Source organism: Streptococcus mitis SK1080 (assembly GCF_000220085.1).
Lineage (GTDB): Bacteria > Bacillota > Bacilli > Lactobacillales > Streptococcaceae > Streptococcus > Streptococcus mitis_K.
This window is the reverse complement of the sequence record NZ_AFQV01000017.1, coordinates 1-57,671: the sequence shown is the minus strand read 5'-3', so window position 1 is coordinate 57,671 and position 57,671 is coordinate 1. Positions and strand designations below refer to the sequence as shown.

53 protein-coding genes, 1 tRNA gene and 4 pseudogenes (1 of these 58 running past the window's edge) are annotated in these 57,671 nt (G+C 39.0%); 14 read left to right on the top strand and 44 right to left on the bottom strand.

Going from position 1 to position 57,671, the window contains the following annotated elements:
* The 12 genes from HMPREF9957_RS06585 to dprA all read right to left on the bottom strand — a co-directional run.
* On the bottom strand, positions 1-534 hold the 5' portion of the coding sequence (locus HMPREF9957_RS06585) for a GMP reductase (RefSeq protein WP_000931164.1). Its footprint begins 453 nt before the window's first position; only the first 534 of its 987 coding nucleotides appear in the window; the start codon lies at positions 532-534; its stop codon lies off the left edge, out of view.
* A 200-nt stretch (positions 535-734) separates the two neighbouring features.
* Positions 735-1,514, bottom strand: a complete 780-nt coding sequence (locus HMPREF9957_RS06580) for an L-threonylcarbamoyladenylate synthase (protein WP_000160495.1) — start codon at positions 1,512-1,514, stop codon at positions 735-737.
* Positions 1,515-1,541: 27 nt separating this feature from the next.
* Positions 1,542-2,135 carry a 3-isopropylmalate dehydratase small subunit gene (gene leuD / locus HMPREF9957_RS06575; RefSeq protein WP_000410629.1) on the bottom strand — a complete coding sequence of 198 codons (594 nt, stop codon included), beginning with the start codon at positions 2,133-2,135 and terminating at the stop codon, positions 1,542-1,544.
* 9 nt (positions 2,136-2,144) lie between these two features.
* Positions 2,145-3,527, bottom strand: a complete 1,383-nt coding sequence (gene leuC, locus HMPREF9957_RS06570; protein ID WP_000907588.1) for a 3-isopropylmalate dehydratase large subunit — start codon at positions 3,525-3,527, stop codon at positions 2,145-2,147.
* Positions 3,528-3,530: 3 nt separating this feature from the next.
* Positions 3,531-3,800: a DUF1294 domain-containing protein gene (locus tag HMPREF9957_RS06565; protein ID WP_000762441.1), complete on the bottom strand. Its 270-nt coding sequence runs from the start codon at positions 3,798-3,800 to the stop codon at positions 3,531-3,533.
* Positions 3,797-4,834, bottom strand: a complete 1,038-nt coding sequence (leuB, locus tag HMPREF9957_RS06560; RefSeq protein WP_000162519.1) for a 3-isopropylmalate dehydrogenase — start codon at positions 4,832-4,834, stop codon at positions 3,797-3,799. Before leuB ends, HMPREF9957_RS06565 begins: the two co-directional genes overlap by 4 nt.
* Before the next feature lie 11 nt (positions 4,835-4,845).
* Positions 4,846-6,408 carry a 2-isopropylmalate synthase gene (locus HMPREF9957_RS06555; protein ID WP_001261088.1) on the bottom strand — a complete coding sequence of 521 codons (1,563 nt, stop codon included), beginning with the start codon at positions 6,406-6,408 and terminating at the stop codon, positions 4,846-4,848.
* Positions 6,409-6,721: 313 nt separating this feature from the next.
* Positions 6,722-7,378, bottom strand: coding sequence for an MmcQ/YjbR family DNA-binding protein (locus tag HMPREF9957_RS06550; protein ID WP_000461595.1), 657 nt, complete (start codon positions 7,376-7,378; stop codon positions 6,722-6,724).
* A 43-nt stretch (positions 7,379-7,421) separates the two neighbouring features.
* Entirely contained in the window at positions 7,422-8,054 is a 633-nt protein-coding gene (locus HMPREF9957_RS06545) for a copper homeostasis protein CutC (RefSeq protein ID WP_000638812.1), read from the bottom strand.
* A gap of 90 nt (positions 8,055-8,144) precedes the next feature.
* On the bottom strand, positions 8,145-8,504 hold the full coding sequence (locus HMPREF9957_RS06540; protein ID WP_001237214.1) for a YbaN family protein: 360 nt from the start codon (positions 8,502-8,504) through the stop codon (positions 8,145-8,147).
* Positions 8,505-8,608: 104 nt separating this feature from the next.
* Entirely contained in the window at positions 8,609-10,696 is a 2,088-nt protein-coding gene (topA, locus tag HMPREF9957_RS06535; protein ID WP_000179663.1) for a type I DNA topoisomerase, read from the bottom strand.
* 117 nt (positions 10,697-10,813) lie between these two features.
* A complete protein-coding gene (gene dprA / locus HMPREF9957_RS06530; protein WP_000705320.1) occupies positions 10,814-11,662 on the bottom strand; it encodes a DNA-processing protein DprA in 849 nt (282 codons plus the stop codon).
* A 216-nt stretch (positions 11,663-11,878) separates the two neighbouring features.
* Here dprA and HMPREF9957_RS06525 point away from each other — a divergent pair, with 216 nt between their 5' ends.
* Positions 11,879-13,135, top strand: coding sequence for an ISL3 family transposase (locus HMPREF9957_RS06525; RefSeq protein ID WP_000436600.1), 1,257 nt, complete (start codon positions 11,879-11,881; stop codon positions 13,133-13,135).
* A gap of 36 nt (positions 13,136-13,171) precedes the next feature.
* Here HMPREF9957_RS06525 and HMPREF9957_RS06520 read toward each other — a convergent pair whose 3' ends face one another.
* The 5 genes from HMPREF9957_RS06520 to HMPREF9957_RS06500 are packed head-to-tail and all read right to left on the bottom strand — an operon-like array spanning position 13,172 to position 17,361.
* Positions 13,172-13,861 (bottom strand): sugar phosphate nucleotidyltransferase, encoded by a 690-nt coding sequence (locus HMPREF9957_RS06520; protein WP_000643977.1) that lies wholly within the window; start codon positions 13,859-13,861, stop codon positions 13,172-13,174.
* Between the two features lie 11 nt (positions 13,862-13,872).
* Complete coding sequence (locus HMPREF9957_RS06515; RefSeq protein WP_000791832.1) at positions 13,873-14,751, bottom strand: DMT family transporter; 879 nt, start codon at positions 14,749-14,751, stop codon at positions 13,873-13,875.
* Complete coding sequence (locus HMPREF9957_RS06510) at positions 14,741-15,610, bottom strand: phosphotransferase family protein (RefSeq protein ID WP_000411225.1); 870 nt, start codon at positions 15,608-15,610, stop codon at positions 14,741-14,743. The genes HMPREF9957_RS06515 and HMPREF9957_RS06510 overlap by 11 nt, the downstream gene beginning before the upstream one ends.
* A 16-nt stretch (positions 15,611-15,626) precedes the next feature.
* Entirely contained in the window at positions 15,627-16,649 is a 1,023-nt protein-coding gene (locus tag HMPREF9957_RS06505; protein WP_000609896.1) for a ribitol-5-phosphate dehydrogenase, read from the bottom strand.
* A 4-nt stretch (positions 16,650-16,653) separates the two neighbouring features.
* Positions 16,654-17,361 (bottom strand): IspD/TarI family cytidylyltransferase, encoded by a 708-nt coding sequence (locus HMPREF9957_RS06500; protein WP_000638496.1) that lies wholly within the window; start codon positions 17,359-17,361, stop codon positions 16,654-16,656.
* A 440-nt stretch (positions 17,362-17,801) separates the two neighbouring features.
* On the opposite strand from HMPREF9957_RS06500, the gene tacF reads away from it, so the two are divergent.
* From tacF to HMPREF9957_RS06485, 3 genes and pseudogenes are all read left to right on the top strand, one after another.
* Positions 17,802-19,289 (top strand): type IV teichoic acid flippase TacF, encoded by a 1,488-nt coding sequence (tacF, locus tag HMPREF9957_RS06495; protein WP_000835907.1) that lies wholly within the window; start codon positions 17,802-17,804, stop codon positions 19,287-19,289.
* A gap of 9 nt (positions 19,290-19,298) precedes the next feature.
* The gene (locus HMPREF9957_RS06490; protein ID WP_000811885.1) at positions 19,299-20,102 is read left to right on the top strand and encodes a LicD family protein; all 804 of its coding nucleotides are present in this window, start codon (positions 19,299-19,301) and stop codon (positions 20,100-20,102) included.
* Position 20,103: 1 nt separating this feature from the next.
* Positions 20,104-20,912: pseudogene (locus HMPREF9957_RS06485) on the top strand (LicD family protein).
* A gap of 69 nt (positions 20,913-20,981) precedes the next feature.
* On the opposite strand, the gene carB reads toward HMPREF9957_RS06485, so the two are convergent.
* The 6 genes from carB to HMPREF9957_RS06455 form a co-directional block, all read right to left on the bottom strand.
* Positions 20,982-24,158, bottom strand: a complete 3,177-nt coding sequence (carB, locus tag HMPREF9957_RS06480; protein WP_001126429.1) for a carbamoyl-phosphate synthase large subunit — start codon at positions 24,156-24,158, stop codon at positions 20,982-20,984.
* Positions 24,159-24,605: 447 nt separating this feature from the next.
* On the bottom strand, positions 24,606-25,685 hold the full coding sequence (locus tag HMPREF9957_RS06475) for a carbamoyl phosphate synthase small subunit (RefSeq protein ID WP_000166853.1): 1,080 nt from the start codon (positions 25,683-25,685) through the stop codon (positions 24,606-24,608).
* Between the two features lie 49 nt (positions 25,686-25,734).
* Positions 25,735-26,658: an aspartate carbamoyltransferase catalytic subunit gene (locus HMPREF9957_RS06470; protein ID WP_001293848.1), complete on the bottom strand. Its 924-nt coding sequence runs from the start codon at positions 26,656-26,658 to the stop codon at positions 25,735-25,737.
* Positions 26,659-26,676: 18 nt separating this feature from the next.
* On the bottom strand, positions 26,677-27,198 hold the full coding sequence (pyrR, locus tag HMPREF9957_RS06465) for a bifunctional pyr operon transcriptional regulator/uracil phosphoribosyltransferase PyrR (RefSeq protein WP_000644747.1): 522 nt from the start codon (positions 27,196-27,198) through the stop codon (positions 26,677-26,679).
* 210 nt (positions 27,199-27,408) lie between these two features.
* Entirely contained in the window at positions 27,409-28,038 is a 630-nt protein-coding gene (gene nth, locus HMPREF9957_RS06460) for an endonuclease III (protein ID WP_000244443.1), read from the bottom strand.
* Positions 28,038-28,580 carry a YceD family protein gene (locus tag HMPREF9957_RS06455; RefSeq protein ID WP_000773213.1) on the bottom strand — a complete coding sequence of 181 codons (543 nt, stop codon included), beginning with the start codon at positions 28,578-28,580 and terminating at the stop codon, positions 28,038-28,040. The genes nth and HMPREF9957_RS06455 overlap by 1 nt, the downstream gene beginning before the upstream one ends.
* Positions 28,581-29,060: 480 nt before the next feature.
* Here HMPREF9957_RS06455 and HMPREF9957_RS06450 point away from each other — a divergent pair, with 480 nt between their 5' ends.
* Entirely contained in the window at positions 29,061-30,587 is a 1,527-nt protein-coding gene (locus HMPREF9957_RS06450; protein ID WP_000590724.1) for an ATP-binding cassette domain-containing protein, read from the top strand.
* A gap of 150 nt (positions 30,588-30,737) precedes the next feature.
* Here the strand turns inward: HMPREF9957_RS06450 and htpX are convergent, their stop codons facing one another.
* On the bottom strand, positions 30,738-31,637 hold the full coding sequence (gene htpX / locus HMPREF9957_RS06445) for a zinc metalloprotease HtpX (protein ID WP_000895745.1): 900 nt from the start codon (positions 31,635-31,637) through the stop codon (positions 30,738-30,740).
* A gap of 1 nt (position 31,638) precedes the next feature.
* The gene (locus HMPREF9957_RS06440; RefSeq protein WP_000219828.1) at positions 31,639-32,199 is read right to left on the bottom strand and encodes a LemA family protein; all 561 of its coding nucleotides are present in this window, start codon (positions 32,197-32,199) and stop codon (positions 31,639-31,641) included.
* Between the two features lie 93 nt (positions 32,200-32,292).
* Here HMPREF9957_RS06440 and rsmG point away from each other — a divergent pair.
* Both rsmG and HMPREF9957_RS06430 read left to right on the top strand, forming a co-directional pair.
* Positions 32,293-33,005: pseudogene (gene rsmG / locus HMPREF9957_RS06435) on the top strand (16S rRNA (guanine(527)-N(7))-methyltransferase RsmG).
* A 204-nt stretch (positions 33,006-33,209) separates the two neighbouring features.
* Entirely contained in the window at positions 33,210-34,493 is a 1,284-nt protein-coding gene (locus tag HMPREF9957_RS06430; RefSeq protein ID WP_004242339.1) for a uracil-xanthine permease family protein, read from the top strand.
* Between the two features lie 247 nt (positions 34,494-34,740).
* On the opposite strand, the gene ffh is transcribed toward HMPREF9957_RS06430, so the two are convergent.
* From ffh to HMPREF9957_RS06410, 3 genes are all read right to left on the bottom strand, one after another.
* The gene (gene ffh, locus HMPREF9957_RS06420) at positions 34,741-36,312 is read right to left on the bottom strand and encodes a signal recognition particle protein (RefSeq protein WP_000863641.1); all 1,572 of its coding nucleotides are present in this window, start codon (positions 36,310-36,312) and stop codon (positions 34,741-34,743) included.
* Positions 36,313-36,323: 11 nt separating this feature from the next.
* Positions 36,324-36,656: a putative DNA-binding protein gene (locus HMPREF9957_RS06415; protein ID WP_000402065.1), complete on the bottom strand. Its 333-nt coding sequence runs from the start codon at positions 36,654-36,656 to the stop codon at positions 36,324-36,326.
* 90 nt (positions 36,657-36,746) lie between these two features.
* A complete protein-coding gene (locus tag HMPREF9957_RS06410) occupies positions 36,747-37,124 on the bottom strand; it encodes a YwiB family protein (RefSeq protein WP_004242372.1) in 378 nt (125 codons plus the stop codon).
* Between the two features lie 71 nt (positions 37,125-37,195).
* Here HMPREF9957_RS06410 and HMPREF9957_RS06405 point away from each other — a divergent pair, with 71 nt between their 5' ends.
* Both HMPREF9957_RS06405 and yidA read left to right on the top strand, forming a co-directional pair.
* Complete coding sequence (locus HMPREF9957_RS06405; RefSeq protein WP_001003491.1) at positions 37,196-38,500, top strand: HD domain-containing protein; 1,305 nt, start codon at positions 37,196-37,198, stop codon at positions 38,498-38,500.
* A gap of 12 nt (positions 38,501-38,512) precedes the next feature.
* The gene (yidA, locus tag HMPREF9957_RS06400) at positions 38,513-39,319 is read left to right on the top strand and encodes a sugar-phosphatase (RefSeq protein ID WP_000023514.1); all 807 of its coding nucleotides are present in this window, start codon (positions 38,513-38,515) and stop codon (positions 39,317-39,319) included.
* Between the two features lie 236 nt (positions 39,320-39,555).
* Here yidA and HMPREF9957_RS06395 read toward each other — a convergent pair whose 3' ends face one another.
* The 13 genes and pseudogenes from HMPREF9957_RS06395 to HMPREF9957_RS06335 form a co-directional block, all read right to left on the bottom strand.
* Positions 39,556-40,770: an MFS transporter gene (locus HMPREF9957_RS06395; RefSeq protein WP_000353936.1), complete on the bottom strand. Its 1,215-nt coding sequence runs from the start codon at positions 40,768-40,770 to the stop codon at positions 39,556-39,558.
* A 274-nt stretch (positions 40,771-41,044) separates the two neighbouring features.
* Complete coding sequence (locus HMPREF9957_RS06390) at positions 41,045-41,602, bottom strand: CYTH domain-containing protein (RefSeq protein ID WP_001003834.1); 558 nt, start codon at positions 41,600-41,602, stop codon at positions 41,045-41,047.
* Positions 41,603-41,835: 233 nt separating this feature from the next.
* Positions 41,836-42,702, bottom strand: a complete 867-nt coding sequence (locus tag HMPREF9957_RS06385) for a helix-turn-helix domain-containing protein (RefSeq protein ID WP_000537001.1) — start codon at positions 42,700-42,702, stop codon at positions 41,836-41,838.
* A gap of 540 nt (positions 42,703-43,242) precedes the next feature.
* Positions 43,243-43,698: pseudogene (locus HMPREF9957_RS06380) on the bottom strand (tyrosine-type recombinase/integrase); the annotation flags it as partial.
* Between the two features lie 21 nt (positions 43,699-43,719).
* Positions 43,720-44,094, bottom strand: coding sequence for a HepT-like ribonuclease domain-containing protein (locus HMPREF9957_RS06375; RefSeq protein WP_001257559.1), 375 nt, complete (start codon positions 44,092-44,094; stop codon positions 43,720-43,722).
* Positions 44,075-44,389, bottom strand: coding sequence for a nucleotidyltransferase family protein (locus tag HMPREF9957_RS06370; RefSeq protein WP_000263131.1), 315 nt, complete (start codon positions 44,387-44,389; stop codon positions 44,075-44,077). Before HMPREF9957_RS06370 ends, HMPREF9957_RS06375 begins: the two co-directional genes overlap by 20 nt.
* 45 nt (positions 44,390-44,434) lie before the next feature.
* On the bottom strand, positions 44,435-44,596 hold the full coding sequence (locus HMPREF9957_RS06365) for a type II toxin-antitoxin system RelB/DinJ family antitoxin (RefSeq protein ID WP_000077978.1): 162 nt from the start codon (positions 44,594-44,596) through the stop codon (positions 44,435-44,437).
* Positions 44,597-44,960: 364 nt separating this feature from the next.
* A tRNA-Arg gene (locus HMPREF9957_RS06360) sits at positions 44,961-45,032 on the bottom strand.
* Between the two features lie 42 nt (positions 45,033-45,074).
* Positions 45,075-45,422 (bottom strand): 50S ribosomal protein L19, encoded by a 348-nt coding sequence (gene rplS, locus HMPREF9957_RS06355; RefSeq protein ID WP_001068669.1) that lies wholly within the window; start codon positions 45,420-45,422, stop codon positions 45,075-45,077.
* A 118-nt stretch (positions 45,423-45,540) separates the two neighbouring features.
* The gene (gene crcB / locus HMPREF9957_RS06350) at positions 45,541-45,870 is read right to left on the bottom strand and encodes a fluoride efflux transporter CrcB (RefSeq protein WP_004242366.1); all 330 of its coding nucleotides are present in this window, start codon (positions 45,868-45,870) and stop codon (positions 45,541-45,543) included.
* On the bottom strand, positions 45,864-46,238 hold the full coding sequence (gene crcB / locus HMPREF9957_RS06345; protein ID WP_000712102.1) for a fluoride efflux transporter CrcB: 375 nt from the start codon (positions 46,236-46,238) through the stop codon (positions 45,864-45,866). Before crcB (HMPREF9957_RS06345) ends, crcB (HMPREF9957_RS06350) begins: the two co-directional genes overlap by 7 nt.
* Positions 46,235-46,501, bottom strand: coding sequence for a chorismate mutase (locus HMPREF9957_RS06340; protein ID WP_000362490.1), 267 nt, complete (start codon positions 46,499-46,501; stop codon positions 46,235-46,237). The genes crcB (HMPREF9957_RS06345) and HMPREF9957_RS06340 overlap by 4 nt, the downstream gene beginning before the upstream one ends.
* 115 nt (positions 46,502-46,616) lie before the next feature.
* Positions 46,617-47,060 carry a flavodoxin gene (locus HMPREF9957_RS06335; RefSeq protein ID WP_001162128.1) on the bottom strand — a complete coding sequence of 148 codons (444 nt, stop codon included), beginning with the start codon at positions 47,058-47,060 and terminating at the stop codon, positions 46,617-46,619.
* A gap of 103 nt (positions 47,061-47,163) precedes the next feature.
* Between HMPREF9957_RS06335 and HMPREF9957_RS06330 the strand changes: the two genes are divergently transcribed.
* The 4 genes from HMPREF9957_RS06330 (at position 47,164) to HMPREF9957_RS06315 (ending at position 49,259) form a co-directional block, all read left to right on the top strand.
* The gene (locus HMPREF9957_RS06330; RefSeq protein ID WP_000401751.1) at positions 47,164-48,099 is read left to right on the top strand and encodes a DHH family phosphoesterase; all 936 of its coding nucleotides are present in this window, start codon (positions 47,164-47,166) and stop codon (positions 48,097-48,099) included.
* Positions 48,100-48,194: 95 nt separating this feature from the next.
* Complete coding sequence (locus HMPREF9957_RS06325) at positions 48,195-48,437, top strand: type B 50S ribosomal protein L31 (protein WP_000710760.1); 243 nt, start codon at positions 48,195-48,197, stop codon at positions 48,435-48,437.
* A 188-nt stretch (positions 48,438-48,625) separates the two neighbouring features.
* Positions 48,626-48,910: a type II toxin-antitoxin system RelB/ParD family antitoxin gene (gene relB / locus HMPREF9957_RS06320; RefSeq protein ID WP_000235835.1), complete on the top strand. Its 285-nt coding sequence runs from the start codon at positions 48,626-48,628 to the stop codon at positions 48,908-48,910.
* A complete protein-coding gene (locus HMPREF9957_RS06315) occupies positions 48,900-49,259 on the top strand; it encodes a type II toxin-antitoxin system RelE/ParE family toxin (RefSeq protein ID WP_000639592.1) in 360 nt (119 codons plus the stop codon). The genes relB and HMPREF9957_RS06315 overlap by 11 nt, the downstream gene beginning before the upstream one ends.
* 221 nt (positions 49,260-49,480) lie before the next feature.
* Here HMPREF9957_RS06315 and HMPREF9957_RS06310 read toward each other — a convergent pair whose 3' ends face one another.
* Positions 49,481-50,878 (bottom strand): N-acetylmuramoyl-L-alanine amidase, encoded by a 1,398-nt coding sequence (locus tag HMPREF9957_RS06310; RefSeq protein ID WP_000844423.1) that lies wholly within the window; start codon positions 50,876-50,878, stop codon positions 49,481-49,483.
* A gap of 249 nt (positions 50,879-51,127) precedes the next feature.
* Here HMPREF9957_RS06310 and HMPREF9957_RS06305 point away from each other — a divergent pair, with 249 nt between their 5' ends.
* Complete coding sequence (locus tag HMPREF9957_RS06305; protein ID WP_001060867.1) at positions 51,128-52,279, top strand: CAP domain-containing protein; 1,152 nt, start codon at positions 51,128-51,130, stop codon at positions 52,277-52,279.
* Positions 52,280-52,361: 82 nt separating this feature from the next.
* Here HMPREF9957_RS06305 and HMPREF9957_RS13405 read toward each other — a convergent pair.
* Both HMPREF9957_RS13405 and HMPREF9957_RS06290 read right to left on the bottom strand, forming a co-directional pair.
* A pseudogene (locus HMPREF9957_RS13405) lies at positions 52,362-53,205 on the bottom strand (IS630 family transposase).
* A gap of 372 nt (positions 53,206-53,577) precedes the next feature.
* On the bottom strand, positions 53,578-57,671 hold a 4,094-nt coding region (locus tag HMPREF9957_RS06290), incomplete at its 5' end, for a DUF1542 domain-containing protein (protein WP_000596245.1).

Sequence of the window (57,671 nt, the reverse complement as noted above, 5' to 3'; positions counted from 1 at the left end):
GGTGATACAAACCTTACCAGGACCAATTCCGACCTTAGTGGCATCCGCACCAGCATTTTCCAATTCACGCACCGCTTCTGGTGTTCCCACATTTCCAGCAATGACAAAGGTATCTGGCAATTCTTTCTTGATGTGTTGAATCATAGAAATCACGCTATCCGCATGACCATGAGCAATATCAATCGTGATGTACTCAGGAGCATCAGCCTTGAGCTGGCTAACAAAATCATACTCATAATCCTTAACACCAACAGAGATAGAAGCAATAAGCCCTTGATCGTGCATACGCTTAATAAAAGGAATGCGTCCTGCCTCATCAAAACGGTGCATAATGTAGAAGTAACCACCTTTAGCCAGTTGCTCTGCTACATTTTCATCCAAAATTGTCTGCATATTAGCTGGCACAACAGGTAGTTTAAAGGTGTGATTTCCTAAAGTGACACTTGTATCCGCTTCTGCACGGCTTTTAATCACACATTTATTTGGAATCAATTGAATATCTTCGTAATCAAAAATTGGAAATTCATTTAACATATCGATGTCTCGTTTCTTTTGTAATGACCTACCTATGCTCTCGCATCACTACGCCTTTTCCGACGTTTCCTTAATTTATTATAAACCAAAGTACAGTTTTTGTCAAATAATTTTATAAATTGAAATATAATGTTCGGATTTTATTGCATAAATAACAATAAAAAGAGGAGAGATTATTTTCTCCCCACTTCTTCTACATTCTAATAATACTCTCCCTGACGGTAGTCCCATGAGTTAAAGGTATCTGATAGATGCATCATAATCTTATCAATGTCAAGTCCTTTACGGATTATAACTGGAGCTGGTGAAGTTGAACGTGCTCCTCCTTGTTCTGGGATGAGTTTGCCGTCCTTATCGACCATAGAGACCATCACACCTTGCTCATAGCGTGTTTCAATCGTTTTGTCAGGCTGGATAGATGCCACATAGTCGTCCGCCTCGATAACAAGGTCAACTGCCCCTTCGATGCGTTCTCCGATACCCTCTACCTTACCACGATTTCCTTTTCCAGATGGGTTAGCTGATGAGGCATAAACCATCTTGCCTTCTTCCCAAAGTTTGGCAGCCAATTGTTCACCAGCTTTCCCAAACTTGATAACGAAACAGCTAGTACCACGCACATCAGTCATCAGTTCTTCACGGCCATCACCGTATGCTTTGAGTTTTTCAAAGGCTTCTGGTTTCCAAGGAAGGATACAACCAAGAAGAATATCTTCATCCCAATGTTTTTGGTAGAAGGCTTCAATTTCTGGGTTGAGTTGTGCTAAAGCACGAAGCTCATCCATGCTACCGCAGAGAACAACACCTGGTTTGTTACGGTTACGCTCTTTGGCTGCGAACTTGCGTTCAAGACCAGCCTTGTCACTAGTCATGATGATATAACCAACTTTTGTTGGGCAAACGATACATCCACCCTCACCTTTTAAAATGTCATAGCCTTCTTGTGAAAGTGTTCCCTTCCATTGAATGTGTTTTGTCATAGTTCTATTTCCTTTTCTAATTTTCTTCTAATCCTGCCAGTAGGCTGGTCGTTGTTTTTCATAAGCAGCAATCAAATCTTCATACTGCAAGGTAATTCCGATATCATCCAAACCATTTAAGAGCTTGTGTTTCCACTCGCTATCGATTTCGAAAGTGAATTCTCCAACTGGTGAGATGATTTTCTGTTGTTCCAAGTCCACAGTTACCTGGTCACTTGGTTGTAGCTGAGCTAGTTTCTCTCTAACCTCTCTAGGCTGGACAATGGGCAACATGCCATTATTGAGTTCATTATTGTAATGAATATCACCGAAAGATCCTGCAATCACGACTTTAAAACCATAGTCTGCTAGAGCCCAAGCCGCGTGTTCCCTCGAAGAACCTGCCCCAAAGTTATTCCCTGAGATGAGGATACTGGCTTTCCGATATTCAGGTCGGTTAAAGACAAAGTCTGGGTCCTCAGTATACTTGTCGTCCAGATAACGCCAAGCATACATGAGGTACTTACCAAAGCCTTTCTTATCTATTAACTTGAGAAACTGCTTAGGTAGGATTTGATCGGTATCGATATTATCATTCATAAGAGGAACGGTCGTTCCCGTATAAACTGTAAATTTCTCCATATCCTCTCCTTACTGGGCTTCTGGCATTTGCCGAACATCTACGAAGCGCCCTGCGATAGCTGCTGCAGCCGCCATGGCTGGACTGCAGAGATGGGTCTTAGCCCCAAATCCCTGTCTGTCTTCAAAGTTGCGGTTGCTGGTTGAGGCACAGTGAACGCCATCTGGAACCTTGTCAGGATTCATTCCTAGGCACATAGAGCAACCTGGGTCTCTCCATTCAAAGCCAGCATCTAAGAAAACCTTGTCCAAGCCTAACTTCTCAGCAGCTCGTTTTACAGGACGAGAGCCTGGGACTACGATAGCTGTTAAGTTAGGAGCAATTTTCTTTCCTTTGACAAATCTCGCAGCCAGCTGCAAGTCACTGAGACGAGCATTAGTACATGAGCCGATAAAGATATAGCCTAGTTCAATATCCGCTGGCTTTTGACCTGGCTCTAAGTCCATGTAGTTGTAAGCTCGCTCATCATTCATATCTTTAATTTCTGGGAAGCTACTGTCAAAGTCAACCCCCATAGCGGGATTGGTTCCCCAAGTTACCATGGGAGCCAATCCTGAGACATCCATCTGGATAACCTTATCATAAACGGCATCCTCATCACTGACAAGGGTTTTCCAATCCGCCACAGCCTCTTCAAAGTCCGCTGGAACACATTCTCGTCCCTTGAGATAATCATAGGTGGTTTGGTCCGGATTCATGATTCCCATCTTAGATCCAAACTCGATGGACATATTGCAGATGGTCATTCGCTCTTCCATGCTCAGTGCATCAATCGCTTGTCCACGATATTCCACCACGTAGCCAACGCCGCAAGCAACGCCGTACTTGGCAATCAAGGCTAAAATGTAATCCTTGGAATAAACTCCCTTTTGAGGAACACCTGTAAATTCCACCAGCATTTTCTTGGGTTTGACCTGCCAGAGTGTCTGTGTCGCAAAGACATGTTCGACCTCACTGGTCCCAATTCCAAAGGCGATTGCTCCGAAAGCTCCATGGGTTGCTGTGTGGCTATCTCCACAGACGATGAATTTTCCTGGTTGGGTTCGTCCTGTTTCTGGACCAACCATGTGAACGATTCCTTGCTTTTCAGAACCATGGGCTGCATGTTCAATCCCAAACTCCTCAACATTTTCAGCTAGCTTATCAATTTGCGCCTTGGAAATGACATCTCGAATATCGTAGATATTGACCGTCGGGACATTGTGGTCAAAGGTTCCAAATGTCAAGTCTGGACGTCTCAATCTGCGTCCTGCGTCTCGTAATCCTTGAAAAGCCTGAGGACTGGTCACCTCGTGAATATAGTGCTGGTCCACATACATGAGTTGGGGCTGCCCCTCTTCTCCTGTGATGACATGACGGTTCCATAATTTATCAAAAATCGATTTTCCTGCCATCCATTACCTCCAAATAACATATAAGGCTACTAGTGTAGTCACCATCCCAAGAAACCAAACTGTTTTAAAGTACCATTTTCGAGTCTTGTGGTGAAAAGTGATTCCTGCTAGCCAGGCACCAAAACCACCACCAGTAAAGGCTAAAATGAGTAAGATTTTCTCAGGGATGCGCCAAGCTCTTCTCCTTGCCTTGAATTTGTCAATACCATAAATCAAGAAAACCATGACATTCCAAATCAAAAGTACTAGAGTAATTTTTTCGTCTAACTTCATAACCTTGCAATAATAGCTTCCATCATTTCCTTGGTCGAAGCCTGTCCTCCTAAATCTCTCGTTAAAACGCCAGCCGCTAAACTTGCCTCAACAGCATGCTCGATACGCTCCGCATCCTTATAACGTCCAAAACTATCTCTCAACATCATGGCCACTGATAAAATCATGGAGATAGGATTTGCAATTCCTTGACCAGCAATATCAGGTGCTGAACCGTGAATAGGTTCATAGAGACTTGGTCCATTTTCAGAATGACTGACTGATGGCATAACCCCAAGTGTGCCAGATAGAACGCTTGATTCATCAGATAAGATATCTCCGAAAAGATTCTCTGTCACGATAACATCAAACTTAGCAGGATTGGTAATCATAAGCATAGCAGCTGAGTCAACCAGCTGATGTTCCAAGGTTACATCTGGGAAATCCTGCGCAACTTCCTCAGCTACTTTCCGCCAGAGTTTTGAGGTCGCTAGAACATTTTGCTTATCGATACTAGTAACGATTTTTCTGCTATTTCTTGCAATTTCAAAGGCTTTGCGAATAATTCGCTCCACTTCCTCATAGCTATAGTCATTGATATCACGCGCTTTTCTCTCTTCAAGAATATGATCCCCAAAATAAATCCCACCTGTCAACTCCCGCACCACAACAAAGTCTACACCAGCAATTCGTTCTGGTTTAAGAGGTGACAAATGCTTAAGACTGTCAAAGATTTTTACAGGGCGAATATTAGCATAGAGACTGAGTTCCTTACGGAGAGCCAGCAAGCCTTGTTCAGGCCGAACCACTGCCCCATCATACTGAGGACTACCGATAGCAGCTAGGAGAATGGCATCTGCTTCTCTACATGCTTTGAGGGTTTCATCAGGTAAGGGATGCCCTGCAGCATCGATACCTGCACCTCCAAAAGGTCGTCTATCAATCTCATAGTCAAAACCTGTTTTTTCAGCTAGAGCTTCCAGGACTTCTAAACCAGCCTCCATGATTTCTGGGCCAATTCCATCTCCTGCTAGAGCTACTATTTTCTTTGTCATAGCCTTCTCCTTTACACACTAGGCATGTCACGATAGGAAACACTGCGTCCCATCTCACCAGCATTTTCTTTTTGAACAAAGGTATTAGCGTTTATATAGGCAATAGCCGAAGCCTTCAACACATCGAAATCAAGCCCTGCTGCATTAAAGATGGTTTCTGTATCTCTATTTTCAACAGTGACCAAGACCCGAGCTTGGGCATCGATTCCATCCGTCACCGCATCAATAGTGTAAGACACCAAGCGAACGGATTGATTGAAGAATTTGTCAATAGCGTTGAAGATAGCCTCAACAGAACCTTGTCCTGTCGCATTAAATTCGACTTTCTCACCATCCATATTAGCCAGGCTAACAAGCGCTTCAATGTCATTATCTGCATGAGTTTGCAGTTGTAAATCATCAAAATGGAAGCCTTCTGGGTTTTCAACCATGGTTCCAGCGACCAGCGCTCGAATATCTGCATCTGTGATTTCTTGTTTCTTATCAGCCAGAGCCTTGAACTTAGCAAAGAGTGGTTTGATGTCCTCTTCTGTAAAGTCTAGGGCTAGTTCTCTTAGTTTCTCAACAAAGGCATGGCGACCAGACAATTTTCCAAGCGGAAGACTATTACTCTTAACACCGACCAATTCAGGTGTGATAATCTCATAAGTAAGAGGATTTTTAAGGACTCCGTCTTGGTGAATACCAGATTCGTGAGAGAAGGCATTACCTCCAACCACAGCCTTGTTTTTAGGAACTGGGATACCTGAGAAGCGAGAAACCATTTCTGACGTATTGATGGTCTCATTTAGGACAATACTGGTTTCTGCTTGGTAGTAATCTTGGCGAATATTGAGCGCCACTGCTATTTCTTCCAAAGCAGCATTTCCAGCTCTCTCACCAATACCATTGATGGTTCCTTCAACACGTCCTGCCCCATTCTTGACGGCAGCAAGGCTATTAGCCACTGCCATTCCAAGATCATCATGACAGTGAGGCGAATAGATAATCTGACGGTCGGTTTTAACATTGTCAATCAGATACTTGAAGATATTCCCATATTCCTCTGGTGTGGTAAAACCAACCGTGTCAGGGATATTGATATAAGACGCCCCTGCATCAACCGCTGTTTGAACAACTTGCAAGAGAAAATCCAACTCTGTTCTAGTCGCATCCTCAGGAGAGAATTCGACTATCTCAAACTTAGAACGGGCATAAGAAACATGCTCCGTAATAGCTTCTAGAATCTCTTCCTTGCTCTTATTGAGCTTATACTTACGATGAATTGGACTGGTAGCGATAAAGACGTGAACCTGTGGATACTTGGCATCCTTGAGGGCCTCATAACATGCATCAATATCAGACTTGACAGAGCGTGCCAAACCAGTCACCGCTGTTTTCTTCAATACTTTAGCAATCTCCTGAACTGCTGTAAATGAATCAGGACTCGCCGCCGGAAAACCGGCTTCAATGGCTGAAATTCCCCATTTCTCCAGCTGCCTTGCAATGGCAATTTTTTCCTTGATTGAAAAATTAACACCAGGTGTCTGCTCTCCATCCCGAAGGCTGGTATCTAGAAATTCAACTGTTCTCATAAGATTTCCCCTTTTCCAAATGTGGTTTTAAAAAAACATCTCGCTCAGAAACCCAAGCGAGATGTTGATTTACTCCCGCTTGGTAAGCCAAACAGGACTAATGCTTTTTGCACTAGCCCGAGTACCTCAACAACAAAGCAAATTGATTAAACTTAGCTGTTTTCATGTTTGACTTTCTCCTTCGTTTGATATCTTGTTTAGTATTTTAGCATAGGCAAAAGTACTTGTCAAGAAAAAATCCAATATTTTCTGAAAATTTCTTCAGTAGAGAATATTTTGCTAATTGAAAGTTCTTGAAAAATCTTGAAATGTATCATTTTTTAGAAGTTAAATTCCAACTTTTTTCTATCAATTCCAGTACCATTTCATCTGACAACGTATCATCAAAAGCCACACTAATCCAGTAGCGTTTGTTCATATGAAAAGCTGGATAAATGCCCTTTTGTGAAAGCAGGTCCACTACTTGATCATGTTTGAGGTTGACTGCTTCGACTAGACCTTCTCTACCCTTTTCCAGCTTATCCCAAGGTATTCTCATCAAAACAGCATACCATTTTTTATTGCCTTCATGTCTTAACACTGCCGTATCAGGTGATTTTTCCCACAGATACTCCAACTGATTACCATATTTTTCCTGAATCTGAGCCATGATACGCTTAGTCTGAGGACAGACAAAATCTTGCACATCAAAACAAGCTTTCCGAATCTGGTAGAGAATCTCCAGACAAGCCTCACGGACATTTCCAACAAAACTTCCTGTCATACTTTCCATATGAACTTGAGGATAGAGGTCACCCATTTCCTGATCAAAGACCTGAAAACGCACATTATCAGCGGTGATGGACAAAACCATGACAAAGTCACCCTCCAAAATCTGGCAACTATTGGTCCAGACTTCCCCATTTTTTACAAAACCATAGGCACGAGCCTTTTCTTGATTAAACTGATAGGATTTAAAAATTTCAAACATAAGTGAAAACTGCTATCAAAAGCTAGCAGTTCCTTTCTATTTTTTAAAAGACAACCTTGGTTCCGTGCAATTGTGTCACGCCTAGCTGATCGATAAAGGTTTGACGGTTGTCAAGGTCAATCCCCCCACCTGGTAGAATTTTAATCTTACCTTTAGCATGTTCCAAAATTCTGTGATAGTGAGCAAAACGTTTTTCTAAGGAATCGCCAGACACACCAGCACGAGTTAAGATACGAGTTACTCCAGCTTGGCTGAGCCAGTCAATAGCTTCTAACTGGTCTTCTTCGCTCAATTCATCAAAGGCCATATGAAAGACAATTTCCATTCCTTTTGACGCAGCTATCAACTTCTCCAGATTAGTCTTATCCAACTTCTTATCAGCAGTTAAAGCCCCAAATACAACCCCTTGACTTCCAGCCTGAGCAGCCAACCGAATGTCTTCTAGCATGATAGCAATTTCTAGGTCATTGTAGACAAAGTCGCCACCACGTGGACGAATCATGGTCATGATGGTCGTATTGTAGTTAGCTGCCAATTCAACCGCTGCCTTGGTTACTCCATAGCTGGGTGTTGTTCCTCCCACTGCTAGATTATCACAGAGTTCGATTCGACGAGCTCCAGCCTGCATCGCTTTTTCAAGCAAGGTCACATTTTCAGCACAAAATTCGTAAATCATTTGATTCTCCTTGAAGATTACTTTAAATTTATTATATCATATTGTTGTAAATATGTTTTCAATTTTATCAAGGAAAACAGATACTATTTTTTATTCTTTGTCCGGAATGACCTTGAAGAGATAGTAGGTGATAAAGATGGTCAAGGCACCCAGACCGATTTTGACTGGTAAAAGAGGTGCAAAATAAATGGAAATTCCCATCAAGATGTAGATAGAAACGATGATTTTTTTCTTTCGTTCACGCGCAATAGACTTAGTCTCGCGAAAATCAGCAACATATGCTTGATAGAGCTTGGTATGATAAAGCCAATCTTCGAAACGCTTGGAACTTCTGGAGAAACAAGCAATAGACAACAAAAGGAAAGGCGTTGTAGGCAACAAGGGTAAAACAACCCCAACAATTGCCAAGGCCAGTGATAAAAAACCAATTATCAGATAGATAAGACGCATAACTACTCCTAATTAAAATAATCTTCTTCTAGTTTCGCATAAAATGATGAATTTTGTCAAGTTCCAACCAAAAGAGCCTGAAATTCACTTTCAGGACTCTCCTCTTATTTAATCTTTTCTTCTTCGTAATCACCATTGCTGCAAACAACCTGCTTGCCACCACCACGGACTTTTTTCTCCATGAGGAAGTTGCCACATTTTGGACAGTCACGACCAACAGGCTTGTCCCAAGAGGTAAATTCACATTCCGGATAGCGATTGCAACCATAGAAGAGGCGATTGCGTTTGGTTTTACGCTCAATGATTTGTCCCTGATGACAACTTGGACACTCAACACCAATCTCTTTCACGATTGCTTGGGTATGACGGCAATCTGGGAAATTGCTACAAGCGTAGAACTTACCAAAACGACCAAGTTTAATGACCATTGGACTGCCACACACTTCACAATCAAATCCAGCTGGTTCATCCTTGATTTGGATTTTTTCCATTTCTTCTTCAGCCTTGGCAACTTCTTTAGAGAATGGTTTGTAAAAGGCGTCTATAACACGTTGCCACTGCTCTTTTCCGACTTCGACATCATCTAGCTTGCCTTCCATTTCAGCTGTGAAGGTCACGTTTACGATATCTGGGAAATATTCAACGATGAGCTTGTTAACAATTTCTCCCAACTCTGTTGGTTCAAAGCGTTTGGCTGCAAGGCGAACATAATAACGTTTCTGAATGGTTTCAATGGTTGGAGCATATGTTGACGGACGTCCAACCCCATTTTCCTCCAAGGTCTTGATCAGTGTCGCTTCAGAATAGCGAGCAGGTGGTTGGGTGAAATGTTGCTCTGGTTTACTATTAACCTGCTTGACCACATCTCCAACAGACATATCTGGTAACATTTTATTCTTGTCAGAATCATTATAAATGGCAAGATAACCATCAAACTTAACCTGACTACCATTGGCAGCAAATTGAACCCCATTTTGAGACAATTTAACAGCTATGGTATCAAAGACAGCAGCTGTCATCTGACTAGCCACAAAACGATTCCAGATAAGGGTATAAAGCTTGAGCTGATCCTTGTCCAAATACTTAGCAATACTTTCAGGTGTATTAAAGACACTAGACGGACGAATAGCCTCGTGGGCATCCTGAGCTCCAGAAGCATTTTTGACCTTGCTACCATGCTTAGAATACTTGCTACCAAAACGGTCCGTAATGAAACTTGCTGCTTCATTTTGCGCTACTGGACTGATACGAGTCGAATCAGTACGCATATAGGTAATCAAACCTTGCACACCAGAACCGATATTGATCCCCTCATAGAGCTGCTGCGCAACCATCATGGTCTTTCGAGTACGGAAATTGATTTTATTAGCAGCATCCATCTGCATAGATGAAGTGGTATAAGGTAAAGGAGCATTACGTTTGCGCTCTTTCTTATCCACCTGATCTACTGAAAAATCTTTACTAGCCAGACGAGACAAGACTTCCTTAACCTCGTCATTGCTAGTCAGTTTTAGCTTTTTACCATCTACTCCATAGAAGGATGCCTGAAATTGCTTGGTTCCCTTTTTAAAGACAGCATCAACTGTCCAGTATTCTTCTGGCTGAAAAGCATTGATTTCATTCTCACGATCAATGATAAGTTTAAGCGCAATGGACTGTACGCGCCCTGCTGATAAGCCCTTCTTGACCTTCTTCCACAAAATAGGCGAAATCGAATAGCCTACCAAGCGGTCTAGGACACGACGAGCCTGTTGGGCATCGACCAAGTCCATATCAATCTTACGAGGTTCTTTAAAAGCATTTTTGACCGCATCCTTGGTGATTTCATTGAAGACCACACGGTTGGCATCATTTTCATCCAAGTTGAGAATATGGGCCAAATGCCAAGAAATCGCTTCTCCTTCACGGTCCGGGTCACTCGCCAGAAAGACTTTATTAGCTTTTTTGGCTTCTTTTTTCAAGTCATTGATGAGAGGACCTTTTCCTCGGATATTGATATATTGCGGTTCATAATTATTTTCAATATCGACGGACATACTGGATTTCTTCAAATCCCGAATATGGCCGACACTGGCTAAAACCTTGTAGTTTCTGCCGAGGTATTTTTCAATCGTCTTGGCCTTAGCAGGCGACTCCACGATGACTAGATTTTTTTTAACTGTTGATTTTTTCTTTTTTGTTGCCGTAGCCACAGTATCACACCTTTTCAAAGTAATAAACTTTATAAAGTGTAAACCATTTTGCCATAACTGTCAAGACTTAGCTCCTATATATAGAAGAAAAGTTGGTTTAGAAAGAGAAATTTTGTCTTAAAATTCAAATTCCGCAAGCACATCCTGCCCTCTGGTGACCAATTTTGCCCCTTCTTGAATCAAATGATGGCAACCGTCTGATAGTCCATCTAAAATGCTACCAGGAATAGCAAAAACATCTCGCCCTTCCTCCATTGCTCGCTCACAGGTAATGAGACTACCTGAGCGCATCTTAGCCTCTGCTACGATCACACCACGACAAAGTCCAGCAATGATGCGATTACGGGCAGGAAAATGAAATTTCAGAGGTTGTTCGTCTGGTCCATACTCACTGAGAACCAGATGGTCATTGCCGATGTAGTCTTGCAAGCGTTTATTGGCTTTAGGATAAAACACATCCAGTCCTGTTCCAATCACTGCAATGGTTTTTCCGCCATTCTGAAGAGCTGCCATATGAGCTGCTGTGTCAATGCCCCTGGCTAATCCACTGACGATAACCAGTTCATTTTCCAATCCCTGAATGACTTTTTCAACTGACTTAACTCCCTGTTTGCTACAAGCACGACTTCCTACGACCGCTACCTTAGGAAATTTCAAGAGGTCAAGATTTCCCTTGTAAAATAAAAGTACAGGCGCATCATATATTTCACTCAAATCCCAAGGGTAACAGTCATCTAAAATAGAGAAAGATGGAAATTTTTGAAACTCCTTCTCCAAATGCGCATCGTCTATCTGAAAATAACGTTCCATAAAAACAGCTGGATTTCTGCAACCTGATATATCTGCAATATCTCCTAACAACAGTTCTTGATCGAAATTTTCACCATATTCTAGGACCTTCAAAACCTGTTGATTGGTCAAACCTGATTTTTTCAACTTATAGATTTCATAGTTTGTGATTTTCATAAATATCTCCATTTCTTTTTCTACTCATCTATTTATTCGTAAAAAATCAAAAAAACATCCGACTATTTCAGCCAGATGTTAGAATCTTTAATTGGCTCTATAATATTTGTAGTGGGTAAATCCCCTATGGATATTATGGAGCCTATTTTGTGTAGAAAAAAAGTCCCATATGACCTATAATGAAAAGCGACCAAACAACTCATTAGAAAGATTCATATGGAACAATTACATTTTATCACAAAACTACTCGATATCAAAGACTCAAATATCCAATTTATGGATATCATCAATAGGGATACACACAAGGAAATCATCGCTAAACTGGATTATGAGGCCCCATCTTGCCCTGATTGCAGAAGTCAAATGAAGAAATATGACTTTCAAAAACCGTCGAAAATTCCTTACCTCGAAACAACTGGTATGCCTACCAGAATCCTCCTTAAAAAGCGTCGTTTCAAGTGCTATCATTGCTCTAAAATAATGGTCTCCGAGACCTCACTCGTCAAGAAGAATCATCAAATTCCTCGTATTATCAACCAAAAAATTGCGCAAAAGTTGATTGAAAAGACTTCTATGACCGATATTGCCCATCAGCTTTCCATCTCAACTTCAACTGTCATTCGAAAGCTCAATGATTTCAACTTTAAGCATGATTTTTCTCGTCTTCCTGAGATTATGTCCTGGGACGAGTATGCCTTCACTAAAGGAAAGATGAGTTTCATTGCACAAGACTTTGATAATCTCAACATTATCACCGTTCTTGAAGGTAGAACACAAGCTGTCATTCGAGATCACTTTCTTAAATATGATAGAGCCGTCCGATGTCGAGTGAAAATCATTACTATGGATATGTTTAGCCCCTACTACGATATTGCCAGAAAACTTTTTCCTAACGCTAAAATCGTTCTCGACCGCTTTCACATTGTCCAACATCTCAGCCGTGCTATGAGTCGTGTCCGTGTTCAAATCATGAATCAGTTCGATCGAAAATCTCATGAATACAAGGCCATCAAACGTTACTGGAAGCTCATTCAACAGGATAGTCGTAAACTGAGTGATAAACGATTTTATCGCCCTACTTTTCGTATGCACTTAACAAATAAAGAAATTCTAGACAAGCTTTTGAGCTATTCAGAAGACTTGAAACACCACTACAATGTCTATCAGCTCTTACTTTTTCACTTTCAGAACAAGGACCCTGAGAAATTCTTCGGACTCATTGAGGACAATCTTAAGCAGGTTCATCCTCTTTTTCAGACCGTCTTTAAAACTTTTCTCAAGGATAATGAGAAAATAGTCAACGCTCTTCAATTACCCTATTCTAACGCCAAATTGGAGGCGACTAATAATCTCATTAAACTTATCAAGCGAAATGCCTTTGGTTTTCGGAACTTTGAAAACTTCAAAAAACGGATTTTTATCGCTCTCAACATCAAAAAAGAAAGGACAAATTTCGTCCTTTCTAGATCTTAGCTTTTCATCAACCCACTACAGTTGACAAAGAGCCCTTTAATTTTCGTTTTTAAGAATTTCTTCTAATTTATGATAGTCTTGGACACTATCAATTTCATAGATGCTATTGCCTTCTAATTCTTCAACATAGACATCTAGCTCTTTGATATTATCCTTAACCATATTGTCCCAGTAGAGATCAACAAATTCACCACTTGCATAGGCCTTGTCGATAAAGCTAACAATCTTTTCTGCTGTTGGAGCATCCCAGAAGGATACACCACTAAGGATGCGACCTGCCTTGCTATCAACAGTAATATCTTGAACCTTGTAGTCATCTCCATAGACCAAGAACCATTCATTGGTACAATCTTCACGATAAACACTAAAATAAGTCGAACGAGTCAAATCATTGCGGAACATATTTTTAAAGAGATAATTGTCGGCATCAATAACATAACTGTTGGCCAACTCTTCTTTTACAAGATATAGGGAGTAAAAGTTATTGTAATCAGCGTATTTATCATTGAAAACGAGTCGAACTCCATATTTCTCTTTTAAATAATCGAATTGTTCTTTAAGATAACCAACGATGATGATGATTTCATTGATTCCTTTTTCTTTGAGAAACTCAATTTGGTATTCAATCAGGGGTTTTTGATTAACCTGAACCAAGGCCTTAGGGGTATTTTCAGTCATAGGACGCAAGCGAGTTCCCAATCCCGCTGCTAAGATGATGGCTTTCACACAAATCTCCTTTATTCTTTAATAATAATATAAACTCCAGCAATAACGACAAGTGACGTAATAATTGTCAGCATATCTAGCGGTGCACCTAAGAAAACAACTGCAAACAAGACAGTCCAAACTACATAACTCACGTTCAATCCTGTAGCTTTAGCAGGTTGCAAGCGATTGATAGCGATATAGTAAGCCAAGTAGGAAATCATATCAAAGGCTGCAAAGACAATCATAAGACCTAGCAATTGCCCATTGGCCACTTCTGCAAATGACTGATGAGAGAAGAGCACAATTACAAGATAGGACAAGAATGAAGTCACTTGACGGATTAAGAGGGCTTCGATTTCACTCAATTCACTTTCCATGGCAAAGGAGCTAAGAACACTCTCACTTCCCCATGCAATAGCACAAACCAATGCACAAAGAATCCCAATGTAGAAAGAATTAACCTGTTCAACCTTATAAGTTTGAGCAATAATCCCTCCAATAATCAAGACAATCCCAAACACAGTATTTTTTGAAATCTTGTGCTTCAAAAAGAAGAAAGCTAGTAAAACTGAAACTGCAGGGTAGATAGCAGATACCGATGAAGCTAAGGAACTTCCGATATACTTAACTGCATAAAGATTGGCCTGCATACCGATAGGACCTGCTAATAAGGCTCCGATGATCACACTAACATTGCGAATATTTAAGAAAATTGAGAGACGAACTTTTCCTTCTTTCACTAAAAGAAAAGCTAGTAAGATAAAGATACTCAAGAAATCATGAGCAGCAGCCACCACAAAGGGCGACAAATCTGTAAAAATTGAAAAGATATAAGCACTAATTGTTAGACCTAATCCCCAGAAAATACCTGAGAGTAGACCAAAAGAAACTCCATTTTTATTTTTCATCTGAACCTCCATAATATGACAAACCTTTAACAGATCTTTGGTAACGACTCACACCATAGTCACCAAAATCTGCACCTTGCTCTTCTTTGTAGACTGTCCATAGACTCCAAATAGCATCTTGTAAAATTTTATAAATGGCAATCTTTTCACGAGAGACAGGTGTTTGCTCACTCTCATAGTGAGACAAGAAGTCTTCTTCCTCTTGACGAGTGAATTCAGACTCTAAAAAGAGAGCAGCCAAATCCCACATTGGATCGTTCATTGATGAATATTCCCAGTCAATCAGATAAAGTCGTCCTTGTGGTGACTCGATAAAGTTTTCAGGCACCAAATCAATATGACAAGATTTTCTGTCAACACCTAAGTCAGCCAGTCTTTTCTCTAAGGAGAAGACTTCTTCTCGAACAGCTTCATAGTTGGTATAAGGGATTTTCTCTTCAATCAAGGATTCGTATTTTTTGATTTCTTCAAAAGGAGCAAATTCTCCTCTTAATTCCTTGCCAGAAGCATGAATAGTTTGTAATATTGGAGCAATTTTATCAAATTTGGTCTTGATTGACGTTGAATCAAGCGTAATCGCAGATTCGATATACTCATTTACTTTGATACCAGCTTCAATATCAAAAAGATAATTTTTTACATCTAAGTCTAAATCCTTTAGTAGTTCAAGATTGTACTTTTCATCTTGACGATTGATCAGCTTTTCTGTCCCTTTACCAAAGAATTTAACAATGTATTGCTTATTTGTTGTTTTGACCAAATAATTTTGATTGGTCATTCCCCCCAGTTGTTCAACACTGAGGACTTCCTCTTCTTGACTAAGTAGGGAAGAAATTTTTTCTTTAATGATTTTCTCCACAATTAACCTCCAGCACTTATACTTCCCACTTAAACACGGTTTTAAAGGCTGTGTTTAAATCGGTTGCAAAGACACGGTGAATATCTTTAATTTCTCTTACAGGTTCTTCTAGATAAAGGATATTTTTAAGACGATTTGCAAATTTCTTGACTTCCATCATTTGGATGGCATTTTCAAAATCAATGCGACCAGAACGAGATGACCCAACCAAGAGCAAACCTTTTTCTAAGGCATCGCGTGTATTGAGATTCACTTTATACTCGCTAACTCCCATCATGAGAATCGTTCCCTGAGGACGAATGTAGCGAATCAGGTCATTTATAGCTGGTCCAGTACCATCACCACCACAACACTCAAAAGCATGGTCAAAGGCCAAATCTTCAGGAATATTATCAGTAATATAGCATTCTTTGGCAAAAGAGAAGAGTTCCAACTTTTCCCAATGACGACCAATAACCACAATCTCTGCTTCTGGCAAAGTATAGTTGATAATATTGGCAACCACAAATGCTAGACTTCCATCTCCGATAACGGCGATTCGGTCCCGCTTGCTATGAGCAAGGGTCAATAAGCGATTCATGGCATGCATACCGACACTGACAAACTCTGTAATCGCTGCAACCGTGTCTTCGATAGCATCATAAGCCACCACACGGTCTTTAGGGAGAGAAACAAACTCTCTCATAAAGCCATCAAAACCACTAGACAAGAAATGGGTCCCTGTCATGTAGTTCTCATAGAATTCTTCATCGCTCTGCATAGGAGGCTGATTCGGAATCATGACAACTTTTTGACCAACTTCGTAGGTTCCTGTAGGGTCAGAAATAACGGTTCCACACGACTCGTGAATCATTGCCATTGGAAGTTTTTTATTCAAAACCTTGGGATCACGTTTCCCCTGGTAGTAACGCTGATCCGCATGACAGACCGCCATATAATTAGGGCGGATGAGGATATGATTCTCTTGGTCAATAGCCTCTTCCTGATATTTGACATTGATAAACTTAGGCTTAGTTAGTTGATAAATTTGATTAATCATTTTACTAGTCTTTCTCAATCATACTTTTTGCAATCTTCAAATCTGTTACGGTTGTAATCTTCAGATTTGAGTATTCACCCTTGGCCAAGGCTACATCTTTTCCTTTGATCACAAAGATTTTACATGCATCTGTCAAGATTTCCTTCTCTTCATCAGAAAGAGATCCATAAAGGTCCATGAAGTCCTTGCAACGGAATGTTTGAGGTGTTTGTCCTTGATAAAGGTGAGCACGATTTGGAATATCTGTAATAAATTGACCATTGGTACTTTCAACGATAGTATCAACCGCTTCTACCACTGTGTCCACTGCGTCATGATTTTGGGCAAGTTGGATATTGTCCTGAATCATGCGAAGCGTAATAAATGGACGAACAGAATCGTGGGTAACAACGATATCCTCTGGAGTAAGCGGACGATAAGCATCAATGGCTTCAATGATTTTCTCAATACTCGTATTGCGGTCAGCACCACCCTTTGTAATGATGATACGTTCCTTATGAAGAGGAAGATATTTATCTACAAGATCTTCTGCATGAGAAACCCAGTCTCCATGAACCCCAACTACAATTTTTTCAATACTTGGTTCCAAGACAAATTTTTCAATTGTATGAATCAAAATAGGTCGATCACCTAGCTCTAAAAATTGTTTTGGCAAGTTACTGATTCCCATGCGTGTGCCAGTTCCACCAGCAAGAATTCCTGCATAAATCATCTATTTTCTCCTTTGTCTTACTAAAAAAACTTATTCTCTCTATTATACCACAATCTAGTTCTATCATAAAAGAAATACTAGTCATCCCGTTCTAGAATAGGAGGATTAAGGAGTTCTATTATTCAAAGAAACTAGTCCATTTCTAGTAATGACTAGGAATTCTGTAGTCATTACCAATAAATGGCTGTGAAATTTTAGAGTTCTTCAGAATAATATACTTTCCTTAAAGAAAACTTAAAATTAAGATTTGAGACTTCAAAGTGATTACTTGACTTATACTCAATGAAAATCAAAAAGCAAACTAGGAAGCTAGCCGTAAGCTGTACTTGAGTACGGTAAGGCGACGCTGACGTGGTTTGAATTTGATTTTCGAAGAGTATTACTGCCCTTCATTTCTTATTAGCTGACTTTATGATATAATGAAAAACGAGGTAAATTGAATGAAAAGTATAAAATTAAATGCTCTATCTTACATGGGAATTCGTGTCTTAAATATTATTTTTCCCATCCTAACTGGTACCTACGTCGCGCGTGTCTTGGACCGAACTGACTATGGTTACTTCAACTCTGTCGACACAATTTTGTCATTTTTCTTACCCTTTGCAACTTATGGGGTCTATAACTACGGTTTACGGGCCATCAGTAATGTCAAGGATAACAAAAAAGATCTGAATAGAACCTTCTCCAGTCTTTTTTATTTGTGCATTGCTTGTACAATTTTGACTACCGCTGTCTATATCCTTGCCTATCCTCTCTTCTTTACAGATAATCCAATCATCAAAAAGGTCTACCTTGTTATGGGGATTCAACTCATTGCCCAGATTTTTTCAATCGAATGGGTCAATGAAGCTCTGGAAAATTATAGTTTTCTCTTTTACAAAACTGCCTTCATCCGTATCCTGATGCTGGTCTCTATTTTCTTATTTGTTAAAAATGAACACGATATTGTTGTCTATACACTTGTGATGAGTTTATCGACACTAATTAACTACCTGATTAGTTATTTTTGGATCAAAAGAGAGATCAAACTTGTTAAAATCCACATAAGTGATTTTAAACCGCTCTTTCTCCCTCTAACAGCCATGTTGGTCTTTGCTAATGCCAATATGCTCTTCACTTTTTTAGATCGCCTCTTCCTCGTTAAAACAGGGATTGATGTCAACGTTAGTTACTATACCATGGCTCAGCGAATTGTGACCGTTATAGCTGGGGTTGTAACAGGAGCTATCGGAGTGAGTGTGCCTCGTCTCAGTTACTATCTAGGAAAAGGCGATAAAGAAGCTTATGTCGCCCTTGTTAACAGAGGCAGTCGAATCTTTAACTTCTTTATCATTCCACTGAGCTTTGGACTCATGGTTTTAGGACCAAATGCCATCCTACTTTACGGTAGTGAAAAATATGTCGGAGGTGGTATCTTAACCTCTCTCTTCGCTTTTCGTACGATTATCCTGGCACTAGATACCATTCTTGGTTCCCAAATTCTCTTTACAAATGGCTATGAAAAACGTATCACAGTCTATACAGTCTTTGCAGGATTACTCAATTTAGGCTTAAACAGTCTCCTCTTTTTCAACAATATCGTGGCTCCTGAATACTATTTACTGACAACTATGCTATCAGAGGCCTCTCTACTTGTTTTCTATATCATTTTCATCCATAGAAAACAGCTCATCCACTTAGGACATATCTTTAGCTATACTATTCGATACTCTCTCTTTTCACTTTCCTTTGTAGGAATCTATTTCCTGATTAATTTCTTGTATCCTGTGGATATGGTCATTAATTTGCCATTTTTGATTAATACTGGTTTGATTGTCTTGCTATCAGCCATCTCTTATATTGGTCTACTCGTCTTCACCAAAGATAGCATTTTCTATGAATTTTTAAACCATGTCCTAGCCTTAAAAAATAAATTCAAAAAATCATAGGAGTTTAGAATGAAACAACTAACCATTGAAGATGCCAAACAAATTGAATTAGAAATTTTGGATTATATTGATACTCTCTGTAAAAAGCACAATATCAACTATATTATTAACTACGGTACTCTGATTGGGGCGGTTCGACATCAGGGCTTTATTCCTTGGGACGACGATATTGATCTGTCCATGCCTCGAGAGGACTACCAACGATTTATAAACATTTTTCAAAAGGAAAAAAGCAAATATAAGCTCCTTTCCTTAGAAACTGATAAGAACTACTTTAACAACTTTATCAAAATAACTGACAGTACGACCAAAATTATTGATACTCGGAATACAAAAACCTATGAGTCAGGTGTTTTTATCGATATTTTCCCTATGGATCGCTTTGATGATCCTAAGGTCATTGATACTTGTTATAAGCTGGAAAGCTTCAAACTTCTATCTTTCAGTAAACATAAAAATATTGTCTATAAAGATAACCTTTTAAAAGATTGGATACGAACAGCCTTTTGGTTACTCCTTCGACCTGTTTCTCCTCGTTATTTTGCACATAAAATCGAGAAAGAAATTCAAAAATATAGTCGTGAAAATGGTCAGTATATGGCCTTTATCCCTTCAAAATTTAAGGAAAAGGAAGTCTTTCCAAGTGGTACTTTCGATAAAACAATCGATTTACCCTTTGAGAATTTAAGCCTTCCCGCACCTGAAAAATATGATACTATTTTGACACAATTTTATGGAGATTATATGACCCTACCACCAGAAGAAAAACGCTTCTACAGTCATGAATTTCACGCTTACAAATTGGAGGATTAGGATGCAGTATTTAGAAAAAAAGAAATTAAAGAAATTCAACTAGCCCTGCTAGACTATATTAATGAGACTTGTAAGAAACATAATATTCCTTATTTTCTCAGTTATGGAACCATGCTTGGAGCTATCCGCCACAAAGGTATGATTCCTTGGGATGATGATATTGATATTTCCCTTTATCGTGAGGATTATGAGCGTTTACTGAAGATTATTGAAAAAGAAAATCACCCTCGCTACAAGGTTCTTTCATATGACACTTCTTCTTGGTACTTCCATAATTTCGCATCGATTTTAGACACTTCTACTGTTATCGAAGACCATGTTAAGTACAAGCGTCATGATACCAGCCTTTTCATCGATGTCTTCCCAATTGATCGCTTTACAGACTTGAGCATTGTCGACAAGAGTTATAAGTATGTGGCCCTTCGTCAACTAGCTTATATCAAAAAATCACGCGCAGTTCACGGTGATAGCAAGCTAAAAGATTTTCTAAGATTATGTAGCTGGTACGCTCTCCGAGTGGTCAATCCCCGTTACTTTTACAAGAAAATTGATCAGCTAGTCAAAAATGCTTCAACCAGCACTCCTCAATATGAGGGAGGAATTGGTATTGGTAAAGAAGGAATGAAAGAAGTCTTCCCAGTTGATACCTTTAAAGAACTCATCTTAACTGAGTTTGAAGGTCGTATGTTGCCTGTGCCAAAAAAATATGACCAATTTTTAACCCAGATGTATGGGGATTATATGACACCACCATCAAAGGAAATGCAAGAGTGGTATAGCCACAGTATTAAAGCTTATCGCAAAAGCTGATTAATCAGTAGTTTACAAGAAAAAATATAACAAAAAAGAGAAGATCGTTACACCTTCTCTTTTTTCTATTTAAATCGCTTCTGTAACAAAACTACGGCTTTCCAATACTTTAAGCATGGCGTTAGCTGTATCTAGGGCTGTGAAGAGGGGCACTCCGTGTTCAATGGCTGAACGACGGATTTGCTCACCATCTTCGTCAGCAGTTCGTTTGGTTCCTACTGTGTTAATGATAGCTTGAATTCTTCCTTTGCGAACAAAACTTGGAATATCCTTATCGTCATCACCAATCTTACCAACAGGTTGGGATTGCAATCCATGACTGGCAAAGAAGGCTGCTGTCCCTTCTGTAGCGAGGATTCCATAGCCAATATTTTGGAAACGACGAGCCAAGTCCAAGGCTTCTTCTTTGGCATCATCAGCGATGGTAAATACAACGTTACCAAAAGTTGGCAAGTGTAAGTAAGAAGCTTCAAAGGCCTTATAGAGAGCTTTTTCCAAAGTCGTATCAGAACCCATAACTTCCCCTGTTGACTTCATTTCAGGACCAAGTAAGCTGTCTACCTTAGCTAGCTTGGTAAAGGAGAAGACAGGTGCCTTGATATGAACGCGGATGCTTTCAGGGTAAAGTCCATCTTGGTAGCCGAGTTCTTCAAGTTTTTGACCAAGAATGAGCTTAGTTGCTACTTGAGCCATAGGAATATTGGTCACTTTAGAAAGAAATGGAACCGTACGGCTGGCACGTGGATTGACCTCAATAACGTAGACTTTTTCATCCTTGATGACAAACTGAATGTTCATCATACCAAGACAGTTAAGACCAATTGCTAGGCGTTTAGTATAGTCTGCGATTGTTTCTTGCACCTTTTGCGACAAGGTTTGTGGTGGGTAAACGGCCATTGAGTCACCTGAGTGGACACCAGCACGTTCGATATGCTCCATGATACCAGGGATGAGAACATTTTCCCCGTCTGAGATGGCATCGACTTCGCACTCTTGCCCAACGATATAAGAGTCGACAAGAACTGGGTGGTCTGGACTAGCCTTAACCGCTGTACGCATGTAAGAACGAAGATCTTCTTCATTTTCTACGATTTCCATGGCACGTCCACCTAAGACATAAGATGGGCGAACGAGAACTGGGAAGCCAATCTTGCGAGCTGCAAGCACTGCTTCTTCTTCATTGGTTGCCGTTTGTCCTGGTGGCTGTGGAATATCCAATTCTTTTAAGGCTTGCTCAAAGAGGTCACGGTCTTCGGCACGGTCTAGGTCAGCAACTTGTGTACCAAGGATGGTCACACCTGCTTTAGCCAATGGCTCCGCAAGGTTGATAGCTGTTTGACCACCGAACTGAACGATAACTCCTTTTGGTTGCTCCAAGTCAATGACATTCATAACATCTTCGAATGTCAATGGCTCAAAGTAAAGCTTATCTGATACCGAGAAGTCTGTAGAAACGGTCTCTGGGTTTGAGTTCATGATGATGGCTTCATAACCAGCTGCCTGGATAGCCTTAACAGAGTGAACGGTTGCGTAGTCAAACTCGACCCCTTGACCAATACGGATTGGACCCGAACCTAGGACTAGTACAGATTCCTTATCAGACTTGATAGATTCATTTTCCCATCCATAGGTTGAATAGAAGTATGGTGTTTCAGAGTCAAACTCAGCCGCACAGGTATCAACCATCTTGTAGACTGGGACAATCTTGTTTTCTAAACGAAGTTGGCGCACTTGGTCTGCAGTCGTTTCCCAAAGTTCAGCAATCTTACGGTCTGAGAATCCATTCAATTTTGCAGTTTTCAAAACTTCAAGATTTTGTGGATGAGCACCCAATTCTTGCTCAATTTCAAAGATATGTAGGAGTTTATCGAGATAGAAGATATCAATCTTAGTTAATTCAGCAATTTCTTCTGGTGTGTAACCACGACGAATGGCTTCTGATACGTAGAAGAGACGGTCATCTTGGGCCTTGACTACTTTTTCAATCAAGGCATCATCAGAAACTGCTGCAAGTTCAGGCATTTCATTGTGATGAACCCCAATTTCAAGGGAACGACAAGCCTTAAGGAGAGATTCTTCGATGTTTCGACCGATTGCCATGACTTCTCCTGTCGCCTTCATCTGTGTACCAAGACGGCGTTCACCCTTTTCAAACTTGTCAAATGGGAAACGAGGAATTTTGGCAACCACATAGTCAAGGGCAGGCTCAAACATGGCATAGGTTGAACCTGTAACTGGGTTAATAACCTCATCCAAGGTCAAACCTACTGCAATCTTGGCAGCTAATTTAGCAATCGGATATCCTGTCGCTTTAGATGCTAGGGCTGACGAACGAGATACACGAGGGTTTACTTCGATAACATAATACTTGAAGCTGTGGGGATCAAGGGCCAGCTGAACGTTACATCCACCTTCAATCTTGAGGGCACGAATGATGCTCAAGCTCGCGTCACGTAGCATTTGATTTTCATAGTCTGACATGGTTTGCGCAGGGGCGAATACAATGGAATCCCCTGTGTGAATCCCAACTGGGTCAAAGTTTTCCATGTTACAAACAACCAAAGCATTGTCAGCTGAGTCACGCATCACTTCGTATTCGATTTCCTTGAAACCTGCGATTGAACGTTCAATCAAACATTGGGTCACAGGTGACAATTTCAAACCATTTTCAGCGATTTCACGCAATTCTTCCTCGTTGGCACACATACCACCACCAGTACCACCAAGTGTAAAAGCTGGACGGACGATGACTGGGTAGCCAATTGTTGCTGCAAAGGCAACTGCTTCTTCTACTGTATTAACAATTTCAGATTCTGGAATGGGTTGGTTTAGCTCTTCCATCAATTGTTTAAAGAGGTCACGGTCCTCCGCTTGGTCAATGGCAGATAATTTAGTTCCCAGAAGCTCAACACCAAGCTCATCAAGAATACCATTTTTAGACAATTCCATGGCCATATTAAGACCAGTTTGCCCACCAAGGGTTGGTAACAAGGCATCTGGACGTTCCTTACGAAGAATACGTGTCACAAACTCAAGTGTAATTGGTTCAATATAAACCTTATCAGCAATTTCCTTGTCCGTCATGATAGTGGCAGGGTTTGAGTTAACCAAAACAACCTCATAACCTTCCTCTTTCAAAGACAAGCAAGCCTGGGTCCCAGCGTAGTCAAACTCAGCAGCCTGACCAATAATAATCGGACCAGAACCAATCACCATAATTTTTTGAATATCAGTACGTTTAGGCATAGTTTATGATACAAAGCCCGTAAAGAACACAGTGAAAATAGGAAACTCGGTGCAGACGCCTTTAGCGTCAAGACGATGTTTATCTTTTTCACACAGTTCTTAGGGCGTGTTCACTTCCGCGAACAATGTATCTTCTCCTTTCTATTCGGCAACTCTCAGGTTGCCATTAAATAAATTCTCCGACGATTTTTTAGCGAAACGATACTTTTCGGTAAAAAATCTAGTGCAGGGAGTTTTTAGTTCGCCTGATAGCGACTAAAAGAAACGACCTGCCTTTCTATTCGTCGCCTCACAGAGCGACATTAAATAAGATACAAAGGACGAATAGAAAGCGATTGAATTTTAGGAAACCAAGGAAGGATTGACAATCCAAATTGGTTTATCTAAATTCCGAGCTTTCCGTCCATGTTCAGTTACATAAATTCTCCGACGAGCTTTTACTCGTTCTTAGTTTGATTGTTTAAAAGCTTCCATCATCTCGATAAACTCGTCAAATAGGTAGCTTGCGTCGTGTGGACCTGGGGCTGCATCTGGATGATATTGAACAGAGAAAGCAGGTTGATATCTGTGGCGCACACCTTCCACTGACTTGTCATTGATTTCTTCGTGGGTGATAATCAAGTGTTCTGGCAAATCCTCACGGCTGACTGCATAACCATGGTTTTGGCTGGTAAAATCTACGCGTCCTGTTGCGATTTCACGTACTGCATGGTTAAAGCCACGGTGTCCAAATTTCATCTTATAGGTCTTAGCACCATTTGCCATAGCAAAGAGTTGATGCCCCATACAAATACCAAAGATTGGAATTTTTCCTTGCACACCACGAATCATATCAAGGGCTTGTGGAACATCTTCTGGGTTACCTGGACCGTTTGACAACATAACTCCGTCAGGATTGAGATGGAGAATTTCTTCCGCCGTTGTCGAATAAGGAACAACCGTCACGTTACAATTACGCTTAGAAAGTTCACGTAGAATTGAGTGCTTGAGACCAAAGTCCACTAGCACCACGCTCAAACCAACTCCTGGAGCTGGATAGGATGTTTTAGTAGAAACCTGTTTGATATTGTCAGTCGGCAAGACTGTTGCTTGGAGCTGATCCGTCACATGGTCCATACTGTCTCCAACATGAGTCAAGGTTGCACGCATAGTACCATGCTTACGGATAATCTTGGTAAGGGCACGCGTATCAATCCCTGAAATACCCGGAATTTTCTTGGCTTTCAAAAATTCATCTAGCGTCATTTGGTTGCGCCAGTTGCTTGCTCTACGCGCTTCTTCAAAAACAACGACTCCCTTACAAGTTGGAATAATGGATTCGTAATCATCACGGTTAATTCCATAATTTCCCACCAAAGGATAAGTAAAGGTCAAGATCTGTCCATTATAAGACTGGTCTGTAATGGATTCTTGGTAGCCAGTCATCCCTGTGTTAAAGACGATTTCGCCTGTTACATCAATATCTGCTCCAAAGGCCTTGCCTTCAAAAACTGTGCCATCTTCTAATACTAGAAGTCTTTTTGTCATATTTTCACCTCTCGTGGACGCTCACTGGCGTCTTTTAACGTCTTGTGTTTTAGTTGGCGTTTCTACTCGCCAGTACGGATTCTAAGATTGCCATTCGAACAAAGACACCATTGGTCATTTGTTGGACAATCCGTGATTTTGGTGCTTCAACCAAGTGGTCTGCGATTTCTACATCACGATTGACTGGAGCTGGGTGCATGAGGATTGCTGTTTCTTTCAAACGGTCATAACGTTCTTGAGTCAAGCCATGTTGGGCATGGTAGTCTTCTTTTGAAAAGACAGCTCCACTATCATGGCGTTCATGTTGCACACGAAGAAACATCATGACATCAACCTGATCAATGATTTCATCAATAGTTACAAACTGTCCATAGTCTGCAAACTCTTGACTTCTCCATTCCTCAGGTCCAGCGAAAAAGAGTTCAGCTCCCAAGCGTTTCAAAATCTGCATATTAGATTTAGCAACGCGTGAGTGGTCCAAGTCACCTGCAATAGCAACCTTAAGACCCTCAAAGTGACCAAATTCCTCATAAATAGTCATCAAATCAAGCAAGCTCTGGCTAGGGTGTTGGCCCGAACCATCTCCACCATTAATGATGGAAGTCGTAATCGTTGGACTTGCAATTAATTCTCTGTAGTAGTCAACCTCAGGGTGGCGAATCACACAGACGTCAACTCCTAAAGCAGACAGAGTCAAAATGGTATCATAAAGTGTCTCACCCTTATTAACCGAACTAGTCTTCACATCAAAGTCAAGTCGTTCCAATCCCAATTTAATCTCTGCCACTTCAAAGGACTTATGCGTCCGTGTAGAATCCTCAAAGAAAAGATTGGAAACAATCGGATGGTTTTCATAGGGAAGCTGAGCTCCATTTTTAAACTCAATTCCTCTCTTGATCAATTTCATGACTTGATCGACAGTGAGGTCTTCCATGGACACCACATGGTTCAATGCTTGTTGATTTTCTGACATGGCTACTCCTTTAGCTTTCTAAGCTTCTTCAGTAATCAGAACTCTGTCTTGGCCATCAAGTTCTGCCATCTCTACGATGATTTCTTCAGAACGACTAGTTGGGATATTTTTTCCAACATAATCTGGACGGATTGGCAATTCTCTATGTCCACGATCGACCAGAACAGCTAAACTCACGCGCGCAGGACGACCATGACCGACAATATTATCAATAGCAGCGCGGATGGTACGGCCTGTATAAAGTACATCGTCCACCAAAATAACTTCACGGTCTGTCACATCAACAGAAACTAAAGAAGTATCTTCTCCACTTTTAACATCATCACGGAAAGGTTTAGTATCCAATTCCACAACAGGAACTGAAAGATTTTCTAGCTGCTCCAAACGTTCTTGGATTCGGTGGGCGATAAAGACACCGCGAGTTTTAATACCAGCCAAGACGATTTTATTCAAATCTTTGTTGCGTTCGATAATCTCATATGTAATACGCGTAATCGCTCGTTTGACAGTCAATTCGTCTACAACTTCTTTTGCCTTCATGACAAACCTCCAAAAAGAAAAGTCTCCTTAAACAAGGAGACTTGAAATGTATAGCCAAGCGAGCCCTACTGCAAACAGTATAGACTTCACCCTACTACTTAATCGTTCTCCTTGCCTGCCTCACGGGACAGGTTTAAAGGAATATTTAATTATCAACTACTATAGCACAAAGCATGCTTAAAATCAAGCAAAAACTTTTGATCCCCCATCTTATAAATTGCTAAAATCATATAATTGTGGGTACTGGTCACACTCTGGATTTTTAGGATGACAAATAGCTCTTCCAAAATAAATCATGGCCTGATGAGCTGCTAACCACTGCTCAGGCGGCAAGATATCCATAACCCTCTTTTCCACCTCAAGCGGTGTCGCTGATTTTTTGACAATATCATGGTGTTTGCAAATACGCTCCACATGAGTATCTACTGCAAAGGCTGGAATTCCAAAGCCCACACTCATGACAACATTGGCTGTCTTGCGACCAACACCTGCCAAACTCTCCAATTCCTCACGTGTCTGAGGGACTTGACCATCAAAATCATCTAGTAACTGTTGGGCACATTTTTTAAGGAATTTAGCCTTATTTCGATACAGTCCCAAACGAGAAATGTGTGAGGCAATCTCACTCTCTGTTGCAACAGACATGGCTTGTGGCGTTGGAAAGGCAGCAAAGAGACCTGGTGTGGCCTTATTTACCGCTGCATCCGTCGTCTGGGCTGACAACATGACCGCAACCAAGAGTTCAAAATGATTGGTAAAATCAAGACTGGGTTTGGCATCTGGGAAGAGAGCAATGATTTCTTCTAGCACTTTTCGTGCTCGTTTTTTTGACAAGACCATTATTCGTCTCCATCAAATAGTCCTTGTAAGCCAGCAAAAGGACTGTTTTCTTCTTTCTTAACTGCTTGTTGAGCTTGGTATTCTTCCTCAGTCATGATTTGCCAGTCATTTCCTGACACAAATCCTTGACCAGCTTCTTCTTCAGCCGTCAAGACCTTGATAGGAATGTTCAGCAGGATATTGTCTGACACGCTCTCAGCAAGGTCCAGTTCCCCATTTTCGATAGGCAAGACCAAATCATCATCTAGAACTTCTTGATCTAGCTGGTTAGTTGCGCCTTCCATGAAAACTTCCGTGACTGGATAAGATTCAGCCAACTCAACTGGCTGCATACTGCGACTTGAAGCAAGGACAATGGTATAAGACAACTGATAATCTAAGAAATACATACGGTCTTCGTACTGTACTTTTCCAACTGCAAGGATATCTTTTACATCTAAAATTTCTTGATTGCGTGCACGCAGGTCTGCGGCTAGGTCTAAGGTTTGTTCAAAATGCAAGCCTTCAGACTGCTTACGAATTTCTTGAATATTTAATTTCATACTTCCTCCATAAAGATTTACTCTCTTGATTATACCATGAAAAGGCTACAAATCAGCACAGCAAACTTTATAATTAAAATTCGATTTTTTAATATATTTATCACTATATTTTTTGGTGCTGTACTATAGGCAAGAATACATCAGAGTAAGGAGGATGCTCACATGGAAGACAAAGAACTCATTACTAATGCTTATCACACGGATTTTAGAGCTTGAAATTTCCAGTTTTCTGTTGACAAAATATCCTGAAAGGTATAGTATAGAGATACTAATACTCGGAGGTAAGGGAGACATGAACAACTAAGTCTATCAAATAAAGAACCTTTATTTAGTAGATCTTGTTTTTGTCTCTTTTTGTGTGCTCTTTTATGCTCTTTTTCTGGCATTTTAATAGAGTTTTTTTGACATAGACTTTGGGCTCTACTAGGTAAAGTAGAGCTTTTTGCTATGCACTATTAACATTCTAGAAAGGGCAATCATATGATAAAAATCAATCACCTGACCATCACACAAAACAAAGATTTACGAGACCTTGTCTCAGACTTAAACATGACCATCCAATCCGGGGAAAAGGTAGCTATTATCGGCGAAGAAGGAAATGGCAAATCAACCTTACTTAAAACTTTAATGGGAGAAACTTTACCTGATTTCACTATCAGGGGAGACATCCAGTCTGACTATCAGTCACTGACCTATATTCCTCAAAAACTTCCCGAAAAGCTGAAAAATAGGACTCTACACGACTACTTCTTTTTAGATTCTATTGATTTAGACTACAGTATCCTCTATCGTTTGGCTGAGGAATTGCATTTTGATAGCAATCGTTTTGCTAGTAACCAAGAGATTGGGAGCCTCTCGGGGGGCGAAGCTTTGAAAATTCAGCTCATCCATGAGTTAGCCAAACCCTTTGAGATTCTATTTTTAGATGAACCTTCAAACGACTTAGACCTTGAGACGGTTGATTGGCTAAAAGGTCAGATTCAAAAGACCAGGCAAACTGTTATTTTCATTTCCCATGATGAAGACTTTCTTTCTGAAACGGCTGATACTATTGTCCACTTGCGACTGGTTAAGCACCGTAAAGAAGCGGAAACACTAGTAGAGCATTTAGACTATGATAGCTATAGCGACCAGAGAAAGGCTAATTTTGCCAAACAAAGCAAGCAAGCTGCTAACGACCAAAGAGCCTACGATAAAACCATGGAAAAACATCGGCGAGTCAAGCAAAATGTAGAAACTGCGCTTCGAGCTACTAAAGACAGTACTGCCGGTCGCCTATTGGCTAAAAAGATGAAAAATGTTCTCTCTCAAGAAAAACGCTTTGAAAAGATAGCTCAGTCCATAACCCAAAAACCACTTGAAGAGGAAGAAATCAGACTTTTCTTCTCAGATATACAGCCATTAGCGACTTCTAAAGTCTTAATCCAACTGGAAAAAGAAAATTTGTCCATTGGCGAGCGAATTTTGGTGCAAGAACTACAATTAACTGTCCGTGGGCAAGAAAAAATCGGTATCATCGGCCCAAATGGTATTGGGAAATCAACTCTGTTAGCCAAGTTACAGCAACTTCTTAATGATAAAAGAGAGATTTCACTTGGTTATATGCCACAAGATTACCACAAAAAACTGAAATTGGATTTATCACCAATAGCCTATCTAAGTCAAACTGGGGAAAAAGAGGAACTACAGAAAATCCAATCTCACCTAGCCAGTCTCAATTTCAGTTATCCAGAAATGCAACATCAAATTCGCTCCTTATCTGGCGGACAACAGGGAAAACTCCTGCTTTTGGATTTAGTCTTGTGCAAACCAAACTTTCTCCTTCTGGATGAACCCACACGAAACTTTTCTCCCACTTCTCAACCCCAAATCAGAAAACTCTTTGCAACCTATCCAGGCGGTATCATCACTGTTTCGCATGACCGTCGTTTCTTAAAAGAGGTCTGTTCATGCATCTATCGCTTGACAGAACATGGTTTGGAGGTAGTTAATTTAGACGATTTATAAATTTGAAACATAGCAGATAGGTGGGGCAAAAACACAATTTTAGGAGAAGAGAAAGTAAATCTTCCCATAAAAAAATGCATAATATCAAGTTTTCTCACACCTGATATTATGCGTTTTTCAGATTTTAAAGGCTCTTTTCCAGCCTTCATTTTACATATGTTTTAAGCGTTCAATCCGCTCTGAGATAGGTGGGTGGGTGTAAAAGAGTTTTTGGAACCCTCCACCTTTTTTGGGATCATTAATATAAAGTGCACTGCTGGCATCATCGACAGGACGACTCATCGGTTTACTATTATCCAACTTACGTAGAGCATTGATCATCCCTTGAGGATTGCGCGTCAACTCAACACTGGAAGCATCAGCTAGGAATTCCCTCTGACGAGAAATAGCTAGTTGCACCAAGGTTGCAGCGAGAGGTGCCAGCACAATAGCTAGTAGGGAAACCACTAGCATAATGATTTCAAGACCATTTCCATCTCTATCATCGTCACTTCGTCTGCGACCTGCGCCACCCCACCACATCATACGACCTGCCATACTAGAAAGCATGGTGATAGCACTAGCAAGGGCAACAGCAATAGTCGAAATTCTAATATCGTAGTTACGAATATGACTGACTTCATGGCCCATAACAGCTTCTAGCTCCTCACGATTCATGATAGCTAGAAGGCCTGAAGTCGCAGCAACCGCTGCGTTTTGAGGGTTAGAACCTGTCGCAAAGGCATTTAAGGCTGGATCATCAATGATGAAAACACGGGGCATAGGAATCTGAGCGACCATAGCCATATCTTCCACTACATGGTAGAGGTCTGGTGCCATTTGCTCATCAACCTCACGCGCTCCATTCATGGACATGACAATCTCTGTCGATTGAAAAATCATGGACAAGGCGTAGATAAAGCCGATAATCAGTGCGATAACCAAACCACCAAGCCCAGATCGCATAAAGAGGTAACCAACCGCATAGCCAACAAGAGCTAAGAGTAGGAAAAATACCAGCAATAAAATCCACGTTTTTCGTTTATTGCTTGCAATTTGATCAAACAACATCTTAGTCACCTAAACCGCTAAAATCAACCTTAGGAACCGCCTTTTCCTCTTCTGGTGTTTGAAGGAAATCTGCTGCTTTAAATCCAAACATCCCAGCGATAATATTGCTTGGGAAAGTTTCTAATTTTACATTGTAGTTGCTGACAACACTGTTATAGAGTTGACGAGAGTAAGAAATTTTATTTTCTGTATTTGTCAACTCCTCTTGCAATTTAACAAAGTTTGCACTAGCTTTCAAATCTGGATAGCTTTCTGCAACTGCAAAAATACCTGAAACCTGACGAGTAAGTGCATCACTAGCTTTCATAGCTTCTGCTGGTGAAGTCGCTGCCGCCACTTGGTTACGTAGTTCTGCCACCTTTTCAAGGGTAGAACCTTCATATTTGGCATAACCTTTTACAGTCTCAATCAAGTTTGGCAAGAGGTCATTTCGACGTTTCAACTGAACATCAATCTGACTCCAAGCCTCCTTTGTTTGCATACGATTCTTAACCAAACCATTATAGCTAACAATCACAAAAATAACAACAAGAGCGATAACTCCAAGAATAATCCAAGTCATTATATAAGTCCTTTCTGCTTTTAGATTAGTACCAGTATATCAAATTTTTAATGATTGTGGTAAAATAAGATGATACTAAAGAAGGAAAAAACTATGAAACCAGAAACATTTTACAACTTGCTTGCCGAGCAGAACCTTCCACTTTCGGACCAGCAAAAAAACAATTTGATCGTTATTTTGAACTCTTGGTCGAGTGGAATGAAAAAATTAATCTAACAGCTATTACAGACAAGGAAGAAGTTTATCTCAAACATTTTTACGATTCGATTGCACCCATTCTGCAAGGCTTGATTCCCAATGAAACTATCAAACTTCTTGACATCGGTGCTGGGGCAGGATTTCCTAGTCTACCAATGAAAATCCTCTATCCTCAGTTAGATGTGACCATCATTGATTCGCTCAATAAGCGCATCAACTTCCTCCAACTTTTGGCTCAGGAGCTGGATTTGGATGGTGTTCATTTCTACCATGGACGTGCCGAAGATTTTGCTCAAGACAAGAACTTCCGAGCTCAATATGATTTTGTAACAGCTCGTGCGGTTGCCCGCATGCAGGTTTTATCTGAATTGACAATTCCTTACCTTAAAGTTGGCGGAAAACTATTGGCACTCAAGGCCAGCAATGCGCCTGAGGAATTATTAGAAGCTAAGAATGCCCTCAATCTCCTTTTTAGTAAAGTAGAAGACAATCTCAGCTACGCCCTACCAAATGGAGATCCGCGTTATATCACAGTGGTAGAAAAGAAAAAGGAAACGCCTAACAAATACCCAAGAAAGGCTGGCATGCCAAATAAACGCCCGCTTTAAATTTTTAAGTAAAAAAATATTTACAAAGTTTGCAATTTTTGCTATACTATCACAAGCAAAGGTTTTTAATGTCATCCCGTGAGGTGACGAAGACGCAGAAATATTTGAAACTCTTTAAAGTCTAGATTTTAGAGAAGTCTTACTCTGAGGGCCTATTGCTGTAAAATAATGGGCTCTTTTTTGATGCCCAAAAGTGAGGTTTATATGAAACAAGAATCAACTGTTGATTTGTTACTAGACGTTGACCAACGTCCTTCGGCTGGAAAAGGAATTCTCCTTAGCTTCCAACACGTTTTCGCCATGTTCGGTGCGACCATCTTGGTACCATTGATTTTGGGAATGCCTGTATCTGTTGCACTTTTTGCTTCAGGTGTAGGAACACTCATCTACATGATTTCAACTGGTTTTAAAGTTCCCGTTTATCTAGGTTCTTCATTTGCCTTTATCACAGCAATGTCGCTTGCTATGAAAGAAATGGGTGGTGATGTGTCTGCTGCTCAAACAGGGGTTATCTTGACTGGTTTGGTCTATGTCCTTGTGGCTGCTGGTGTTCGTTTTGCAGGTACAAAATGGATTGATAAACTCTTGCCACCAATCATCATCGGACCTATGATCATCGTTATCGGTCTTGGACTTGCAGGTTCAGCTGTTACCAATGCTGGTCTTGTAGCTGATGGAAATTGGAAAAATGCTCTTGTAGCAGTTGTTACTTTCTTGATTGCTGCCTTTATCAATACAAAAGGAAAAGGTTTCCTAAGAATCATTCCATTCCTCTTTGCCATTATCGGTGGTTACCTCTTCGCACTAACTCTTGGCTTGGTTGATTTTACACCAGTTCTTAAAGCTAACTGGTTCGAGATTCCTGGTTTCTACTTGCCATTTAGCACAGGTGGTTCCTTTAAAGAATACAATCTTTACTTTGGTCCAGAAACCATCGCCATCTTGCCAATCGCTATCGTAACAATTTCTGAACATATCGGAGACCATACTGTTTTGGGTCAAATCTGTGGCCGTCAATTCTTGAAAGAACCAGGTCTTCACCGTACTCTTCTTGGTGACGGTATCGCAACTTCAGTTTCTGCCTTCCTTGGTGGACCAGCCAATACAACTTACGGAGAAAATACAGGGGTTATCGGTATGACTCGTATCGCTTCTGTCTCAGTTATCCGTAACGCTGCCTTCATCGCGATTGCTCTTAGCTTCCTTGGCAAATTCACTGCCTTGATTTCAACTATTCCAAACTCTGTACTTGGTGGTATGTCAATTCTTCTCTATGGAGTTATCGCCAGCAACGGTTTGAAAGTCTTGATTAAAGAACGTGTTGATTTCGCTCAAATGCGTAACCTAATCATCGCAAGTGCTATGTTGGTCCTTGGACTTGGAGGAGCTATCCTTAAACTTGGTCCAGTTACCCTTTCAGGTACTGCCCTATCAGCCATGACAGGAATCATCTTGAACTTGATCTTGCCATACGAAAATAAAGACTAATACTCTTCGAAAATCTCTTCAAACCACGTCAACGTCGCCTTGCCGTATATATGTGACTGACTTCGTCAGTCTTATCTACAACCTCAAAACAGTGTTTTGAGCAGCCTGCGGCTAGTTTCCTAGTTTGCTCTTTGATTTCCATTGAGTATAAGAGTCTAAACATATCAAAAAAACGAGCATTTCCAATTACGGAAGTGCTCATTTTTCTTCTTTCTAAAAAAGGAAAGCCCTGCGATCTTCCCTTGTCTTACTTGCGTTTCTTCTTTGCTTTTTTCATTTTGTTAGCCATGCGTTTCATGGACTGTTTCATAGCAAATTCACCGATTTTACCTTTTAGTCCACCACCAAACATCTGACTCATATCTGGCATTCCTGCTCCTCCAAGAGCTGACAAGTCAGGCATACCGCCTTGTCCCATCATTCCTTCAAGGGCAGACATATCCATTCCTCCCATATTTGGCATGTTTTTAGGAAGGTTGTTTGGATTGATCCCCATTTGCTTCATCATTTTGTTCATATCTCCAGACATGACACCTTGCATGAGCTGTTTAGCCTGGTTAAAGTCCTTGATAAATTTATTGACTTCGACAAATGTATTTCCAGAGCCTGCAGCAATACGACGGCGACGGCTTGGATTTAACAAATCTGGATTTTCACGTTCTTCAGGTGTCATGGAAGACACAATAGCACGTTTGCGCGCAATCTGACGCTCATTTACCTTCATGTTTTGAAGGGCTGGATTGTTAGCCATACCTGGAATCATCTTGAGCAAGTCTTCCATTGGCCCCATATTTTGCACCTGATCCAATTGATCAATGAAATCATTGAAATCAAAGGTATTCTCACGCATTTTCTCAGCCATTTCAAGGGCTTTTTGCTCATCGTATTCTTGAGAAGCTTTCTCAATCAAAGTGAGCATATCCCCCATACCAAGGATACGGCTAGACATGCGGTCTGGGTGGAAGGTTTCAATGTCCGTAATCTTTTCACCTGTACCAGTGAACTTGATTGGTTTTCCAGTAATGTGACGAACAGATAGAGCCGCACCACCACGAGTATCGCCATCAATCTTGGTAAGGATAACCCCAGTCACTTCCAACTGAGCATTAAACTCACGCGCAACATTGGCCGCTTCTTGACCAATCATGGCATCAACTACGAGCAGAATTTCGTTTGGTTGAGCCAATGCTTTCACATCACGAAGCTCATTCATCAGAAGCTCATCAATCTGCAAACGACCTGCCGTATCAATCAAGACATAATCGTTGTGATTGGCTTGGGCTTGTTCCAAACCTTGACGTACAATCTCAACAGCTGGTACTTCTGTCCCAAGAGCGAAAACCGGCACATCAATCTGTTGCCCCAGTGTCTTCAACTGGTCAATAGCCGCAGGACGGTAAATATCCGCCGCAATCATCAAAGGACGGGCATTTTCTTCTTTCTTGAGTTTGTTGGCCAATTTACCAGCAAAGGTTGTTTTACCAGCTCCCTGCAAACCGACCATCATGATGATTGTAGGAATCTTAGGAGACTTGATAATCTCAGCCGTATCAGAACCTAAAACGGTTGTCAGTTCCTCATCAACGATTTTAATAATTTGTTGCGCAGGATTAAGGGTATCAATGACCTCATGCCCGACTGCACGCTCACGAACTTTCTTGATAAAGTCCTTTACAACAGGCAAGGCAACGTCGGCCTCAAGCAAGGCCAAGCGAATTTCTTTGGTTGCCTCTTGGACATCAGATTCAGAGATTTTTCCTTTTTTACGTAAATTTTTAAAGACGTTCTGCAAACGTTCTGTTAAACTTTCAAATGCCATTTTTCTTCCTCTTATTCTCTATTATCAATGCTTGTTAAAATTTCTATCTGCTCTTGCAGAAAAGTATCCTCTGGATAGCGCTCCAAAATCTGATCAAAAATTTGACTGCGAACAATGTAGTCCGAGTACATGTGCAATTTCATCTCATAATCTTCCAGAATCTTTTCTGTCCGCTTGATATTATCATAGACAGCCTGACGACTAACGCCGAACTCTTCAGCAATCTCAGCAAGGCTGTAATCATCAGCGTAGTAGAGCTCGATATAATTCATTTGCTTGTCTGTCAAAAGCGCCGCATAAAATTCAAAGAGCGCATTCATACGATTGGTTTTTTCAATTTCCATAACTTTTATTATACCAAAAATTAGCCTAATCTACCACACTAGGAAGCTAATCCGAGAAGATAGCTAGCTAAATTTGAAAAAGACATGAGCCTAGCCCCAAGTAATTTCCAATTGATAGCGGGCAAAGGGATGTCCCTCTTGATTTTGTAGTTGATAATCTAGCTCAATCTTTTGCCCATCTACTTGATAATGGCTCGTTTGGATGATAAACTCCTGCATGCCCATAGGTGTAGGAATATAGGCTAAACTATCGCTATCCTTTAGAAAGCGCATAATGGTCTTGGGATTGGAAAAACGGCTCATCACCAGCTCTTGACCATGAAATTTAATCACTACTTTTTCCTTTTCCTCATTGTAGAAAAGCAGGTAGCTATAATCTCCTTTTTCATGCACTTCCACGTCATAAAGCTGGTCAATCACTTCCAACTGCTCATCAAACTGAATCGTATTTCGCATCCGAATCTTCACATCAAGTCCTCTTTCTTGTCTCTTGTCCTACTATTTTACCAAAAACTCTAGCTTTTTGCTATAATGGTCATATGAACGAAAAAGTATTCCGTGACCCAGTTCACAACTACATCCATGTCAATAATCAAATCATCTATGACTTGATTAATACAAAAGAATTTCAGCGTTTGCGTCGTATCAAACAACTGGGAACTTCCAGTTATACCTTCCACGGTGGAGAACATAGTCGCTTCTCTCACTGTCTAGGAGTCTATGAAATTGCACGACGTATCACGGAGATTTTTGAAGAAAAATATCCTGAAGAATGGAATCCTGCCGAGTCACTCCTCACCATGACCGCTGCTCTCCTACATGACCTTGGACATGGTGCCTACTCCCATACTTTTGAACATCTCTTTGACACAGATCACGAAGCCATTACTCAGGAAATCATCCAAAGCTCTGAGACAGAGATTCACCAAGTCCTACTACAAGTAGCGCCAGATTTTCCAGAAAAGGTGGCCAGTGTCATTGACCATACCTATCCTAATAAGCAGGTCGTGCAACTCATTTCTAGCCAGATTGATGCGGACCGCATGGACTATCTCTTGCGCGACTCCTATTTTACAGGAGCTTCCTATGGAGAATTTGACCTGACTCGCATCCTCCGAGTCATTCGTCCTGTCGAAAATGGCATCGCCTTTCAGCGCAATGGCATGCACGCCATCGAAGACTATGTCCTCAGTCGCTACCAGATGTACATGCAGGTTTATTTCCACCCCGCAACACGTGCCATGGAAGTTCTCCTACAGAATCTCCTCAAACGGGCTAAGGAACTTTATCCAGAAGATAAGGACTTCTTTGCACGAACATCTCCACATCTCCTTCCTTTCTTTGAAAAAAATGTGACCTTGTCTGATTATCTGGCTCTGGATGATGGTGTGATGAACACCTATTTCCAGCTATGGATGACCAGTCCTGACAAGATTCTTGCTGACTTATCGCAACGCTTTGTCAACCGCAAGGTCTTTAAATCCATTACCTTTTCACAAGAAGATCAAGACCAACTCGCTAGCATGAGAAAATTGGTTGAGAACATCGGCTTTGATCCTGACTACTATACTGCCATTCATAAGAACTTTGACCTTCCTTATGATATCTATCGTCCTGAATCTGAAAATCCACGGACACAGATTGAGATTTTACAAAAAAATGGAGAACTAGCCGAACTCTCTAGCCTGTCTCCTATCGTCCAATCCCTTGCGGGCAGTCGCCACGGAGATAATCGTTTCTATTTTCCAAAAGAAATGTTGGACCAAAACAGCATCTTCGCAAGTATTACCCAGCAATTTTTACACTTGATTGAGAACGATCATTTTACCCCAAATAAAAACTAGAAGAGGAAATTTATGAGTATTAAACTAATCGCCGTCGATATTGACGGAACCCTAGTCAACAGCCAAAAGGAAATCACTCCTGAAGTCTTTTCTGCCATCCAAGATGCCAAAGAAGCTGGTGTCAAAGTCGTCATTGCAACTGGCCGCCCTATCGCAGGTGTTGCCAAACTTCTGGACGACTTGCAGTTGAGAGACGAGGGTGACTATGTGGTGACCTTCAATGGTGCCCTTGTCCAAGAAACTGCTACAGGACATGAGATTATCAGCGAATCCTTGACCTATGAGGATTATCTAGATATGGAATTCCTCAGCCGTAGGCTCGGTGTCCATATGCACGCTATTACCAAGGACGGTATCTACACTGCCAATCGCAATATCGGAAAATACACAGTGCACGAATCAACCCTCGTCAGCATGCCTATCTTCTACCGCACACCTGAAGAAATGGCTGACAAGGAAATTGTCAAGTGTATGTTCATAGATGAGCCAGAAATCCTCGATGCTGCGATTGAAAAAATCCCAGCAGAATTTTATGAGCGCTACTCCATCAACAAGTCTGCTCCTTTCTACCTCGAACTCCTTAAAAAGAATGTGGACAAAGGTTCAGCCATCACTCACTTAGCTGAAAAACTCGGATTGACCAAAGATGAAACAATGGCTATCGGTGACGAAGAAAATGACCGTGCCATGCTGGAAGTCGTTGGCAACCCCGTTGTCATGGAAAATGGAAATCCAGAAATCAAAAAAATCGCCAAATACATCACCAAAACAAATGACGAATCTGGCGTTGCCCATGCCATCCGTACATGGGTATTGTAAAATAATATGAATATAGAAAAAGCACTCCAGAAGTTAGTGATACTGTACTGACCCCAAAAGTTAGACAGAAAAAATTTTACTTTTGGGGTGCAGTTCAAGATTCAGTATTTTTGGTTTCTAGTTCTATCCCCTTAATAATTATTAAATCTGAAAAAGGTAGTACATTATGTAAAACCTTTTTCAATTTTTTATTTTACTACGAATTAATATTATTTTTTCTAATGATAATTAATCCACTAATCTTCCTTTATAAATATTGCAGTTCTTTTCTTAGTTAGCTTTTTTTCATAACTCTTTATAAGAATAACCAATAAACTACTTAGTAATCCCAAAATAACTAGACTTAATCTCGGGTTTAAAAGCCAATTAAAATAAGCAGCCAGTATCCCTCCAAAAGGGGCAAAAATGGTAGCTATTACAAAAGAACTAGAAAGTATTTTACCAATATTATACTCAGTACTTTCTTGTTGCTGTATTGTTGTAATTGAGACAGAAGCTATTGTAATTAGTCCACTCAAAATTGAGTAACAAATTCCAAAAAATATCCAATTTTCTACTATTCCGCTTGCCATAATGACAAGTGGGATAGTTGCCATTGATATATTCATTAAGATAAAGGTATCCTTCTTATTCAAAAACGTAGAAAGAAAGGTTACTGCTATCAAACTACCAAATCCAGCAATGGAGTATACAATTCCAACAAGACTATTTGATAATTTTAATTGATCCTGTAAATAATAAATAATCGTTGCATTGAAGCCTAGCATAGCGATATTCACAACAATAGTAAAGAGTAAAGAAATCCTCAACTTAATATTTGTAAAGTTCTCTTTAAAACCTACAAAAATTTCTTTTATATCATCATTACCATTCTCCTTGTGTTCTTGATCTGGAATATATGAAATTAGTATTGAAAGAAATAACAATAAGAAAGAAGCACTATTTATAAAAAAAATACTATTAATATTAAACTTTAACATTAATACCCCTGCTAGAGCTGGAGAAATTAATTTTGAAATAGTTCGTACACCTTGAAATTGAGAATTATATTTTTGTAATTCTTCCTTCTCAAATAAAGCAGGAGTAATGACTGAGAATCCTGTTTGAAAAAGTGTCGAAAATAAAGGTATCAAAAATGCAATAATATAGTAAAAAAATATAGAAACTGAATATTTAGATAAAATCGGTATTACACTACATAATAATGCAGGTATTAATGTAGACCATAATAGTATTTTTTTCTTATTGAAATTATCCAATAAGTAACCCATAACAAATCCCAAGAAGAATTGAGGTAGCAATTCAATAATCACCATTCCTCCCATTGCAAAAGACGAATGAAATTCTTGGTAAATTAAGATTGGAAAAGCAATTTTCTGAAATCTATCTCCAACATTTGATATAAACTCACCAAACGTAATTGTGTAAAACGTTTTCTTGTTAATATCCAAAATGTCCCTTCTTTCTAGTTAAATCACTATGAATATCACTTTTTATTAAATCGGTAAGACTTATTCCAAACCTCTTTGCAAGAGTTGGTACCTCACTAGTTTCACTTAAACCATACATAGTTTCTAACTCAATGAAATATACATCCTCACCAGATACTCTAAAATCAAGATAAAGGTATCCTTCTTATTCAAAAAGTAGAAAGAAAGGTTACTGCTATCAAACTTCCAAATCCAGTAATTGAGTAAACAATCCCAACAAGACTATTTGATAATTTTAATTACGTCCATTTTTTTCTCTCATTAATTGGACATAGCCCTTTGTTTCTATTTTTGAATTTAAAAACGAGAACTCTCCGCACATTTTATCATAAAAATTACTATAATCTTCTTTTGAAAAATCTCCTAAAATCTCTATCTCAAGATAAAACCCAAGACCATCAATCTTATCTAGATTAATCGTTTTATTTTCTAATTCATCATGATAAGTCTTTCTATGTTTACTTATTGTGAAAATATTTGAAAATCCATCTTGCAAGATATTTCTTACAAATTCTAATTTTTCAGATTCTAACTCTATTTCACTTTCACTCCACATTCCTTGTTTTATCGTATCTTTTCTTGTGAAAATACTTGCTCTATTATCATCTTCTTGACGAATTCTGTAGATAAAGCTACCTACCTCATCATTTTCAAATTCTCTTCCTTTTGTTTTAAAATATTCATCAACTTGCTTATTTTCATTCTTAAATTTATAAGATTTTTCTAAATATGAAATAGCATTATTATAATCTTTCTCATCGTTGAGTTCAAATCTAACTTCTAATTCATTCATTAATTTTACCTCTCAATTCTTCAAAGGCTGAAGTCTCTTTACATTCACTCAGTCTATAGTAAGTTTCTGTAGATGTTTTATGGACAAAAAGCCTAATATTTTCTTGTACTCATTTTAGCACTTCAATATAATAATGTCAAGAATTTTAATAATGTTTTTTATTTATTTTTATTAAATACATATTTGTATCTTTCTGGATTAAAAAAACGATGCTTAATTGAACATCGTCTTTACTATTCTGTTATATCTGCAATATAATGCTCGATTTTAAGAGCCATTGACATATTGCCCTCAAGCTTATACAGGAAATAAGCTGTTTCAAAGTACTCTTTTACTGCAACTTTAGAAGAAAAATTCTTACTGACATTTCCCATCAATACATACAAATCAGCCAAAAGATATGTTGTTCTATACGTCTTACATTGCTTTATCGTATCTGTGATTTTAGTAATAGCCTCTTCAGTATTATTCTGCAACCATAGATAGCGACAAACATTATAATTAAATTTAATAGAAAGGTTTAATTCTTCGATTGTGTTTAACTTGAGTTGATTTACTTGATACTCTAACTTTTCTCGAATTTCATTAAAACTCTCTAAATCTTCAATATCATAATAAAAATTAAATAGAGTATTTGAAACTTGAAGGTAGATCAGGTCAGTTACATTTAACTGAGACAGTACCTTCTCCAATCTTGCCACACCCTCCTCTTTTTGCCCATAGAGATAAAAATCTATAAGAGATTTTATCCACTCCATATAAAACTTATCTACTAGAGACAAGCGATGTACCTTTACACTCTCTAATTCATATATATATTTCAAAGACTCATAATTTCGATTTGTGATAAATGTCTGGGCTAACTTCTTAAACTCTGATAACTCATCAATCTCCTCTCCAATCTGCTCATTAAAAAAATAATCTATACTAACTTTTAACTTCTTAGACAGAGCATATAAAAAGTCTGCTCCTGGAGTAAATTCTCCATTCTCTAATCGACTAATCTGCCCCTGTTTACATATCCCCTCAGCCAATTCTCGCTGAGACATTTTTAATTCTTTTCGTCTATTTTTTAATCTTGTTGCTAAAAGTGTGCCCACGTTTGCATTTTCCTTTTCTATTCGATTTCAATTTCAATTGTAACATGATTAAATTTTAAATACAAATTAATAAAGCAAAAGATACAAATTATATATAAGCAATGACTAGATAGGTTACCTTTGAAAACCTATCCCTTCTTCTTTTGAAATTTTCTTACTCAAGCGATTGATAAAACTATTAACATTAAATGTACTAGATGTTAGACTATCACGTTTAGATTTTGCTATTGATAGATTTAACAGACCAGAAATAGTCTTTTACAACATATCAAATTCAGGAGAATAATAAGGATTTTCCCCATTTTTTACACTCTCTAGTTCATAACAATCAATTCATCTTGTCACAAACCTTAGCCCAAAAAATCCACACCAAATCTTTTCGAAAGCTGTTTAAAGCTTTGTACTTGCTTTCTGAATTCATAAATCTGAACCTTTACCTCATTTGTCCAATTCCATAATAAAAATAAGGACATTCTAATAAAGGAAGTCCTTATTTTTCCTATTTAATTGGTCAAAATTATTTTATCCTTTTACTAACATTCATTCTCTTACTAAATCATACTTTTTATTAATAACCCTCTTTTAGAGTATGTCCGTAAGTTTGAATAATTTGTTGTATATCTTTATGCCTTAGTAATCTTGAAACAGCCCATATATCAACACCTTTTGATAATAAATATGAACCGTAAATATGCCTGCCTGCTGTTGCTATCATGGTTTGACTACCTATCCCAAGTTCGGATAAAAATACTTTCAAGCATTTATTCAATCCATAATTTGTAGAAAGTTTATACCTTCTATCACAAAAGATCAAATCATATTTCTTTAATTCGTCACGATTATAAAGAACCTTATCTTGTTCCTCTTTCAATGCATCCAATACAGATATTAAATCTTCATCAATAAGAATTTCTCTTATGAAAGTATTCGTTTTTTGAGGAACAAAATTTGTCGATTTCTAGCAAATCTTTCATACGTCTTTATAGTTTGTCTTTCTGAAAAATAATATTTTCTAGTTTATGATTCACCTTCTAATTCTATTATAATCGAGTATAAAGATTCTTTCGTTTTGGGAACAGATTCCTTCAATATACCCTCTATAATTTTAAAATTTAAGTTGGAATAATTATGATAAATAAAATTTCTAAAACCTTTTATCTGAATCCAGTTTATCCTATCTGAATACTTCTGTTTTACTTCCTCTGATAATTTGCCTAAGGATAACTGTTCTCCTACTTGTCCTAAATTCATAGCGATAGAATCAACTACCATATCATCATCTAAAGGTAAATTATATCTTCTTGCTTTTTCCAAAACAGCAACAGCCTTATCAAGATATAAAATCATATCCTTCAAATAGGCTATATCAGTTTCAAGAGATTGACTTCTCATAAATAACCTCTCTATCATTCAAAAAATTTTTCTTAACTAACTTCCCAATATTCGTTTTTGGAGAAAGTAAATCACTAACCAATAGAATATCTATATTACCATCAAAAATAGTTAAAAGCCTACCATATACATCAAAATATATCGAATCATCCTCTAACTCCAAAGCAATATCAACATCACTTTGTCCATCAGCTTCACCCCTAGCATAAGAGCCAAATAGATAAATTTTAGATAAATCATATTGTTTAGCAACAGGAACAATTTTTTCCTTTATCTGATCTATTGTATAAACCATAACTAAACCCCTTTATATCATATATAGCCATACTTTTATTTCAGCTTACTCAGAATCAAGTTTAACATCAAAAGGAATGCTTCTTGTCAACACACTTTGCTTCAAAAACAACTTCACAGCAGTTGACATATCCAACCCCAACTCATTAAAAATCGCAGTCGCTTCTTTTTTCAATTCATCATCTACTCTTACAGCAATTTGTGACACAGCATTTCTCCTTGATTTATTCTGTATATCTATTGTATCACCTTGAGTAAGACACTTCAACTTTTTTTAATTATTAAATACAAAACAAAATAGACCAGTTTCCTAATCTATAGTAAATCTAATCTAGAATAGTACAATATGGTTCCTAAAACATTAATAGAAATTAGTTTAAATTTTTAATCTATTTGCTGAGTTTTTATTTCATTTCACTATATTTTATTCTATATTAATTGACTTTTGGTAAAATTTTAATCATGAATTAGTCAAAGAAAAAATACTAACCTATTTTAAAAAACTAAATTGTGGTGATTGCCCATAGACAAACACTTTGAATTTTCTTTGTCTTTCTTTACATTTCTAAAAATGCCCCCTGCAGGAATCGAACCTGCAACTACTCCTTAGGAGGGAGTTGTTATATCCATTGAACTAAGGGAGCTAGATAAAAACTCTGCTAAAGAAGCAGAGTTTTTTAGTCGAATTAACGACGGATTTCTTTGATACGAGCTGCCTTACCTTGAAGTGCACGCAAGTAGTACAATTTCGCACGACGTACTTTACCGTAACGTACAACTTCGATTTTTTCAACACGTGGAGTGTGGATTGGGAAGATACGCTCAACACCTACACCGTTAGAGATTTTACGAACTGTGTAGTTTTCTGAGATACCAGCACCTTTACGTGCGATAACAACACCTTCAAAAATCTGGATACGTTCACGGTTACCTTCGACAACTTTCGCGTGTACACGAACAGTGTCACCAGGACGGAATGATGGGATATCTGTACGAAGTTGACCTTCAGTCAAGCTTTGGATTAATGGATTCATTTTATTCTCCTATCTTTGTCAATCTTGAGGAACCTTCCTCAGCGGATAAACTGTATTTTTGTGCGTCCATTACACACAAGATACAGTTTACCAAATTTCCACAAAAAAGTAAAGAAATTTATAGCAGAATTCCTAAAAAAATCGCAACCGAACCACCTAGGTAGGTCAAAGCTAAATAAGAATAAAATACCTTCTTATCACTTAGCAGTCTTTGGAGTTCATCATTCAAGGTGGAAAAAGTTGTCAAACCGCCACAAAAACCCGTCGCTAAAATAGCATAGATTTCCTTAGACTCTACATGATTGTAGAATAATCCAATCAAAAAACACCCTAAAAGATTGGCTATAAGCGTTCCGAGTGGCAATTTAGATGCTTGATTATAGCGGGAAAAGAAATAGCGCACTAAAGCTCCGAAACCACAAGCAATTGCAAGATAGACCATTACCATTTCTTCCTCCCTAGAAAATAAGCCAAAAGTAGGCCTCCACCAATACTCAAAAGCAAATACAGTACTAAACTAAGATAACGCCCTGTATCCAGTAGTTTCACAGCATCAAGCATGAGGCTAGAAAAGGTTGTTAAACCTCCACAAAAGCCCGTCCCAAGTGCTAAAACCAAGCCCTTACTAGTCCCCTTATAGACCAGATAGCCCTTGACAAGATAAACCAAGCAGAAAATGCCTAGATAGTTAACAAGAAGGGTTCCCCAAGGAAAGTCAGGGCTGGCTGGTAACCAAGTGGAAACCAGGTAGCGGACAAGTCCGCCCAACATAGCAGCTAGAAAAATCCCTAGCGGATAAAATTGTTCTTTTTTCATTTGATATTTTGATCCTGATAATCACGCGAACGTTTGAGTATGTCCGAAAATGTTGCGACAATAGTCTCCTGATAGCGCTTGTCTTCTACACGATTTCTGACCTTTTCAAAAATAACTGCTTCTCTCTTGGTATCTAAAATCGGTTTACCTGATGCTTTCTTATAAGCAACTACACCCTCAACCAAATGCATTCGTTCTTCTAAGAGCTTGACAATTTGATCGTCGATTTGATCAATTTCTTGACGAATACTATCTAAATCCATACAATCTCCTCCTTTATTTGAATTATTGTATCAAAAAGCCACTAAATAGGCTAGTAAAATCCCAACTCTCGATAAGAAAAATGCACTGATTGATTGTATCAGCGCACTTTTATGCTTATCCTACTTTAGCAGCCAATTCTTCTGCGAATTGTTCTAAACGTTCAATGTCTTCTTCCTCAGCAGAAAGATCAACTTTAACACACTCTGAACCTTTTTCTGCCCCTGTTGAAACAAAAACGCGGTCAAAGTCATCTACAGCCTTACAAAATTCATCGTAGAAGGTATCTCCTGAGCCGACCACTCCGTATATTTTGCCATTCAAGTTGAGATCTGCTAGGTCTTCGTAGAAGTCCATCATCTCATCTGGCAATTCACCATCACCATAAGTATAGGTCGCAACGATAGCGATGTCTGCTTCTAAGAAGTCTGAAGCGTCAACAGTTGTACATTCATCAACATCGACATCCAAGCCCAAGTCACGTAATTTGTCTGCTACAATATCTGCAATTTCTTCGGTATTACCGGTCATACTGGCAAATACAATTTTTGCTAATGCCATATCGTCCTCCTCAATTTATCTTTCTCCATTATATCACATCTTTTTCATTTTAAAAATAAAAATTCTTGTGCTACAATGAAATGAGAAAGAATTGAGGTTATTTATGGAAATTTGCCATCAAATTTTAGAAAAAATCAAAGAATACGACACGATTATCATTCATCGTCATATGAAACCAGACCCTGATGCCTTGGGAAGTCAAGTGGGCTTGAAAGCCTTGCTGGAATATCATTTCCCTGAAAAAACCATCAAAGCCGTAGGTTATGATGAACCAACTCTAACTTGGATGGCTGAGATGGATCTTGTTGAAGATAGTGTCTACCAAGGCGCCCTTGTCATCGTCTGTGATACGGCTAACACCGCTCGTATCGATGATAAGCGCTATAGTCAAGGTGATTTTCTCATTAAGATTGACCACCATCCAAATGATGATGTATATGGTGACCTATCATGGGTGGATACTAGTTCAAGCAGTGCTAGCGAGATGATTGCCCTATTTGCTGAAACAACCCATCTGGCCTTGTCAGATCGCGCTGCTGAATTGCTCTTTGCAGGAATCGTTGGTGATACAGGTCGTTTCCTCTACCCTTCTACCACTGCACGGACTCTTCGCCTGGCTGCCTCTCTGAGAGAACAGAACTTTGATTTTTCGGCTCTCACTCGCAAAATGGACACTATGAGCTACAAAATTGCTAAACTTCAAGGCTACATCTACGACCATCTGGAAGTGGATAAAAATGGTGCTGCTCGCGTTATCCTGAATCAAGAAGTCTTGAAACAATTCAATGTTACCGATGCTGAAACTGCCGCTATTGTAGGAGCTCCTGGACGTATTGACAGTGTGAGTCTCTGGGGGATTTTTGTGGAGCAGGCTGATGGCCACTACCGAGTTCGCTTACGCAGTAAAATCCATCCTATCAATGAAATTGCCAAGGAACATGATGGCGGAGGCCACCCGCTAGCAAGTGGTGCTAATTCCTATAGCCTAGAGGAAAACGAAATCATCTACCAAAAGTTAAAAAACTTGCTTAAAAACTGATAAAATACTTGCCAAACTTTTCAGAATCTGATAGACTAGTATGGTAACAATCTATGGCTCGCAAAGAGACCATGGCAGAAAGGAAATATTGCAAAATGAAAAAAGATATCCATCCAGAATATCGCCCAGTTATCTTCATGGACACAACTACTGGTTACCAATTCCTTAGCGGTTCAACAAAACGCTCTAACGAAACAGTTGAGTTCGAAGGTGAAACTTACCCATTGATCCGTGTGGAAATTTCATCAGACTCACACCCATTCTACACTGGACGTCAAAAGTTCACTCAAGCAGATGGACGCGTGGATCGTTTCAACAAAAAATACGGTCTCAAATAATGATAAAAAGACAGCTTCGGCTGTTCTTTTTTGTTTCTTGAAATTAACTACTGTTTCATGTTCCAGCCTCAAAAAAACTTTGCACTCTAGATAGCCACACAATGGTTTCCAGAGTACAAAGTTTTTTCTTGCCTAAAAAATATAAAAGATATATACTAGCTATATATCGTATAGATTGGAGATATATCATGGCTACATCACTTACTAAGCAATACAATTTTAAAATCAACGAGTCATCAATGGAACAAGCTAGAGCTATCATTAAGGAAAAAGGAATGACTATGACGGATGCTATTAGTCTTTTTATCGAGCAGATTGTTCTCGAACAGGATTTGCCAATAAAAACTGCAGAAGATTTACACCGTGAACGATTGATTCAGGAGCTACAAGCCCAATCTGAACGCGCCTTAAGAGAATATGAATCCGGACAAGGAACTTCCCTAGATGACATGAGGCTACGATATGATTTATAAAGTGATTCTATCTACTGAAGTGAGTCAGGCAATTGACAGTATCCATAACTACATCAGCACTGTTCTTTTATCACCCCAGTCGGCTAAGAATACTGTAGCCAAAATTTTAGACGGCTTAAAAAGTTTAGAAACTTTTCCTGAAGCTGGCTTTGATGCAGATGAAAAAATAGGACTAAAAATCAACAGTAAGTACCCTACGCGAGGAAAAATTATCGGTCAGTATATCTTGCTTTACTTTATCGACCAAACTCAAAGAACTGTTTTTCTTTCCCACTTATTCCACACCAAAAGTGACTATGTTACCTTGCTCCAAAGCAAAAATAACAAAAACTCAAAATCATCATTTTAATGTCCACCACTCTCTTAATAACCTTGTACTTATAAGGAACACAGTCTTCATTTTAACTAAAAAATAAAAAAACTTTGTACTCTAGCTAGCCACACAATGGCTTCCAGAGTACAAAGTTTTTTATTAGACAAGGTTTAGTCTTCCTTATCTTGATTTTCAGTTCCTTACCCAAAAAAAACTAAGCCTAGGACAATCTCCAAAGCTTAGTTTGATGTAGTTTTTTAATTTCCAACGTAATATTTTTGAATTCCTTTAATAATACCTTCAACCAACTTATCTTGGTATTGTTCACTACGGATTCGTTGGTTTTCTTCTGAATTATCCATATAACCCAACTCTAGTAGCACAGCAGGTTTCGCAGTCTCACGAAGAACAGCGAAGGTGGCTTGCAGAAGTCCAGCATCTCTAGCTCCTGTCTCGGCCAAGAGAGATGAATGAAGATCTGAGGCCAAACGATTACTTTCACTCATACGGTCTGGATTATTGTGCCAGTATTGATTAATCTTGCTCGGGTAACCAGCCTCTTCCTTATAAGAATAAGTCTGTATTCCCAGATTCAGCGTTGTGTCATTCCCAGTAGCGTTAAAATGAATACTAATAAAGAAGTCTGCATTCGTCTTATTTACCATACGAGAACGTTCTGTCACAAAGTCAACGTCCACATCACTATCTCGAGATGTTAGAACTGTATAGCCCAGTTCCTCTAAACGTTTCCGCAATTTACGAGAGACCTGTAAGTTCAAATCTTTTTCAGCTATTCCATAATAGTAAGCGCCCGAATCACGTCCACCATGCCCAGGATCTAGGAAGATTGTTTTACTATAGTGCCCCTTTTCAAATCCTTTTGGAAGTTCTTGAACCCATTTACCATTATCTTTGAAAAAATGGCTGCTTCCATTAATAGTATAAGTTCCAGTGACATAAACGCCATCTTCTTTAAGATAATACCAAGCTTGATAATCTTGATCATAAATCCACTCTTTGTGAGCCATGTAGCCACCAGATTTTAGATAGTAAGAGCCAATCCATTGCTGTTCAACATAGTGTCCGCCTGACTTGAGATAGAACCAGCTAGAGTAGTTAGGATCGTACACCCATTCTTTATCTGCCATAGCCCCACTGGATTTCAGGTAATAATTTCCCTTCCAGGTATTAGCCATCATGACACCATTTTGATCAAATGCATACCATTTACCATTGATTTGACTCCATTGGTTAGACAGATATTTTCCTGAACCATTGGTGTAGTACCACTTGTTAGCCATCTGATAGCAGCTATTTTCAAGTAAGTAACCATTCTTATCAAATAGGTAGCCCTCATAAAGAGTATCTGTAAATTTGACACCTGTTTGACTATAATAAGTCCACTTCCCGTCTTCTTTTACCCAACCAGTTTGTAGCTTAGACTCAGTAGGAAGAGTTGGCTTTGTCTCCTCCTCACTCGAACTAGGAGTCGTTGGCTGGTTTTCTGTAGCTGCTTGAGAAGCACTTGCAGAGCTAATAGTTGAACTAGCGATAGAGTTATTCGTAGGATGACTAGCATCATTAGCTAAAACTGTTTGGCTAGTCAATCCAAGAAGAGCCAGAGCAAGAATCGTAAATTTCTTATATGATTTCATTTATTTAACCTTTCTAGGGGAATGGAATCCCTGTGTTATTGAGTTCTTTGACTTCCTTGATGAAGGAGTTTTTATTATAACTTTCTCTTTATATTATACACTAAATGCAATCAAATATGACAAAAACTGCTAATACATCTTATTTTTTATGTCACTGAAAAAAGTAAAATCTGTGTATCTGGTTTCTACTTTATATTTGGATTTACTATGTACAAGGGAGATGTTATAATAAAAATAGGAGGACACAAAATGAACAATAAAACTAAAAAGTTCACACTTGCTACAGTTTTAGTACTTTCCTTGTTAGGTGCTGGAACTCTTACATCACAATCAGTAGCCGCTAATGATAGGCTGGTTTCCACTCAAGCAATCAATGGTCAATCCTACAATATCTTAAACTCTGAGGTCACTAGTACTTCTGCTGGTACTAGCTTAGTTGGGATTGAAGGGACTTTCTTAACGCCAGATAAACAGGCTATTCTAAATCGTATCAATACTATTCGAAAAGAGGCAGCAGATGAAGGTCTAGTTACTAGCTATGTTCCTATCAAATGGTCAACTGCACTAGAAAAAACTGCCTTTGTTCGTGCAGCAGAAGCTTCTATCACCATTAATCACACACGCTTGTCTAGTAAGGACATTTGGAGCGCTTGGCCTACAGGTAATTTCTCCCTAGCAGAAAACTTGGCTTGGAACTATGACGGATTTATGACAGCTATTAATCAATGGTATGAGGAAAAAGCAGATTACGTCAAATCTCGTAGTGGGGCAAGTGTCTCTGGTCAAACTGGACACTATAAATCCTTAATTGATCCAAAACTGACCTATATGGGGCTTGCAGCCTTTGAAAACCCTGCCACTCAAAATGGATGGATTACCGTTGCACAAAGTTTCGGAACAGTATCTGGTGGCTCTGAAGAATTAGCTGATGGTTATGGAAAGGCCATTCAATATACAGAAGCAAATTCTTCTCAGACTCAAACATTTGCGACTAAAGCGAATCTTTTTGACAAAGACTTGAAGGCTATCGGAACTCATAAAACCAAAACTGCAAATACAAATTCAAGTCAGAAAAATGGGTTCAATCATTCCCAATACTTCGGAAGTTGGATTCAATCAAACGGACGTTGGTGGTTTAAACACAATGACGGCTCATACACATCTAATGGTTGGGAACAAATCAATGGTGTTTGGTATCATTTTGATAACTCTGGTTGGATGCAAACAGGCTGGCTAAAAGATAGCGGTAACTGGTACTACCTTCAAGACTCAGGCGCTATGAAAACTGGTTGGATGAAAGTATCTGGTAAATGGTATTATGCATACAGCTCAGGCGCGCTCGCGATTAATACAACTACTCCTGATGGCTATCGTGTCAATGCTAACGGTGAGTGGATATAATGAACTAAAACAAAAATAAACAAAGGACAATCATTATTTAATTTTAAAGATGATATCCTTTGTTTTTTATATACTTTTATAGTCATTTAGTTTTAAAAAAGCGCTCCAAGCATTCAAAAATATTTGGGACTTCCCTTAATAAATCCGTCACCTTCTTTTCAAGATGGCCCAAGCTTGCTCAATAGTATTCAAATCTGGTGAATAAGGTGGTAGAGGTAAGAAAAAGTGTCTATCTTGAATGCAAAGTTCATCCAAGATGTTCTTGGGATGAAAACTATCATTGTCCATGACAATGATATGAGGTGTTTTCAAAGCAGGCAAGAGCTGCGTTTTGAACCACTCCACAAAGAAATCGCTCGTCATACTTTCCTTGTAAATCATAGGAGCTATAAACTCTCCATCTACTTGTCCTGCAACAATTGAAGTCCGCTCAAAACGCCGTCCACTAATCTTTTCATAGACTTTCTCCCCTCTATGAGCCCGTGCATAAGGACGATAGAGATAGCGGCCGATTCTCGTTTCATCAATATATACGACTGGTAAATCTTTTAGGTTATCCAAAATATCAAGAAATTCAGCGACTTTCTCTGGATTTTGTTCCTTAAAGCTAGTCGTCTTTTTTTAAAGTGACCTTAATCTGCTTTAAAGCTGCCCATACTGAAGGGACAGCACAATCAAAATGTGCCGCAATTTCCCGTAAAAAAGCGTCTGGATGAGTCTCTACAAAGGCTTTCAATTCCTCCAAAGGAATCTTCCGCTTTTTGACGACTCGCTTTTCCGCTCTAAGTGTCCTTGTTCACGTCTTTCTTTTCCCACGTGAAGAGAGTTCTGATGCCAACATCAAAAACTTTGGCTGCCTCGACATGGCTGTGTCCCTCTTTGATGTAATCTAATGCTCGCTGTTTAAAATTAATACTATATACCATAGCTTTATTATAACATGCTTATTTAAAACTAAACAACTATATAAAGTTGATTATCCCAGTAAAGAGCTTTAAAATAGTCTTTACGTACGTCCACCATAAACAAGATTGTGTAACCTATACAGGAACAATAGATTGCGGCATTAAAATATACTCCAATAATTTTACTTTCACTATAGTATACAGTGAGTTCTATAGTCTGGAGATTTTTCAATATACTTAGTTATTGGGCGATTACAAATCAGCCGTCCACTTCCTGAAATGCAAAAATCTCCTAGCAGACTTTCCTACTAGGAGATTTTATGTTATGAGAGGTACTTGTTTAAGCTCTAAAAATCGGATTTATCATCTGATAATTATCAAACAATCTACCAATTAAGCTTCTTCGTCTTCTTTACGACGACGGCCTGCAAGACCAAGACCAAGTAATGCACTTGCGGCAGCTGCTACCATAGCTACAGTAGAATCTGCTGTACCTGTATTTGGCAATTCTTTAGCTGCTTTACGCGCGTTTGTTGCTGCTTCTTGGCTAGCATTAACTGCTGCTTGAGTTGTAGCTAGAGCTACAGCTGGTGTTTGAGCAGATTGGTCGTTAGCTGGAGTTGCATGATCAGTTGCTGGAGCAACTTTCGCCATGAAGTCTTCGATGCGTTTAACCATTGTATCCACTTCTGCTTGACTTGCATCTGCATTAGCAAATACTTTCTTAGCATCTGCTAATAAGTCATTCGCTTCTTTTGCAGTTTCTGCATCAAGCTTAGCTGATTCTTTAATGATCAATTCATCTAATTGATGGATAGCACCTTCTAACTTAGCTTTATTCACTTTTGCGTCAGTTGCTTTGACTGCTTCTTCGGATACTTTTGCTTTTGCTGCTGCTTTTTCAATCGCTGCTTTTCCATCTTCTTTTGCTTTTGTAACTGCTTCGGCTGTTGTTGCTTTGTCGATTTCTGCAATTGCTTTTGTTGCTTCTTCAGCTACTTTTGCTTTCGCTGCTGTTTTTTGTTCTGGCGTTAAGTCTGGATTTGCGTCGATTGCTTTTTCTTTTGCTGCTTTAGCTGCTTCGATTTCGGCTTTTGCTGCTGCTTTTTCAATCGCTGCTTTTCCATCTTCTTTTGCTTTTGTAACTGCTTCGGCTGTTGTTGCTTTGTCGATTTCTGCAATTGCTTTTGTTGCTTCTTCAGCTACTTTTGCTTTCGCTGCTGTTTTTTGTTCTGGCGTTAAGTCTGGATTTGCGTCGATTGCTTTTTCTTTTGCTGCTTTAGCTGCTTCGATTTCGGCTTTTGCTGCTGCTTTATCAATGGCTACTTTTCCATCTTCTTTTGCTTTTGTAACTGCTTCAGCTGTTGTTGCTTTTTCAATTGCGTCAGTTGCTTTGGCTGCTTCTTCAGCTACTTTTGCTTTCGCTGCTGTTTTTTGTTCTGGCGTTAAATCTGGATTTGCATCGATTGCATTTGTTGCATTCTTAGCTGCTTCTTCAATAGCTTTCTTAGCTTCTGCTTTATCTACACTTTCTAAAAGTTTAGATGCTTCCGCTAGTTTTTCTTTCAATGCATTAATTTTAGCTTGTACTCTAAAGGCTTCTAGTTCTCCAGCATTATCTCCTTTAGCTAATAAATCTTTGGCTGCTTTTTTGGCTGCTGCAATATCTGCTTTTAATTTTTCAACCGCTTCATTATAAGCTTTAATACTTTCCGTAGTTTTACCTGTTGTATCTGCTAATTTAAGCTTTTCTTCTACCTTAGCTAAATCATCTTTTTGTTCTTGACTTGCTGCATCTACTAACTTATCTTTAGCTGTTTCTAACGCTTCTTTCTTCTCATTAATTTTCGCTAACGCAGCATCTACCTGATCTTGAGTTGCATTTTCATTTTCTAAGATTTTTTGAGCTACTGCAATCTCGTCTTCAGCCGCTTTTTTAGCTGCAGTATAAGCAGCTAAACTATCAGCTGTTTTACCTGTTGGAGTTTCTTCATTTTTCAATGTTTCTAATACAGTTTTAGCATTTGTTAATGCTTCTTTATTAGCTTTATCTTTTAGTAATTTTGCAGCTTCTGCTAATTTATCTTTAACAGCATTTACTTTTTCTTGTGCTTTTAAAGCATCCAATGCACTAGCATTTTCACCTTTTTCAGCAACTGCTTGAGCTGCTTTTTGTGCTGCTTCTAATTCTGCTTTAAACTCTTCATATTTTTTCTCGTATTCTGCAATACTTGCTGGAGTTTTTCCTGAAGTATCTGCTTTAGTCAATGCTGCTGCATCTTTTGCTAATTTGTCTTTCTCTGTTTGAGTGGCTGCTTCTACTAATTTACTTTTAGCATCAGCTAAAGCTTCTTTTGCGGCATTTATTTTTGTTAAAGCATTCGCAACATCTTCAGTTGTTGAATTAATATCAGCAATTACAGCTTCTGCTTCTTTTACTACTGCTTCTGCAGCTTTTTTAGCTTCATTGTATTTGTCAGCGGACTCTTTTGTCTTACCATCTGTAACGTTTGTCGCTTCTGTTGCTGTTTTTAATTCGTTTTTAGCTGTTTCTAACCCTGCTGTATCCCCTTTGTCTTTTAATAAAGCGGCAGCTTTATCTAATTCAGCTTTGATTTTATCAACTTCAATTTGCGCATCAGTTGCTTCTACTTTACCTGCATTTGCCTCTTTATCTAATACTTTTTTAGATTGTTCTTTTGCTTTGTTTATTGCATCTTCTAATTGTCTATATTGTGTATTATAGGCTTCAATACTTTTTGGTGTTTTACCACTAGTATCCGCAGCTTTCAACGCATCAGAATCATTTTTTAACTTCGTTTTTTGTTTTTCTGTTGCTGCAACTACTAATTTAGCTTCTGCTGCTTTCAACTCAGCTTTTGCTGCTTTTACATCTGCCACTGCTTGAGCAACTTGATCAACAGTCGCACTATCATTACCTATAACTGTGTTAGCTTTATCTACCTCAGCTTTCGCCGCATTTAAAGCATCGTTATAAACCTTAACTGTTTCTGGTGTTTTACCAGGAGTTGGATCGTCATCTACTAGTTTATCTAACTCTCCTTTTGAAGCCTCCAATGCTGACTTATCAACTTTCAATCCACTTTGTGTAGTTAAAGCGAGTTTTAGAAGATCTTGGTAATTTTTTGTTGAAGTTAAATTTTCAGGTTTTAACGCTTCTTTTATTGCATCTAATTGCGCTTGGTATGCAGCTTGTGTTTCTGGTGTTTTACCTCTCTTATCTGCATCGAGAGTTGCTAACAGTTTGTCATACACTCTTTGTAATAAAGATTTTGCTACTCTACTTGTGTCTTGCGCAATTGAGAAGTCAGCTCCTGTAACAGGCACTGAATATTTGTCATCCCAAGCTTGATAACTCATCCCTGTTTTATCTTGGTCTGCTAAACTTACTCTAACTTTGTAATGGTCTGCACCTTTTGGCAATTCAATAGGCTTACTCGTAAATGTCCCAGCCGTTCCATTTGGTTTATTCCCAGGTTGTGCCATTAATTTTTCAGCTTCTCTTTTACCGATGAAATTTGGACGTTCAGTATTATCTACTCCGGTATTAGAGTCAAATCTCACGCCTCCTTTTCCTGCACCTGAAATTTTTATTTTTTCTTTATTCGTTCCATCTTTAGCTGCTGTTACAATCTGTTTATCATCATTTATATTTTTAGAAGGATCAAAAACCGTCTCATAAACCTTAGTTTCCGTAGTACCTTCGATACTATAGACTTCTACTTTATATCTAGCTTTTTTACCTTCACTATCCCCAACATAACCAGGTTTAAACTTTACAATGACATCCGAACCTTCTTTAGTCGAATATGCTGTAAATATTTTTTCAATCCCTTTATATCTCGCAAGATTTTTTGTAATTCCTGTTCCTTCACCAGTCGGTTTATAAGTACTATTATCATAAGCTACTTCATCTCTATTACTTCTAGTTCTACTCTTTGATAATAATAACGTATACTCGGTATCTCTATCAAATGCTTGTTCTCGTAACCAAACTGTATCATCAAGTGTTGAATTTATAGTCTCAAGAGGGTAGACACCTTCTTCAGTTCTCCTAGCAATAGCGAACACTCCTCCATCTACTGCTGTCCATCCACCAAACTCTTTAATTTCTTTTACAGTACCTTTTTCAACTTGTTTACTATCACCTAAACTATCCATATTTTGTGAAAGTTTTGTATTATTTTCAACTGTAGGATTTAATGCTAATAAATTTTTAACTAAAGTGTTTAAATCTGCATTTTCAGCTGGTGCAGTATATGTTTGATTCGCAGATGGATCAGCATTCGTTGTAGCTGCATCTGTACGGAATGGTTTATTTTTATTCAATGCTTTTCCATTACGTTCATCTCTAGAACCAGAGTTTGCGATAGAATTCGTATCTGCTGCTTTCTCAGTATTTGTTGCTTTTTTACCTACAGTAGCTTTCCCATTTGTAGTATCTACTTCTGGTACTTCTTTTTTTC

Coding starts and splice junctions, on each gene's coding strand:
- HMPREF9957_RS06580 (WP_000160495.1), bottom strand. CDS start 1,514: ATGACAAAACACATTCAATGGAAGGGAACACTTTCACAAGAAGGCTAT.
- leuD (WP_000410629.1), bottom strand. CDS start 2,135: ATGGAGAAATTTACAGTTTATACGGGAACGACCGTTCCTCTTATGAAT.
- leuC (WP_000907588.1), bottom strand. CDS start 3,527: ATGGCAGGAAAATCGATTTTTGATAAATTATGGAACCGTCATGTCATC.
- HMPREF9957_RS06565 (WP_000762441.1), bottom strand. CDS start 3,800: ATGAAGTTAGACGAAAAAATTACTCTAGTACTTTTGATTTGGAATGTC.
- leuB (WP_000162519.1), bottom strand. CDS start 4,834: ATGACAAAGAAAATAGTAGCTCTAGCAGGAGATGGAATTGGCCCAGAA.
- HMPREF9957_RS06555 (WP_001261088.1), bottom strand. CDS start 6,408: ATGAGAACAGTTGAATTTCTAGATACCAGCCTTCGGGATGGAGAGCAG.
- HMPREF9957_RS06550 (WP_000461595.1), bottom strand. CDS start 7,378: ATGTTTGAAATTTTTAAATCCTATCAGTTTAATCAAGAAAAGGCTCGT.
- HMPREF9957_RS06545 (WP_000638812.1), bottom strand. CDS start 8,054: ATGATTTACGAATTTTGTGCTGAAAATGTGACCTTGCTTGAAAAAGCG.
- HMPREF9957_RS06540 (WP_001237214.1), bottom strand. CDS start 8,504: ATGCGTCTTATCTATCTGATAATTGGTTTTTTATCACTGGCCTTGGCA.
- dprA (WP_000705320.1), bottom strand. CDS start 11,662: ATGAAAATCACAAACTATGAAATCTATAAGTTGAAAAAATCAGGTTTG.
- HMPREF9957_RS06525 (WP_000436600.1), top strand. CDS start 11,879: ATGGAACAATTACATTTTATCACAAAACTACTCGATATCAAAGACTCA.
- HMPREF9957_RS06515 (WP_000791832.1), bottom strand. CDS start 14,751: ATGAAAAATAAAAATGGAGTTTCTTTTGGTCTACTCTCAGGTATTTTC.
- HMPREF9957_RS06505 (WP_000609896.1), bottom strand. CDS start 16,649: ATGATTAATCAAATTTATCAACTAACTAAGCCTAAGTTTATCAATGTC.
- HMPREF9957_RS06500 (WP_000638496.1), bottom strand. CDS start 17,361: ATGATTTATGCAGGAATTCTTGCTGGTGGAACTGGCACACGCATGGGA.
- tacF (WP_000835907.1), top strand. CDS start 17,802: ATGAAAAGTATAAAATTAAATGCTCTATCTTACATGGGAATTCGTGTC.
- HMPREF9957_RS06490 (WP_000811885.1), top strand. CDS start 19,299: ATGAAACAACTAACCATTGAAGATGCCAAACAAATTGAATTAGAAATT.
- carB (WP_001126429.1), bottom strand. CDS start 24,158: ATGCCTAAACGTACTGATATTCAAAAAATTATGGTGATTGGTTCTGGT.
- HMPREF9957_RS06475 (WP_000166853.1), bottom strand. CDS start 25,685: ATGACAAAAAGACTTCTAGTATTAGAAGATGGCACAGTTTTTGAAGGC.
- HMPREF9957_RS06470 (WP_001293848.1), bottom strand. CDS start 26,658: ATGTCAGAAAATCAACAAGCATTGAACCATGTGGTGTCCATGGAAGAC.
- pyrR (WP_000644747.1), bottom strand. CDS start 27,198: ATGAAGGCAAAAGAAGTTGTAGACGAATTGACTGTCAAACGAGCGATT.
- nth (WP_000244443.1), bottom strand. CDS start 28,038: ATGGTCTTGTCAAAAAAACGAGCACGAAAAGTGCTAGAAGAAATCATT.
- HMPREF9957_RS06455 (WP_000773213.1), bottom strand. CDS start 28,580: ATGAAATTAAATATTCAAGAAATTCGTAAGCAGTCTGAAGGCTTGCAT.
- HMPREF9957_RS06450 (WP_000590724.1), top strand. CDS start 29,061: ATGATAAAAATCAATCACCTGACCATCACACAAAACAAAGATTTACGA.
- htpX (WP_000895745.1), bottom strand. CDS start 31,637: ATGTTGTTTGATCAAATTGCAAGCAATAAACGAAAAACGTGGATTTTA.
- HMPREF9957_RS06440 (WP_000219828.1), bottom strand. CDS start 32,199: ATGACTTGGATTATTCTTGGAGTTATCGCTCTTGTTGTTATTTTTGTG.
- HMPREF9957_RS06430 (WP_004242339.1), top strand. CDS start 33,210: ATGAAACAAGAATCAACTGTTGATTTGTTACTAGACGTTGACCAACGT.
- ffh (WP_000863641.1), bottom strand. CDS start 36,312: ATGGCATTTGAAAGTTTAACAGAACGTTTGCAGAACGTCTTTAAAAAT.
- HMPREF9957_RS06415 (WP_000402065.1), bottom strand. CDS start 36,656: ATGGAAATTGAAAAAACCAATCGTATGAATGCGCTCTTTGAATTTTAT.
- HMPREF9957_RS06405 (WP_001003491.1), top strand. CDS start 37,196: ATGAACGAAAAAGTATTCCGTGACCCAGTTCACAACTACATCCATGTC.
- yidA (WP_000023514.1), top strand. CDS start 38,513: ATGAGTATTAAACTAATCGCCGTCGATATTGACGGAACCCTAGTCAAC.
- HMPREF9957_RS06390 (WP_001003834.1), bottom strand. CDS start 41,602: ATGAATGAATTAGAAGTTAGATTTGAACTCAACGATGAGAAAGATTAT.
- HMPREF9957_RS06375 (WP_001257559.1), bottom strand. CDS start 44,094: ATGAGAAGTCAATCTCTTGAAACTGATATAGCCTATTTGAAGGATATG.
- HMPREF9957_RS06370 (WP_000263131.1), bottom strand. CDS start 44,389: ATGGTTTATACAATAGATCAGATAAAGGAAAAAATTGTTCCTGTTGCT.
- rplS (WP_001068669.1), bottom strand. CDS start 45,422: ATGAATCCATTAATCCAAAGCTTGACTGAAGGTCAACTTCGTACAGAT.
- crcB (WP_004242366.1), bottom strand. CDS start 45,870: ATGGTAATGGTCTATCTTGCAATTGCTTGTGGTTTCGGAGCTTTAGTG.
- crcB (WP_000712102.1), bottom strand. CDS start 46,238: ATGAAAAAAGAACAATTTTATCCGCTAGGGATTTTTCTAGCTGCTATG.
- HMPREF9957_RS06340 (WP_000362490.1), bottom strand. CDS start 46,501: ATGGATTTAGATAGTATTCGTCAAGAAATTGATCAAATCGACGATCAA.
- HMPREF9957_RS06335 (WP_001162128.1), bottom strand. CDS start 47,060: ATGGCATTAGCAAAAATTGTATTTGCCAGTATGACCGGTAATACCGAA.
- HMPREF9957_RS06330 (WP_000401751.1), top strand. CDS start 47,164: ATGGAAATTTGCCATCAAATTTTAGAAAAAATCAAAGAATACGACACG.
- HMPREF9957_RS06325 (WP_000710760.1), top strand. CDS start 48,195: ATGAAAAAAGATATCCATCCAGAATATCGCCCAGTTATCTTCATGGAC.
- relB (WP_000235835.1), top strand. CDS start 48,626: ATGGCTACATCACTTACTAAGCAATACAATTTTAAAATCAACGAGTCA.
- HMPREF9957_RS06315 (WP_000639592.1), top strand. CDS start 48,900: ATGATTTATAAAGTGATTCTATCTACTGAAGTGAGTCAGGCAATTGAC.
- HMPREF9957_RS06310 (WP_000844423.1), bottom strand. CDS start 50,878: ATGAAATCATATAAGAAATTTACGATTCTTGCTCTGGCTCTTCTTGGA.
- HMPREF9957_RS06305 (WP_001060867.1), top strand. CDS start 51,128: ATGAACAATAAAACTAAAAAGTTCACACTTGCTACAGTTTTAGTACTT.